52 protein-coding genes and 1 pseudogene (1 of these 53 only partly in view) are annotated in these 57,458 nt (G+C 75.3%); 30 read left to right on the forward strand and 23 right to left on the reverse strand.

Annotated elements, in window-relative coordinates:
- Positions 1–127: 127 nt before the first annotated feature.
- From ACR80Q_RS09990 to ACR80Q_RS10015, 6 genes are all read right to left on the reverse strand, one after another.
- Positions 128–526 carry an SCO2097 family morphological protein gene (locus ACR80Q_RS09990; protein WP_435377454.1) on the reverse strand — a complete coding sequence of 133 codons (399 nt, stop codon included), beginning with the start codon at positions 524–526 and terminating at the stop codon, positions 128–130.
- A gap of 96 nt (positions 527–622) precedes the next feature.
- Positions 623–1,885: a DNA polymerase IV gene (dinB, locus tag ACR80Q_RS09995; RefSeq protein ID WP_435377455.1), complete on the reverse strand. Its 1,263-nt coding sequence runs from the start codon at positions 1,883–1,885 to the stop codon at positions 623–625.
- 78 nt (positions 1,886–1,963) lie between these two features.
- The gene (locus tag ACR80Q_RS10000) at positions 1,964–2,734 is read right to left on the reverse strand and encodes a methyltransferase domain-containing protein (protein ID WP_435377456.1); all 771 of its coding nucleotides are present in this window, start codon (positions 2,732–2,734) and stop codon (positions 1,964–1,966) included.
- A gap of 67 nt (positions 2,735–2,801) precedes the next feature.
- Positions 2,802–6,878 carry a DNA polymerase III subunit alpha gene (locus tag ACR80Q_RS10005; protein WP_435377457.1) on the reverse strand — a complete coding sequence of 1,359 codons (4,077 nt, stop codon included), beginning with the start codon at positions 6,876–6,878 and terminating at the stop codon, positions 2,802–2,804.
- Positions 6,879–6,903: 25 nt separating this feature from the next.
- The gene (locus ACR80Q_RS10010) at positions 6,904–7,278 is read right to left on the reverse strand and encodes an SAV_6107 family HEPN domain-containing protein (RefSeq protein ID WP_435377458.1); all 375 of its coding nucleotides are present in this window, start codon (positions 7,276–7,278) and stop codon (positions 6,904–6,906) included.
- A gap of 191 nt (positions 7,279–7,469) precedes the next feature.
- Complete coding sequence (locus ACR80Q_RS10015; protein WP_435377459.1) at positions 7,470–7,826, reverse strand: DUF6504 family protein; 357 nt, start codon at positions 7,824–7,826, stop codon at positions 7,470–7,472.
- Positions 7,827–8,005: 179 nt separating this feature from the next.
- Between ACR80Q_RS10015 and ACR80Q_RS10020 the strand changes: the two genes are divergently transcribed.
- The 5 genes from ACR80Q_RS10020 to ACR80Q_RS10040 all read left to right on the forward strand — a co-directional run bounded on the left by ACR80Q_RS10020 (position 8,006) and on the right by ACR80Q_RS10040 (position 12,460).
- Entirely contained in the window at positions 8,006–8,554 is a 549-nt protein-coding gene (locus ACR80Q_RS10020) for a YbaK/EbsC family protein (protein WP_435377460.1), read from the forward strand.
- 10 nt (positions 8,555–8,564) lie between these two features.
- Positions 8,565–9,491: a carotenoid biosynthesis protein gene (locus tag ACR80Q_RS10025; protein WP_435377461.1), complete on the forward strand. Its 927-nt coding sequence runs from the start codon at positions 8,565–8,567 to the stop codon at positions 9,489–9,491.
- Positions 9,488–10,597: a glycosyltransferase family 2 protein gene (locus tag ACR80Q_RS10030; RefSeq protein WP_435377462.1), complete on the forward strand. Its 1,110-nt coding sequence runs from the start codon at positions 9,488–9,490 to the stop codon at positions 10,595–10,597. The genes ACR80Q_RS10025 and ACR80Q_RS10030 overlap by 4 nt, the downstream gene beginning before the upstream one ends.
- Positions 10,594–12,171: a phytoene desaturase family protein gene (locus tag ACR80Q_RS10035; protein ID WP_435377463.1), complete on the forward strand. Its 1,578-nt coding sequence runs from the start codon at positions 10,594–10,596 to the stop codon at positions 12,169–12,171. The genes ACR80Q_RS10030 and ACR80Q_RS10035 overlap by 4 nt, the downstream gene beginning before the upstream one ends.
- A 121-nt stretch (positions 12,172–12,292) precedes the next feature.
- Positions 12,293–12,460: a hypothetical protein gene (locus tag ACR80Q_RS10040; RefSeq protein ID WP_435377464.1), complete on the forward strand. Its 168-nt coding sequence runs from the start codon at positions 12,293–12,295 to the stop codon at positions 12,458–12,460.
- 36 nt (positions 12,461–12,496) lie between these two features.
- Here ACR80Q_RS10040 and metF read toward each other — a convergent pair whose 3' ends face one another.
- Complete coding sequence (gene metF / locus ACR80Q_RS10045) at positions 12,497–13,426, reverse strand: methylenetetrahydrofolate reductase [NAD(P)H] (protein ID WP_435377465.1); 930 nt, start codon at positions 13,424–13,426, stop codon at positions 12,497–12,499.
- A gap of 75 nt (positions 13,427–13,501) precedes the next feature.
- On the opposite strand from metF, the gene ACR80Q_RS10050 reads away from it, so the two are divergent.
- The 3 genes from ACR80Q_RS10050 to ACR80Q_RS10060 all read left to right on the forward strand — a co-directional run bounded on the left by ACR80Q_RS10050 (position 13,502) and on the right by ACR80Q_RS10060 (position 17,341).
- Complete coding sequence (locus ACR80Q_RS10050) at positions 13,502–14,641, forward strand: polyprenyl synthetase family protein (protein ID WP_435377466.1); 1,140 nt, start codon at positions 13,502–13,504, stop codon at positions 14,639–14,641.
- A 129-nt stretch (positions 14,642–14,770) separates the two neighbouring features.
- On the forward strand, positions 14,771–16,342 hold the full coding sequence (gene crtI / locus ACR80Q_RS10055) for a phytoene desaturase family protein (protein ID WP_435377467.1): 1,572 nt from the start codon (positions 14,771–14,773) through the stop codon (positions 16,340–16,342).
- Positions 16,343–16,369: 27 nt separating this feature from the next.
- A complete protein-coding gene (locus ACR80Q_RS10060) occupies positions 16,370–17,341 on the forward strand; it encodes a phytoene/squalene synthase family protein (RefSeq protein WP_435377468.1) in 972 nt (323 codons plus the stop codon).
- Here the strand turns inward: ACR80Q_RS10060 and ACR80Q_RS10065 are convergent.
- Positions 17,310–17,708 (reverse strand): Rv2175c family DNA-binding protein, encoded by a 399-nt coding sequence (locus tag ACR80Q_RS10065; RefSeq protein ID WP_435377469.1) that lies wholly within the window; start codon positions 17,706–17,708, stop codon positions 17,310–17,312. The genes ACR80Q_RS10060 and ACR80Q_RS10065 overlap by 32 nt on opposite strands.
- Before the next feature lie 144 nt (positions 17,709–17,852).
- Between ACR80Q_RS10065 and pknB the strand changes: the two genes are divergently transcribed.
- The gene (gene pknB / locus ACR80Q_RS10070; protein ID WP_435377470.1) at positions 17,853–19,874 is read left to right on the forward strand and encodes a Stk1 family PASTA domain-containing Ser/Thr kinase; all 2,022 of its coding nucleotides are present in this window, start codon (positions 17,853–17,855) and stop codon (positions 19,872–19,874) included.
- A gap of 1,326 nt (positions 19,875–21,200) precedes the next feature.
- Here the strand turns inward: pknB and ACR80Q_RS10075 are convergent.
- The 3 genes and pseudogenes from ACR80Q_RS10075 to ACR80Q_RS10085 all read right to left on the reverse strand — a co-directional run.
- On the reverse strand, positions 21,201–22,304 hold the full coding sequence (locus ACR80Q_RS10075) for a threonine aldolase family protein (protein WP_435377471.1): 1,104 nt from the start codon (positions 22,302–22,304) through the stop codon (positions 21,201–21,203).
- Entirely contained in the window at positions 22,301–23,620 is a 1,320-nt protein-coding gene (locus tag ACR80Q_RS10080; RefSeq protein WP_435377472.1) for a class II 3-deoxy-7-phosphoheptulonate synthase, read from the reverse strand. Before ACR80Q_RS10080 ends, ACR80Q_RS10075 begins: the two co-directional genes overlap by 4 nt.
- A 343-nt stretch (positions 23,621–23,963) precedes the next feature.
- Positions 23,964–24,629 (reverse strand): annotated as a pseudogene (locus ACR80Q_RS10085) (lysophospholipid acyltransferase family protein); the annotation flags it as partial.
- A 99-nt stretch (positions 24,630–24,728) separates the two neighbouring features.
- Here ACR80Q_RS10085 and ACR80Q_RS10090 point away from each other — a divergent pair.
- The 3 genes from ACR80Q_RS10090 to ACR80Q_RS10100 are packed head-to-tail and all read left to right on the forward strand — an operon-like array spanning position 24,729 to position 27,520.
- Complete coding sequence (locus tag ACR80Q_RS10090) at positions 24,729–25,553, forward strand: alpha/beta hydrolase (protein ID WP_435377473.1); 825 nt, start codon at positions 24,729–24,731, stop codon at positions 25,551–25,553.
- Positions 25,550–26,251, forward strand: coding sequence for a hypothetical protein (locus tag ACR80Q_RS10095; RefSeq protein ID WP_435377474.1), 702 nt, complete (start codon positions 25,550–25,552; stop codon positions 26,249–26,251). Before ACR80Q_RS10090 ends, ACR80Q_RS10095 begins: the two co-directional genes overlap by 4 nt.
- A 3-nt stretch (positions 26,252–26,254) precedes the next feature.
- Positions 26,255–27,520 (forward strand): ornithine cyclodeaminase, nickel-pincer nucleotide-dependent, encoded by a 1,266-nt coding sequence (locus ACR80Q_RS10100; RefSeq protein WP_435377475.1) that lies wholly within the window; start codon positions 26,255–26,257, stop codon positions 27,518–27,520.
- Positions 27,521–27,613: 93 nt separating this feature from the next.
- On the opposite strand, the gene ACR80Q_RS10105 is transcribed toward ACR80Q_RS10100, so the two are convergent.
- The 7 genes from ACR80Q_RS10105 to ACR80Q_RS10135 form a co-directional block, all read right to left on the reverse strand.
- Positions 27,614–28,279, reverse strand: a complete 666-nt coding sequence (locus tag ACR80Q_RS10105) for a hypothetical protein (protein WP_435377476.1) — start codon at positions 28,277–28,279, stop codon at positions 27,614–27,616.
- The gene (locus ACR80Q_RS10110) at positions 28,276–29,220 is read right to left on the reverse strand and encodes an ROK family glucokinase (protein ID WP_435377477.1); all 945 of its coding nucleotides are present in this window, start codon (positions 29,218–29,220) and stop codon (positions 28,276–28,278) included. The genes ACR80Q_RS10105 and ACR80Q_RS10110 overlap by 4 nt, the downstream gene beginning before the upstream one ends.
- Complete coding sequence (locus ACR80Q_RS10115; protein ID WP_435377478.1) at positions 29,217–29,648, reverse strand: hypothetical protein; 432 nt, start codon at positions 29,646–29,648, stop codon at positions 29,217–29,219. The genes ACR80Q_RS10110 and ACR80Q_RS10115 overlap by 4 nt, the downstream gene beginning before the upstream one ends.
- A gap of 10 nt (positions 29,649–29,658) precedes the next feature.
- A complete protein-coding gene (locus ACR80Q_RS10120; RefSeq protein WP_435377479.1) occupies positions 29,659–30,474 on the reverse strand; it encodes a hypothetical protein in 816 nt (271 codons plus the stop codon).
- Positions 30,475–30,476: 2 nt separating this feature from the next.
- A complete protein-coding gene (locus ACR80Q_RS10125) occupies positions 30,477–30,923 on the reverse strand; it encodes an SRPBCC family protein (RefSeq protein WP_435377480.1) in 447 nt (148 codons plus the stop codon).
- An 83-nt stretch (positions 30,924–31,006) separates the two neighbouring features.
- Complete coding sequence (locus ACR80Q_RS10130; RefSeq protein WP_435377481.1) at positions 31,007–31,471, reverse strand: hypothetical protein; 465 nt, start codon at positions 31,469–31,471, stop codon at positions 31,007–31,009.
- Positions 31,468–31,863, reverse strand: coding sequence for a hypothetical protein (locus ACR80Q_RS10135; protein WP_435377482.1), 396 nt, complete (start codon positions 31,861–31,863; stop codon positions 31,468–31,470). The genes ACR80Q_RS10130 and ACR80Q_RS10135 overlap by 4 nt, the downstream gene beginning before the upstream one ends.
- Before the next feature lie 80 nt (positions 31,864–31,943).
- Here ACR80Q_RS10135 and ACR80Q_RS10140 point away from each other — a divergent pair, with 80 nt between their 5' ends.
- The 14 genes from ACR80Q_RS10140 to ACR80Q_RS10205 all read left to right on the forward strand — a co-directional run bounded on the left by ACR80Q_RS10140 (position 31,944) and on the right by ACR80Q_RS10205 (position 48,682).
- Positions 31,944–33,734 carry an AMP-dependent synthetase/ligase gene (locus tag ACR80Q_RS10140; RefSeq protein WP_435377483.1) on the forward strand — a complete coding sequence of 597 codons (1,791 nt, stop codon included), beginning with the start codon at positions 31,944–31,946 and terminating at the stop codon, positions 33,732–33,734.
- Between the two features lie 25 nt (positions 33,735–33,759).
- Positions 33,760–34,476, forward strand: a complete 717-nt coding sequence (locus ACR80Q_RS10145; protein ID WP_435377484.1) for an ABC transporter ATP-binding protein — start codon at positions 33,760–33,762, stop codon at positions 34,474–34,476.
- Complete coding sequence (locus tag ACR80Q_RS10150) at positions 34,473–35,975, forward strand: hypothetical protein (RefSeq protein ID WP_435377485.1); 1,503 nt, start codon at positions 34,473–34,475, stop codon at positions 35,973–35,975. Before ACR80Q_RS10145 ends, ACR80Q_RS10150 begins: the two co-directional genes overlap by 4 nt.
- Before the next feature lie 162 nt (positions 35,976–36,137).
- Positions 36,138–36,578, forward strand: coding sequence for a TadE family protein (locus ACR80Q_RS10155; protein ID WP_435377486.1), 441 nt, complete (start codon positions 36,138–36,140; stop codon positions 36,576–36,578).
- On the forward strand, positions 36,575–38,173 hold the full coding sequence (locus ACR80Q_RS10160; RefSeq protein ID WP_435377487.1) for a pilus assembly protein TadG-related protein: 1,599 nt from the start codon (positions 36,575–36,577) through the stop codon (positions 38,171–38,173). Before ACR80Q_RS10155 ends, ACR80Q_RS10160 begins: the two co-directional genes overlap by 4 nt.
- 151 nt (positions 38,174–38,324) lie before the next feature.
- Positions 38,325–39,062 (forward strand): Flp pilus assembly protein CpaB, encoded by a 738-nt coding sequence (gene cpaB / locus ACR80Q_RS10165; protein ID WP_435377488.1) that lies wholly within the window; start codon positions 38,325–38,327, stop codon positions 39,060–39,062.
- A complete protein-coding gene (locus ACR80Q_RS10170; RefSeq protein WP_435377489.1) occupies positions 39,059–40,231 on the forward strand; it encodes a CpaE/TadZ family protein in 1,173 nt (390 codons plus the stop codon). Before cpaB ends, ACR80Q_RS10170 begins: the two co-directional genes overlap by 4 nt.
- 12 nt (positions 40,232–40,243) lie before the next feature.
- Positions 40,244–41,629: a TadA family conjugal transfer-associated ATPase gene (locus tag ACR80Q_RS10175; RefSeq protein ID WP_435377490.1), complete on the forward strand. Its 1,386-nt coding sequence runs from the start codon at positions 40,244–40,246 to the stop codon at positions 41,627–41,629.
- The gene (locus ACR80Q_RS10180) at positions 41,626–43,695 is read left to right on the forward strand and encodes a type II secretion system F family protein (RefSeq protein WP_435377491.1); all 2,070 of its coding nucleotides are present in this window, start codon (positions 41,626–41,628) and stop codon (positions 43,693–43,695) included. Before ACR80Q_RS10175 ends, ACR80Q_RS10180 begins: the two co-directional genes overlap by 4 nt.
- Positions 43,688–44,686 carry a type II secretion system F family protein gene (locus ACR80Q_RS10185; protein ID WP_435377492.1) on the forward strand — a complete coding sequence of 333 codons (999 nt, stop codon included), beginning with the start codon at positions 43,688–43,690 and terminating at the stop codon, positions 44,684–44,686. Before ACR80Q_RS10180 ends, ACR80Q_RS10185 begins: the two co-directional genes overlap by 8 nt.
- A 51-nt stretch (positions 44,687–44,737) precedes the next feature.
- On the forward strand, positions 44,738–46,315 hold the full coding sequence (locus tag ACR80Q_RS10190) for a histidine kinase (RefSeq protein ID WP_435377493.1): 1,578 nt from the start codon (positions 44,738–44,740) through the stop codon (positions 46,313–46,315).
- The gene (locus ACR80Q_RS10195) at positions 46,312–47,013 is read left to right on the forward strand and encodes a response regulator transcription factor (protein WP_435377494.1); all 702 of its coding nucleotides are present in this window, start codon (positions 46,312–46,314) and stop codon (positions 47,011–47,013) included. Before ACR80Q_RS10190 ends, ACR80Q_RS10195 begins: the two co-directional genes overlap by 4 nt.
- Before the next feature lie 140 nt (positions 47,014–47,153).
- Positions 47,154–47,387, forward strand: a complete 234-nt coding sequence (locus ACR80Q_RS10200) for a Flp family type IVb pilin (protein ID WP_435377495.1) — start codon at positions 47,154–47,156, stop codon at positions 47,385–47,387.
- A 44-nt stretch (positions 47,388–47,431) separates the two neighbouring features.
- On the forward strand, positions 47,432–48,682 hold the full coding sequence (locus ACR80Q_RS10205; protein WP_435377496.1) for a glycosyltransferase 87 family protein: 1,251 nt from the start codon (positions 47,432–47,434) through the stop codon (positions 48,680–48,682).
- On the opposite strand, the gene ACR80Q_RS10210 is transcribed toward ACR80Q_RS10205, so the two are convergent.
- From ACR80Q_RS10210 to ACR80Q_RS10220, 3 genes are all read right to left on the reverse strand, one after another.
- Entirely contained in the window at positions 48,634–49,785 is a 1,152-nt protein-coding gene (locus ACR80Q_RS10210) for a glycosyltransferase family 4 protein (RefSeq protein WP_435377497.1), read from the reverse strand. The genes ACR80Q_RS10205 and ACR80Q_RS10210 overlap by 49 nt on opposite strands.
- Positions 49,782–51,221: a hypothetical protein gene (locus ACR80Q_RS10215; RefSeq protein WP_435377498.1), complete on the reverse strand. Its 1,440-nt coding sequence runs from the start codon at positions 51,219–51,221 to the stop codon at positions 49,782–49,784. Before ACR80Q_RS10215 ends, ACR80Q_RS10210 begins: the two co-directional genes overlap by 4 nt.
- A 124-nt stretch (positions 51,222–51,345) precedes the next feature.
- A complete protein-coding gene (locus ACR80Q_RS10220) occupies positions 51,346–51,567 on the reverse strand; it encodes a hypothetical protein (RefSeq protein WP_435377499.1) in 222 nt (73 codons plus the stop codon).
- Between the two features lie 90 nt (positions 51,568–51,657).
- Between ACR80Q_RS10220 and ACR80Q_RS10225 the strand changes: the two genes are divergently transcribed.
- The gene (locus ACR80Q_RS10225) at positions 51,658–53,439 is read left to right on the forward strand and encodes a DEDD exonuclease domain-containing protein (RefSeq protein ID WP_435377500.1); all 1,782 of its coding nucleotides are present in this window, start codon (positions 51,658–51,660) and stop codon (positions 53,437–53,439) included.
- 25 nt (positions 53,440–53,464) lie between these two features.
- Here the strand turns inward: ACR80Q_RS10225 and trpD are convergent, their stop codons facing one another.
- The gene (gene trpD / locus ACR80Q_RS10230; protein WP_435377608.1) at positions 53,465–54,541 is read right to left on the reverse strand and encodes an anthranilate phosphoribosyltransferase; all 1,077 of its coding nucleotides are present in this window, start codon (positions 54,539–54,541) and stop codon (positions 53,465–53,467) included.
- Between the two features lie 5 nt (positions 54,542–54,546).
- Entirely contained in the window at positions 54,547–55,017 is a 471-nt protein-coding gene (locus ACR80Q_RS10235) for a response regulator transcription factor (RefSeq protein WP_435377501.1), read from the reverse strand.
- 108 nt (positions 55,018–55,125) lie between these two features.
- Here ACR80Q_RS10235 and ctaE point away from each other — a divergent pair, with 108 nt between their 5' ends.
- The 3 genes in view from ctaE to qcrA are tightly spaced (at most 13 nt apart) and all read left to right on the forward strand, a layout consistent with a single transcriptional unit that may run on beyond the window.
- Entirely contained in the window at positions 55,126–55,758 is a 633-nt protein-coding gene (gene ctaE / locus ACR80Q_RS10240; RefSeq protein WP_435377502.1) for an aa3-type cytochrome oxidase subunit III, read from the forward strand.
- Between the two features lie 13 nt (positions 55,759–55,771).
- Positions 55,772–56,581: a cytochrome bc1 complex diheme cytochrome c subunit gene (gene qcrC, locus ACR80Q_RS10245; RefSeq protein ID WP_435377503.1), complete on the forward strand. Its 810-nt coding sequence runs from the start codon at positions 55,772–55,774 to the stop codon at positions 56,579–56,581.
- On the forward strand, positions 56,578–57,458 hold the 5' portion of the coding sequence (gene qcrA / locus ACR80Q_RS10250) for a cytochrome bc1 complex Rieske iron-sulfur subunit (protein WP_435377504.1). The gene runs 244 nt beyond the window's last position; 881 of the gene's 1,125 nt are visible here — the first part of the coding sequence; it begins with the start codon at positions 56,578–56,580; its stop codon lies beyond the right edge, outside the window. Before qcrC ends, qcrA begins: the two co-directional genes overlap by 4 nt.

Consider the following 57,458-nt stretch of genomic DNA (forward strand, 5'->3'; position numbering starts at 1 on the left):
CCGGCCGCAGGCTCCGGCCGTCAGGACCGGCCGCGGGGTCCGGTCGCAGGGACGAACAGGTGGTGCTGCCGCCCCGGACGTCCGGCTCGTCGTCGAGCCGGCTCCCAGGAGGACGGGTGGTGACCGCTCAGAGACCGCCGCCGTCGGCGCGTCGCTCCCAGCGCTCTTCCATCCGCTGGACGAACGAGGACTTCTGGCTGCCTCGGGCCGGGCCGCCACGGGTGGGCTTGCCCGGGCCGGTCTTGGTCTTGGCGGCCGCGGAGGGGGCCGGGGCGGCCACGGCGAAGACCACCCCGCCGAACATCACGACGAACCCGATGACGCTCAGCCAGAGCTGACCGATCGAGATGCCGACGATGATCAGCGTGAGGCCGACGGCTACGGAGCCGATGCCCACGAGGGCGCGGGACACCGATCCGACGCCCCGTTGGCGACCGGTGAGGGTCGTGGCGAACTTGGGGTCCTCGGCGTAGAGCGCCTGCTCCATCTGCGCGAGGAGCTTCTGCTCGTGGTCGGAGAGCGGCACCGCTGACCTCCTGGCTCTCTGTGGGTCCCGTAAGGATAGACGCGCGATCCTGGCCGCGACACCTGGTGTCGACATCGGCTCAACGACGCGGCCACTTCAGTCGTGCCCGGCATCGCCGGTGGTATTCCTACGACGAGGATCCACCAGTGTCCCGGGCCGCACCACACCGGCCCCGAATCGTCTGCTGAGGCTGTCCACGGCCCGCTCGGCGTCCCGCCAGCCGTGCTCCGGCGCGCCGAGCTCCAGCTGCACCGGCGCGGTGTCGGCGGGCTGAAGACCCTCCACCCGGACGCCCACCAGCCTGATCCTGGCCCGGTCCAGGCCGAGGCCGTCGAACGCGGCCACGGCCGCGGCGTGCACGTCGCGACCCAGGTCGGTGGGCTGTCGGAGGGTCTTCGAGCGGGTGATGGTCGTGAAGTCCGCGAAGCGGACCTTGAGCACGACGGTCCGGCCCACCACCTCGTCGCCGCGCAGCCGGGCCGCCACCCGCTCCGACAGCCGCAGGATCTCGCGGTGGACGACCCGGGGGTCGTCGACGTCGCGGGCGAAGGTCTCGTCGGCACCGATGCTCTTGCCTGCGGTCTCGGGGACGACCACCCGCGGGTCGCGCCCCCAGGACAGCTCGTGCAGGTGCTTGCCCTGGGCCTGCCCGAGCGCGCGCTCCAGGGTGCGCAGCGGGGTGTGGGCCAGGTCGGCGACCGTCCGCAGGCCCAGCCGGGTGAGCACCTCCTGGGTGCGGGGACCCACACCCCACAGGTCCGCGACCGGCAGGGAGTGGACGAAGGGGACGGTGTCGGCCACACCCACCACCAGCAGGCCGTCGGGCTTGGCGGCCGAGCTGGCGAGCTTGGCCACGAACTTGCTCGCCGCCACCCCCACCGAGCAGGTGATGCCCTGCTCGTCGGCGATCCGGTCACGCAGGACCGTCGCGATGGCCGCTGGCTCCCCCAACCGCCGCCGCGCCCCCGACACGTCGAGGAACGCCTCGTCCAGGCTGAGCGGCTCGACCATGGGCGTGACGGACCGGAACACCTCCATCACCCCGCGCGAGACCTCGGCGTACAGGCCGTGGTGGGGCTCCAGGACGACCGCCTGGGGGCAGAGCCGCCGGGCCCGCCCCATCGGCATCGCCGCGTGGACCCCGCTGCGGCGGGCCTCGTAGGTGGCCGACAGCACCACCCCCCGGGTCCCCCCGCCGACGATGACGGGACGGCCGACCAGCTCGGGGCGGGTGCGGAGCTCGACCGCGGCGTAGAAGGCGTCCATGTCGGCGTGCAGCACGGTGCAGCCGGTGTCGTCACCGGTCAGCCCGAGCGCCGCCGCCCGGCCGTCCGCCCGGCCCACCTGACGGCGGCTCACCGGGTCGCTCCCGGGGTCGCCCCGGAGGCGGCTCCCGGGTTCGCCCGAGAGGGCGGCCTCCGGGTGGTGCGGGCCACGTCAGCGCCGCACGGCGTGCCAGTGCAGGTGGGAGGCGAGACCGCGCAGGTCGGGATGGTCCGCCGCTGCCAGCTCGAGACGCCGCAGGGACTCCCGGGCCCGGGGCGAGGAGTCCATGACCGCCTCGGGCACCAGGTCGGCCAGGACCGGCACGCCGGTGACGTCGACCACGTCGAAACCCGCGCGCTCCAGCAGCTGCGCGGTGGCGTCGGCGTCCAGACGTCGCAGGAGCGGGTCGTCGACCCCGGTGCGGCCGTCGGGGTCGCTGAGGGCGGTGAGGGCCTCCGCGACCCGGCCCACGGCCGCCCGCAGCGCCACGGCCCCGCTGCGCTGGGCGGTGAGCAGGCTGAGCGTGGCCCCGGGACGCATGGCCGCCGCGAGCTCGGCGAGCGTGGCGGCCGGGTCGTCCACCAGCTCCAGCACGTCGTGGCAGAGCAGCACGTCCACCCCGCGCCCGCCGCACAGCTCGGGCAGCGCCCGGGCGTCGCCCTGGTGCCCACGCACCCGGTCCTCCACCCCGGCCTCACGGGCCCGGCGGGCCAGCGCGGCCAGCGCGTCGAGGCTGGGGTCGACCACGACGACGTCGTGGCCGCCCACCGCGAGCTCCACAGAGAGGGCTCCCGCCCCACCGCCGAGGTCGACGACGAGGGCGGCCCCGCCGTCCGGGCCCGGGGCCCTGAGCAACGGGCCGACGAGCCGGCCGATGGCCTCGTGGCGCAGCTCCGCGCGCGTCGAGCGTCGCTCGCGGCGCTGGGCTGGGGTGTCGGGCACGACGACAGCCTACGAGCACGGGCCGACCACGGGGCGGCCCGCAGCACCAGCGCGTCGGTCCGTGCGCTCACCGGCCGGAGCTCCCCGGGCTGGAGTGCCAGAGCCGACGCGGCGCCCGGGAGGCGCGGGCGGCCTCCTCGGCCAGCTTGCGCGGGTCCTTGCCGCTGACCCCGGCCGGTGTGATGTCGGCGTACGGGGACTGCTGGAACCCGCTGGCGTGCACCAGCACCCGCCGTCGGGCCCCGCCGCCCATGCCGCCGGCGACCTCGCCCACCTGCTCCTCCACCGGGCCGCCGGGACCGGTCGGACGACCCGGACCGCCGGGGCCGCCCGGTCCCCCGCCCGGGCCGGTCGGCGGCCTGACCACGACCGGGCGGCTGGAGCGGCTGGCCGCCGCCCCGGCCACGGCGTGCCCGGACACCTGCGCGGTGTCGTCGAAGCCGACGGGCACCTGGGCCATCAGCTCGTGGACCGCCTCGACGCCGCCGTCCTTCCAGCAGGCCCACAGCACGGGCAGCTCCCACGCCCCGGTCGCCCGCAACGACACCCCGCGCGGCCCGGTACGGCGCAGCACCCCGCGCACCAGCAGCAGCCAGGAGTTGAACACCGTCGCGGCGTACGGGCCCTGGACGTCCTCGAAGAACGTGGCGTCCACCGCCCCGGTGGCGTCGTCCAGGGTGAGGAACACCACGCGTCGCCCCGACCGGATCGGCGGGGTCTGGGTCGCGACCTTGACCCCGGCGACCAGCAGCTCGCTGCGGCTGCGCTGCGCCACCAGGTCCGGGCTGCGGGTGACGCCGAGGGCGGCCAGCAGCGGGGCGTAGAAGTCCAGGACGTGCCGGGAGGCGTCCAGGCCCAGCACGTCCAGCTCCGCCACGACCCGCTCGGCGCTGGTCATGTCGGGCAGGTCGGTGCTCTCGGCCTCGTCCGGGGCGTCACCCAGGTCCAGCGCGAGCTGGGTCACCGGCTGCGGGGCCACCGCCCCGGCGGTGCCGGCCGTGCCGCCGCTGCGTCGGCGGTCGACCCCGCGCCCGCCCTTGGTCTGACCCACCGACCGGCTCCACCGGTCCAGCTCGGCCACCTGAAGCAGCAGGTCGCGACGGGTGGTGCGACCGCGCCGCCGCGACGGCAGCTGGTAGCCCGCCCCACCGCCGGGTCCCGGCGCGTGGACCCGCCCGGTGAGGCCGTACAGCTCGTCGAAGCCACCGGCCACCACGAGCCGCTCGACCACCGGGCGCGACACCCCGGCCCGGTGCCAGAAGTCGGCGAGCGAGCCGTAGGGCCGGGCCGCGACGATGCGCGCGACCTCGGCGTCGCTGATGCCCTTGACGTCGGCCAGCGACAGCCGGATGCCGTACTCCCGCCCGTCGGGCAGCCCCTCCAGGGTGGGGGCCTCGCGGCCCGGGACGCCGAGCAGCTCCGGGGGCGGCTCGTCCCAGGGAGCCACCTTCTCGACCCGGTAGGTGGCGTCGGAGGCGTTGACGTCCAGGCCGAGCACGGCGATCCCGAGCTGGCGGGCGTCGTCGAGCACCAGCCGCTTGGGGTACATGCCGGGGTCGTGGGTCAGCACCCCGGCCAGGAACGCGGCCGGGTGGTGCCGCTTGAGCCAGGCCGACTGGAACGTGGGCAGCGCGAACGCGGCGGCGTGGGCCTTGCAGAACCCGAACGAGGCGAACGCCTTGAGCACCTCCCAGAACCGGCCCACGACCTCGGGGGTGTAGCCCCGCCGGACCGCGGTGGGCACGTACCACTGCTTGACGGCCAGCTGTCCGGCCGGTGAGCCCATCGAGCGGCGGACCTCGTCGGCCTCGGCCAGCGTGCAGCCGGTGGTGACGGCGACGATCCGGATGACCTGCTCGTGGAAGACGACCACGCCGTAGGTCTCGGCCAGCACCGGCTCGAGGTCCGGGTGCAGGTACTCGGGGGCGTTCCAGCCCTGCCGGGCCCGCAGGAACGGCGTCACCATGTCGGACTTGACCGGACCGGGCCGGAACAGCGAGATGTCGGTGACGATGTCGGAGAAGCAGTCCGGCGCGAACTTGCCGACGAGCTCCCGCTGGCCGGGTGACTCGATCTGGAAGATCCCGAGCGTGCGCGTGGTGCGGATCAGGGCGTAGGTGTCCGGGTCGTCGAGCGGGACCTGCTCGGGGTCGTCGACGTCGACGACCACGCCGTCGACCCGCTCGATCTCCCTGGCCGCGTGCGCCATGGCCGACTGCATCCGGATGCCCAGCACGTCCAGCTTGAGCAGGCCGACCTCCTCGACGTCGTCCTTGTCGAGCTGGGTCATCGGGTAGCCGTCGGCGCTGGGCTCGACCGGGGTGCGGTCCAGCAGGCCCGAGTCGGAGATGATCACCCCGCACGGGTGCAGCGCGACGTGGCGCGGCAGCCCGTCGACGCCCTCGACCAGGTCGAAGAACTGCTCGAGGTCCGCCGAGGCGAGCCCGGAGGCCCGCAGCTCGGGCAGCTCCTCGATGGCCTTGCGGGCGTCGCGGGCCCGGATGTGCGGGAAGGCCGTCGCGATGGCGTCGACCTCGCCGGGCGGCATCCCCAGCGCGGCGCCGACGTCCCGGACGGCGTGGCGCACCCGGTAGGTGTCCATCATCGACACGCAGGTGACCCGCTGCGGCCCGAACTGCGCGAGCACCGCGTCGTAGACCTCCATCCGACGGTCGGACTCCACGTCGACGTCGACGTCGGGCAGCGTGGCCCGCAGCGGCGACAGGAACCGCTCCATCAGCAGGCCGTGGCGGACCGGGTCCACCCCGGAGACCCCCAGCACGTGGCAGACCAGGCTGCCGGCGCCCGAGCCGCGCGCGGCGACCCGGATGCCCAGACCGCGGGTCAGGTCGCACACCTGCGCGACGGTGAGGAAGTACCCGGCGAAGCCCAGCCGGTCGATCACGGCGAGCTCGTCGCCCAGCCGCGCCTCGATGTCGGCGGGACCGACCAGACCCGTCGGGGAGCGCACCGAGGAGGAGCCGTAGCGGCTCTGCAGGCCCTCGCGGCAGCGGGCGGCCAGCACGGCCTGCAGGTCGGTGGTGGCCGAGTAGCCCAGCACCTCGGCCTCGGGCAGGTGCACCGAGCCGACGGACAGGTCGGCGGCCGGGTCGAGCCGGCACCGGTCGGCCAGCGCGGCCGTCGTGGCCAGCAGCCGGGCGGCCAGGGCGTCCGGGCCCGCCCCGGTCTCGCTGCCGGGCAGGCCGGCGGCCAGGACGGCGACCTCGCGCGCCCGCCGGGCCATGTCGGCCCCGTCGGCCAGGTGCCCGGCGGAGGTGGTGCGGTCCAGGTGGCGGGGGTCGAGGGCGACCAGGCGGCGGGCGGCGTCCAGCACGTCGACGACCAGGCCCTGGTCGGGGTCGACGTGGCGCACGGCGTTGGTGAGCACCGTCGGCACCCCGGCGGCGTCGGCGACCGCGAGCATCCGCCCGGCCAGCCCGACGCTGCCCACGGTGTCGCGGCGGCTGCGGTGGTGGACGAGCTCGACGTACAGGCTGCCGGCCGGCAGCCGGGCCGCCCAGCGCCTGAGCAGCCGCACGGCCAGGTCGTCGCGGCGGGCGAGCACGGCCCGGCCGACCTCGGAGGTGGGTCCCAGCAGCACCGCCAGCGCAGGCGCCCCCGTCCCCCCGGTCGGCCCGGAGGTGTCGACGGCGTGGGAGACCAGCAGGTCCTCGGTGCTGACGGGACGACCGCGCGGGCTGCGGGCGTGCCCGGCGCTCACCAGCCGGCAGACCTGGGCCCAGCCCGCACCGGGCGGCAACCCGGTGCGGGGGTCGGCGGCGAGCGCGAGGACGGTGACGCGGGGGTGGCGGGGGTCGACCACGGCGCCTCCCCGGGCGGGGTTGCGCCGGGCCCCCGTCCCGCCCGTCCCGGCGCGGCCGCCCTGGGAGGGGTCGGCCCAGGCGGGCAGGCCGACGAGCGCCCCGGACGGCTCGACGGCCACGTCGACGCCCAGGACCGGGTCGATGCCGGCGTCGGCGCAGGCCACGGCGAACTTGACCGCGCCGTAGCAGCCGTCGCGGTCGGTGAGGGCGAGCGCGTCCATGCCGAGCTCGGCCGCGCGGGCGACCAGCGCCGCCGGGGTCGAGGCCCCGTGGCGCAGCGAGTAGCCCGAGGCGACGTGGAGGTGGGTGAACGCGCTCATCGGCGGACCGGCCGGGCGGGCGCCGTCACCGCGAGGCCGGGACCACGTCGGGCAGCACGGGCCGCCACGGCAGGGACAGCACCCGGGTGACGGCGCACAGGAACCGTTCGGCGTCGCGCAGCAGGTCGTCGGCGGCCCGGGAGTCGCAACCGCTGCGCTCGGGCAGCCGTGGCAGCCCGCCCAGGAACACGGCCCACTCCGTCAGCTCGGGCGCCAGCCGGGGCAGCACCTGCCACACGCTGCGCGGACGCGACCGGGCCGGACCCGGCCGACCCCGCACCGCGAGGACCGCCGTGGCCGCGCGCAGCGCCGCCAGGTGCGCGCCGGACCAGCGGGCCCGGGCGTCCAGCTCCGCGGCTGCGGTCCGCAGGCCCTCGCGCGAGCGCTCCAGCAGCGCCACGACCGCGGCGTTGACCTCGGCCGCACCGTCCGAGCCCGCACCGTCCGAACCTGCACCGTCCGAACCTGCACCGTCCGAACCTGCACCGTCCGAACCCGCACCGTCCGAACCCGCACCGTCCGAACCCGCACCGTCCGAGCCCGCACCGTGGTCCGGGAGGACGACGACCTGGTCGGGGCGGACCTGGTCGATCAGTCGAGCCGGCACAGCAACCACCACTCGTCCTGCCGGTCGTCACGAGCACGGTCGGCCGGAGCACCGGCACCGGCACCGGCCATCGCGGGCACGGCGACGGCCTGGGCCAGGTCGTACACACCCGTGCCGAGCTGACGCCCGGCGCCCGCCTCGACCCGCCACACCGTCCGCTCGGGCGCGACCCGGTGCCCGGGGGTGCGGGCGGCCTCCCACCACGGCTCGCTCTCCAGCCAGGTGGCCTGCACCTCGCGGACCACGTACAACCGGCCGCGCCACAGGAAGGCGTCCGGGACCCCGGTGGCGTCCCCGGTGGTGGTGGTCCTGACCTGGACGGGCTCGTCGTGACGGCGCACGATGACCTCCTCAGGGTGTTGTCGTGGCGATGATGTTCGAACACGTGTTCGTCGAACGCGTGTTCGAACAGTAGGCCGGTCGCCGGCATCCGTCCACCGCCCCGGCGAGTCGCCCGCCAGGACGGGGAGGGCACCCGCAGAGGCCCCCCCGGGAGCCCCGTCGTCCTAGGCTCCGGTCCGTGACCGAACCCCTCGACCTCACCGACCACCCGGGCGTCACCCGGGTGCGGCAGGCCCTGGCGCAGGCCGGCGTGCCCGACCGCATCCAGGTGCTGGACGCCGGCGCCCGCACCGCGGCCGAGGCCGCCGCCTCCCTCGGCGTGGGCGTCGCCCGGATCGCCAACTCGCTGGTCTTCGTCGCCCACCCGCACCCCGACGCCATGGGCGACGGCGACCCGTTCCCGGTCCTCGTCATGGCCTCCGGCGGGCACCGCGTCGACACCGACCTCGTCGCCGACCTGCTCGAGGTGGCCAGGGTCCGCCGGGCCGAGCCGGACCTGGTCCGCAGCGCCACCGGCTTCGTCATCGGCGGGGTGTCCCCCGTCGGGCACCCGAGCCCGCTGCCGACCCTGGTCGACGCCTCGCTGGCGGAGCTGGGCGAGGTGTGGGCGGCTGCCGGTCACCCGCACACGGTGTTCCCCACCGGCCACGACGAGCTGGTGCGCCTGACGGGTGGCCGCAGCGCCGTGGTGGGCCCGCCCCTGACCGCGGCGGGCGACGCCACCTAGACTCCCCGTCATGCCCGACGAAGGACAGCGAACCCCTCGCCGCGCCTTCCTGTCCCCGCTGGGGCTGCCGCTGGTGCTGGCGGGGCTGACGCTGCTGGCGCAGATCACCTACCCGCTGCTGGACGGGCGGGCCCTCGTGGTGTCCACCGTCGTGACGGTCCTGCTGTTCTGCGCGACGAGCCTGAGCCACGCCGCGCTGAGCCTGGGCGCCCGCGCGGCCGTCCTCCTCCTGCTCGTCGCCGGGGGCATCGGACTCGTCGCCGAGGCCGTCGGCACGGCCACGGGCTTCCCGTTCGGCCCGTACGAGTACACCGGGACGCTGGGCCCGGAGGTGCTCGACGTGCCCGTCGTCATCCCGCTGGCCTGGACCATGATGGCCTGGCCGACGCTGCTGCTGGGACGACGGCTGGCCGCCGCCGTCCTCGGCCGGGTCGACAACCGGCTCGGCCGTCGCACGGCGGCCTTCCTGCGGGCGGTCGTCACGGCCGCGGTGGGAGGTTTCGCCCTGGCCTCCTGGGACCTCTACCTCGACCCGCAGATGACCGACGCCGGCCACTGGGTCTTCTCCTCCCCCGAGCCCGGCCTGCCGGGCGTGCCGGGGATCCCGCTGACGAACTACGCGGGGTGGCTGCTGGTCGCCGTCCTCATGATCAGCGTGCTCGACGCCGTGATCCCCAACCGCGAGGTCGAGGAGTCGGTGCCCGCCCTGATGCTCGCCTGGACCTGGCTCGGCTCCGGTCTCGCGAACGTGGCCTTCTTCGGCCGGCCCGAGGTGGCCGCGTACGGCTTCGTCGGGATGGGCCTGGTGGTGGCCCCCTACCTGTGGCTGTTCTCCCGCCACCACCGCCGGACCGCGGCGACCGGCTCGACCGGGCCGCCCGGGACGAACGGGCCGAACGGGCCGCGTCACCCCCTCCCGCGACCGACGCGAGCGTGAGCCGCGGCCCCGAGCGGCTCACCGTCCTCGGCACCGGGCTGGCCGTCGCCCTCACGGCCCACACGGCGTGGAACGTCACCCGGCTGCGGCGTCCCGGCGACGAGCCGCCGCCCACCGCCGAACGGGTCAGCGTCCTGGTGCCGGCCCGCGACGAGGAGGCCTCGCTGCCCGCCCTGCTGGACTCGCTGTCCGAGCAGACCGGGGTCGCGGACCTCGAGGTCCTCGTCTGCGACGACGGCAGCACCGACGCCACGGCCGAGACCGTCCGCGACACGGCCCGCCGCGACGGGAGGGTGCGGCTGCTGACCGGGCAGGAACGTCCCGACGGCTGGGGGGGCAAGCCCTTCGCCTGCCACCAGCTGGCCGAGGCCGCGACCGGGTCCGTGCTGCTGTTCGTGGACGCCGACGTCGTCCTGGCCCCGCACGCCGTCGCCGCCACCGTCGACCTGCTCCGTCGCGCCCGCCTCGACCTCGTGTCGCCCTACCCCCGGCAGCTGGCCGTCACCCCCGGCGAGCGCCTGGTCCAGCCGCTGCTGCAGTGGTCCTGGCTGACCACGCTCCCGCTGGACGCCGCCGAGCGCTCCCCGCGCGCCAGCCTGGCCGCGGCCAACGGCCAGCTGCTCGCCGTCGACGCCGCCGCCTACCGACGCGCCGGTGGTCACGCGGCGGTGGCGGGCGAGGTGCTGGAGGACATCGCCCTGCTCCGCGCGGTCAAGCGCACGGGCGGTCGAGGGGTGCCCTGCGACGGCTCCCGCGTCGCCTCGTGCCGGATGTACACCTCGTGGGCCCAGGTCCAGGACGGCTACTCCAAGTCGCTGTGGTCAGCGTTCGGGTCCCCCGCCGGTGCGGCGGCCGTCATGGCGGTGCTCGGTCTCGTCTACGTCTGGCCGGCCGCGGCGGCGCTGCGCGGCTCCCGGGTCGGCCTGCTCGGCGTGGGCGCCGGGGTCCTCGGCCGCTACCTCACCGCGGAGGCGACGGGGGCCCGTTCCCTGCCCGACGCCCTGGCGCACCCGGTGTCGGTCCTGGCCGCGGCGTACCTCACCACCCGCTCGTTCGTGGGACGGTACCGGGGCACGCTGCGGTGGAAGGGCAGGGAGGTCCGGTGAGCAGAGTCGTCGTGGTGGGAGCAGGCCTGGGAGGCCTGGCCACCGCCGTCCGGCTGGCCCACGCGGGTCACGACGTGACGGTGCTGGAGCAGTCGGCCGCCGTCGGCGGCAAGCTCGGCCGCTACGCCCGGGACGGGTTCGTCTTCGACACCGGGCCGTCGCTGCTGACGCTCCCGTCGGTCTACGAGGACCTGTTCGCCCGGACCGGGGCCCCGCTGAGCCGCGTGCTGGACCTCGTCGCCCTGGACCCCGCGTTCCGCTACCGGTTCGCCGACGGCACCGTCCTGGACGTGCCCGGCGGCGGGGGCCGCCGGGTGGCCGCGGCCATGGACGCGGCCCTCGGCGAGGGCACGGGGGCCCAGTGGCTGGCGTTCCTGGAGCGGGCCGGCGCGATCTGGTCCGCCACCCGCGGGCCGTTCCTGGAGTCCCCGCTGGACGGGGTCAGGACGCTGGCCCGGGAGTCCCGCCGGGTCGACGACCTGGTGCGCATCGCGCCGTGGCGGAGCCTGCGCTCGCTGGGCCGGAAGTACCTGAAGGACCCGCGCCTGCGCACCCTGCTGGACCGGTACGCCACCTACACCGGCTCCGACCCGCGGCGCGCCCCCGCCGCCCTGGCCACCGTCCCCTACGTCGAGCAGACCTACGGCGCCTGGTACGTGCGAGGCGGGCTGCAGCAGCTGGGTGACGCGCTGGCGCAGCGGGCGCTGGAGTGCGGCGCCCGTGTCCGCACCGGCGCCGACGTGGCCGAGATCATCGTCAAGGACGTGCCCGGCCCCACAGGCTGGCGCACCCAGGGCGTCCGGCTGCGCGACGGCTCGGTGGTGGACGCCGACGTCGTGGTGTCCAACGCCGACGCCGCCCACACCTACCACGAGCTGCTCGCCGGCCCCCCGGGCGAGCTGGGCCGGCGCCGGCTGCGCAAGGCCGACCCCTCGCTGTCCGGGTTCGTCCTCATGCTGGCGCTGCGCGGGCGGACCGAGGGCCTGCAGCACCACACCGTGCTGTTCCCCGCCGACTACGACGACGAGTTCGACTCGGTGTTCGGCACCGGCAAGCACCGCGGCCACCCCCGTCCCGCGCCGGACCCGACGGTCTACGTCTCGGCCCCGGACGACCCCGCGCTGCGCCCGGACGACGACCACGAGTCCTGGTTCGTCCTGGTCAACGCCCCGCGCCACCGCCCGGGCGACCCCACCCGCGGGGTGGACTGGTGCGCCGAGGGCCTGGCCGAGACCTACGCCGACCGGGTGCTGGAGGTGATGGCCGAGCGCGGGCTGGACGTCCGTGACCGCGTCCTGTGGCGGGTCGTGCGCACCCCCGCCGACCTCGAGCAGGCCACCCGCAGCGTCGGGGGCTCCATCTACGGCAGCTCCAGCAACGGCGCCCGCTCGGCGTTCCTGCGACCGGCCAACGCCAGCAACGTCGAGGGCCTGTACCTGGTGGGCGGCTCCGCGCACCCCGGCGGTGGCATCCCCCTGGTGGCGATGAGCGCCGCGATCGTGGCGGACCTGGTGGGCGCCCCGACGGAGGAGACGCCCCCGGCCCCCGACCCGGACGACGCACCGCCTGCGTGAGGTCCGACCGGGGAGGAGGGCCGGACCGGTGCGGTGCGGGCCGCCCCTCACCCGCGCCAGGTGATGACTGCTCCTGGTGGCCCGGAGGACCCTGGAGCCCTCGCTCCCACCGGAGGTCGCCATGGGCAGGTTGTTGTGCCTGGTCGGACGTCACGACTGGCTGCGCCGCCGGGACACGGTGGTGGACGGCACCGGAGGCGTCCACCAGGTGTGCCACCGGTGCGGCAAGGAACGGGTGCGCTACCGGCCACCGCCACCTGCGGGCGTCGTGACCCACTTCGCCGGCTGACGGTCGAGGTCGGACCCGACGCGACGCCGCGGCCGGTCAGCCCCGCCGCGCCGCCGACAGCCCCAGGTTGTCGACCACCTCGAGCGTCGCCGTCGAGGAGTTGAGCGTGTAGAAGTGGAGCCCGGGTGCCCCGGCGGCCAGCAGCTTCTCGCACAGCGCGGTCGCCGCCTCGATGCCGACCCGGCGGACCGCGGCGGGGTCGTCGCCGACCCGCTCCAGCCGCTGCACCAGGTCCGGCGGCAGCGGCTGCCCCGACAGCTGCGGGAACCGGGTGAGCTGGCGCAGGTTCGTCACCGGCATGATGCCCGGCAGGATCGGCAGGTCCGCGCCCGCGGCGGCCACCCCGTCGACCAGGCGCACGTAGGCGTCGGGGTCGAAGAAGAACTGCGTGACCGCGAAGCGGGCGCCGGCGCGCGCCTTCAGCGCCAGCACGCGGGCGTCGTGGGTGGACGACGGCGACTCCGGGTGCACGTCGGGGAACGCCGCGACGCCGACCGAGAACGTCCCCAGGTCCGCCACCAGCTCGACCAGCTCGATGGCCCGGTCCAACCCGCCGGGGGTGCTCACCCACGGCTGGCCGGGCCCGCCCGCGGGGTCCCCGCGCAGGGCCAGGACGCTGCGCACGCCGGAGTCGGCGTAGGCACCGACGACCTGGCGCAGCTGCTGCCGGGTCCGCCCGACGCAGGTCAGGTGGGCGACGGGCGAGAGCGAGCTCTCGCGCGAGATGCGCTGCGTGGCCCGCACCGTCCGGTCCTGGGTACCGCCACCGGCTCCGTAGGTCACCGACACGAAGTCCGGCCTCACCGACTCGACGCGGCGCACCGCCTGCCACAGCAGCTGCTCGGCCGCGGCGTCCCGGGGCGGGAAGAACTCGAACGACACCGTCGGTCGACCCTGCGCCCGGGCCGCGGCGAGCGACTCCACCACGGTCCGGTGGCGCTGCGGCATGACGGAGGCCTCGGGCACGGCTCCAGGCTAGGACCACGACGCGCCCGGGGCCCGGTGTGCTCGCAGACCGGCGCGAACATACGCTGGACCACCATGACCACCCCGCCGCCTGTCGACCCGCCCACCGCCCCGGTCGCCGTGCAGACGGTCGCGTCCGCGCGGGCCGTGCTGGACCGCGAGGGCCTCCGGGTCCGGGTGCAGAAGACCCTGGACGACGTCCTGGCGCGCCACGTGGCCACCGTCGAGGCCGTGAGCCCGCACGCGGCGCCGCTGGTGGAGTACGTCGTGGACCTGCTGGCCGGGGGCAAGCGGCTGCGGCCCGCCTTCGCCTACTGGGGCTGGCGCGGCGCGGGCGGGGCGGACTGCGAGGAGATCATCGCCGCGGCCACCAGCCTCGAGCTGTTCCAGGCCGCGGCCCTGATCCACGACGACGTGATGGACGACTCCGACACCCGGCGCGGCCGACCCGCGGTCCACCGCCGCTTCGGGCAGCTGCACCGCGGCTCCGGCTGGCACGGCGACACCGAGCGCTACGGCATGGCCGGGGCGGTCCTGGCCGGCGACCTGTGCCTGTCCTGGTCGGACGAGCTGCTGGCGGACTGCGGCCTGGCGACGGACTCGATCGCCCGTGGACGCGTCGTGTTCCACCGGATGCGCACCGAGCTGATGGCCGGTCAGTACCTGGACATGCTGGAGCAGGCCACGGCCGGGGAGACCGACGACGACCCGGTCGCGAGCGCCCGGACCGTGATCCGGTTCAAGAGCGCCAAGTACACGATCGAGCACCCCCTGCTGATGGGCGGCAGCCTGGCCGGGGCGCCGCAGTCCCTGCTGGACGCCTACAGCGGCTACGGCCTGCCCCTGGGCGAGGCGTTCCAGCTGCGCGACGACCTGCTCGGGGTGTTCGGCGACCCCTCGGAGACCGGCAAGCCGGCCGGCGACGACCTGCGCGAGGGCAAGCGGACGGTGCTGGTCGCCCTGGCCCTGGAACGGGCGACCCCCGCCCAGGCCGGGCAGGTCCGCCGCCTGCTGGGCGACCCCGGTCTGGGCCCGGACGGGATCGAGACCCTGCGGGAGGTCCTCATGGAGACCGGGGCGGCCGACCGGGTGGAGGCCATGATCGCGGCGGACGTCGACGCCGCCACCGCCGCCCTGGCGACCGCGGACGTCGACGACGAGGCCCGCGGGGTCCTGGAGGGCCTGGTCGTGGCCGCCACCGCACGGAGCACGTGAGCCGCCGGACGTGAGCGACGACACCTCCCGCACCGCATCCGCGCCGGCCTCGCCGGACGCACCATCACCGGAACGGGCAGCACACGCCCGGACCACCACCCCCGCACCGCTGACAGACCGGAGCACCTCATGAGCGCCGTCCTCACCCCCGCCCGCCTCGCCGGGTGGCTGCCGGGCCGGGTCCGCACCGTGCACGGCCCGACCGACCACGTCGTCGTGGTCGGGGCCGGCCTGGCCGGGCTGTCGGCCGCGATGCGGATCGCCGGCGCCGGCCGCAAGGTCACGCTGCTGGAACGCGAGGACATCGCGGGCGGTCGGGCGGGCCTGGTGGTCAAGGACGCCCCGGACGGCTCGGGGCAGTACCGCTTCGACAACGGCCCGACCGTGCTGACGATGCCGGACCTGATCGCCGACTGCTTCGACGCCCTCGGCGAGGACATGCACGACTGGCTGGACCTGGAGCCGGTGTCGCCGCTGTACCGGGCGTTCTACGCCGACGGCAGCCACCTGGACGTCCACGCCGACACCGAGGCGATGTGCGAGGAGATCGAGCGCGTCATCGGCCCGGCCGAGGCCGCGGGCTACCGCAGGTACGTCGACTTCGTGGCCAAGCTCTACAAGTACGAGATGCGGGACTTCATCGACCGCAACATCGACACCCCGCTGGACCTGCTCACCCCCAACCTGGCGCGCCTCGCCGCGATCGGCGGGTTCGGCAAGCTGGCCCCCAAGGTCGAGCAGTTCCTCTCCGACCCCCGCACCCAGCGGGTCTACTCCTTCCAGGCGCTGTACGCCGGGGTCAGCCCCTACGACGCGCTGGCCATCTACGCCGTCATCGCCTACATGGACTCCGTCGCGGGGGTGTTCGCGGCCAAGGGCGGGATGAACGCCATCCCGCAGGCCATGGCCGCCGCCGCCGAGAAGCACGGCGTCGACATCCGCTACGGCACCACCGTCGAGCGCGTCGAGCACAGCGGCGGACGGGCCCGGGCCGTCATCACCAGCGCCGGTGAGCGCATCGTCGGCGACGTCTTCGTGCTCAACCCGGACCTGCCGGTGGCGCACTCCGACCTGCTCGGGAAGCCCCACTGGCGCTCCAAGCGGCTCACGTACTCCCCCAGCTGCTACCTGATGCTGGCCGGGTCGAACAAGACGTACGACTTCACCGCGCACCACAACATCCACTTCGGCGAGCAGTGGAAGGGCGTCTTCGACGACCTGACCAACGGCCGCCTGATGAGCGACCCGAGCATCCTGGTCTCCCGGCCCACGGCCTCGGACCCCTCGCTGGCCCCGGCCGGCAAGGAGATCTACTACGTCCTGTTCCCGACGCCGAACATGACGGCGGGCATCGACTGGGCCACCGCCGCGCCGCGCTATCGCGACCACGTCCTGCAGCAGCTGGAGAGCCGGGGCTACGAGGGCTTCGGCGACGCCATCGAGGTCGAGGACGTGACGACCCCGCTGGAGTGGGAGCAGCGCGGCATGGCCGCCGGCGCCCCGTTCGCCAGCGCCCACACCTTCGGTCAGACCGGCCCGTTCCGCCCCGGCAACCTGTGGGGCGAGAACGTCGTCTTCACCGGCTCGGGCACCCAGCCGGGCGTGGGCGTGCCGATGGTGCTCGTTTCCGGCCGGCTGGCGGCCGAGCGCGTGCTGGGCAAGGACAAGAGCTACCGGTCACGGGCCTGGCGCGGGATCTGAGCCGGAGATCTGGGGCAGGATCGGCACGTGAGCACCAAGGACCTCGACGCCGCCGGCATCACCGACCCCGCGCTGCGCGTGGCCTACGAGAAGTGCCGCGAGCTGCACTCCGGCCACGGCAAGACGTACTACCTGGCCACGCTGCTGCTGCCCCGGGCCAAGCGGCCCTACGTCTGGGCGCTGTACGGGTTCGCCCGCTACGCCGACGAGTTCGTCGACTCCCTGACCGACCCGGACCCGCTGGCGCTGGTCCGCTGGGGCGACGCGTTCCTCGACCGGCTCGAGCCCGACCCCACGAAGCCGGCCGGGGTGGACCCGCGCACCGACGCCGTGGGCGCGGCCATGGAGGACGCCATGCGGCGCTGGGGCATCCCCCGCACGCACGTGGAGGCGTTCCTGGAGTCCATGCGGATGGACATCACGGAGACCGGCTACCAGACCTACGCCGACCTCGAGCGGTACATGTACGGCTCGGCAGCGGTCATCGGCCTGCAGATGCTGCCCGTCCTGGAGCCGCTCACCCCGGAGGCCGCGCCGCGGGCGCGGGCGCTGGGCGAGGCGTTCCAGATGTCGAACTTCATCCGCGACGTCGGCGAGGACCTCAAGCGCGGCCGGGTGTACCTGCCCCAGGAGGACCTCCGGCTCTTCGGGGTGACGACGGCAGACCTGGCCGCGGGCCGGGTGACGCTGCCGGTCCGGCGCCTGCTGCAGTTCGAGGTCGAGCGCACCCGCGCGCTCTACGCCTACGCCGAGCCGGGCATCGAGATGCTCGACCCCACGTCGCGGGACTGCATGCGGACCGCGTTCGAGCTGTACGGCGGCATCCTCGGCGCGGTGGAGCGGGCGGACTACCAGGTCCTCACGCAGCGGGTCAGCGTGTCGAAGCCCCGCCGGCTGCAGGTGGCCGTGCCCGGCCTCGTCCGGGCCTTCCGGGCCCGTTCGGTCGCCCGCCGGGGTCCGGCCGAGGTCAGAACCCCAACGCCTGCGCGCGACGCCTGATCTCGGTCTTGCGGCCGGCGAGCAGGGTGTCGATCGGCCGCCCCTCGCGCAGGGTCTCGTCCGGGGTCCAGAGCCAGCGGATGGCCTCGGCGGTGGTGTAGCGGGCGTCGGTGAGCAGGGTCAGCGTGCCCTTGAGGTCGTGCAGCGGGGCCGCAGCAGCACCGTCGGCCCCGGGGACGACGAACAGCGCCGGGATCTTGAGGACACCGCCGACGCGGACGGCCGCCAGGTCGCCCTCGCTCAGCATCCGGCGCACCTTCATGATGTCGGTGCCGAGCTGCTCGGCCACGTCCGGGACGGTGAGCCAGTCCACCACCAGGGCGTCGACCTCGGCGAGCTCCGCCGCGTCGGTGGTCTCCTCGGGCACCGGCCGGAGGCCAGGGGCGGGGACATGGGTACGACGGTCACGGGAGCGGGCCACGGCGGCAGGGTGCCACGACCGGGGCCCGAGCGTGTAGCCGGCCCGCCGCGCCTGCCGGGCCGCGGACGACCGGCTACCTACACTCCACGGGTGGAACCCCCCGCCCGTGACCCGCTCGTGGGTCGCCTCGTGGCCGGGCGGTACCGCGTCCTGGCGAGGATCGCGCGAGGCGGGATGGCCACGGTGTTCCGGGCGGAGGACGTCCGGCTCGGTCGCGAGATCGCCCTCAAGGTGATGCACCCGCACCTGGCCGAGTCCGACGACTTCGTGTCCCGCTTCCACGACGAGGCCCGTGCGGCCGCCTCCCTGTCGCACCGGCACGTGGTCGCGGTGCACGACCAGGGCGAGGACGGCGACCTCGTGTGGCTGGCGATGGAGCTGCTGCCGGGGCGGACGCTGCGGGACCGGCTGCGGGAGCGGGGGGCGTTCACCCCGGCGGAGACGTTCGAGGTCGCCGAGGCCGTCCTGCTGGCCCTGGTCGAGGCCCACGCGACCGGCCTGGTCCACCGGGACGTCAAGCCCGAGAACGTCCTGCTCGCCCGGGACGGCACCTGGAAGGTCAACGACTTCGGGCTGGCCCGCGCCGCGGCGTCGTCGCGCACGGCCACCGGCTCGCTGCTGGGGACGCCGGAGTACATCGCGCCGGAGACGGCGCGGACCGGTCAGGTGGACGAGCGGGTCGACCTGTACGCGGTCGGGATCATGCTGTTCGAGCTGCTCACGGGCCGGCAGCCCCACACCGGCGACGTCCCGTTCCAGGTCGTCTGGTCCCACGTCACCACCGACGTCCCGCCGCCGTCGCGCTGGGCGCCGTACCTGCCGCCCGCCGTGGACGAGCTGGTCGCCGACGCGTGCGAGCGGGACCCCGAGGCCCGGGTCCGGACCGCCACGACGATGCTCGCCGACCTGCGGCGGGCGTGGTCCCTGCTGGACCCCGACGTGCTGGACCGCCGTCCCCCGGTCCCGGTCGTCGCGGCCGACGCCGACCAGGGGGCGACCGCCGTCATCGCCCGGGGTCGGGTGCCCGGCGGTCGCACCGTCGGCGGTGCCGTCCCGGCCACGGCGACCCTGGCCCGGGTGCACGAGCCGCGGGAGCGGCCGGCGTACCGGACCGACGACCGGGCCGACGACCGCGACGACGACCGGGGGGCCGACGACGACCTCGACCGCGTGGGCCGCCACGCCGGTGACGACGGGGTGTCGCGGACCGCGGTGCTGACCCGGCCACGGCGCCGGGGTCCCGGTCTGGCCGGCGTCCTGCTGGTGCTGCTGGTCCTGAGCCTGGGGGCCGGAGGGGCGCTCTGGTACTACGAGGCCGGACCGGGGGCCCTGCGCGACGTGCCCGAGCTGGTGGGCCGGACCGCCCCGGCCGCCGAGCGGCAGCTGCAGGCCGCCGGGCTCGGCAGCACGACCACCAGCACCTTCGACGAGCAGGCGCCGGAGGGCACGGTCGTGGGCACGGACCCCGCCGCCGGTGAGCAGGTGCACAAGAACGGCTCGGTGACGCTGGTGGTGTCCGCGGGGCCCGAGCTGTTCGGCGTGCCGGACGTCCGGGGCCTGGGGCTCGAGGAGGCCCGGTCCACGCTGGGCGCGGCCGGTCTGGTGCCGGGTGCCGTCGCCGAGGCGTACTCCGACGACGTGGAGGCCGGGCTCGTCCTGTCCACGGACCCCACGGCCGGCACCGACCTCCGCGGTGACTCCGAGGTCGCCCTCGTGCTCAGCCGCGGCCCCGAGCCGGTGCCCGTGCCCGACGTCGTCGGCGGGTCGGTCGAGCAGGCCCGGACCGCGCTGGAGGACGCCGGGCTGCGCCTGGGCGGGACGACGGAGGAGTTCGACGCCGCCGACGCGGGCACGGTCGTCGCCCAGGACCCGGAGGGCACCGACGTCCGGCCGGGAACGGTGGTGGACGTCGTGGTGTCACGCGGGCCGGAGCCGGTCGCCGTGCCCGACGTGTTCGAGAGCCCGTTCGACGCCGCCGCCGCCGAGCTGGAGGCCCTCGGGTTCGTGGTCGAGCGCCGCGGCTCCGGGATCTTCGACCGGGTCGTCAGCCAGGACCCGTCGGCGGGGACCGAGCTGGCCCCGGGCTCGACCGTGGTCGTCACGACCTTCTGAGGCACCCGTGACCAAGGTGCTGCAGGCGCGTACGGCCCCGGCGTGGTTCCTGCTGCTGCTCGTGGCGGTGTACGCGGCCACCGCCTCCTACGACGGCCGGGCGGTCAACGACGTGCACAGCGCGGCCCACGCCGCCTGGAGCCTGGCCACCCGCGGCACGCTGGACCTGTCCGGCGTCGACCTGCCCTACGACCAGGCGTGGACGAAGGAGGTGGGCGACGCCGAGTACAGCAACCGCTTCCCGGGGGTCGTCCTGGCCGGCGTCCCGACCTACCTGCTCTGGCAGCCCTCCCTGCCCCTGGTGGCGCCGTCGGCGCTGGCGGCGGCGACGACCTCCGCCGTCGGGGTCACCGGGTTCCTGGTCGCTCTGCGGCGCCTCGTGCCCACTCCCTGGGCCTGGGCCGGGGCGGCGGGGATGGCCCTGGGGACGGGCGTCTGGTCGGTCGCGGCCGACGGGCTGTGGGGTCACGGCCCGGCGGTGATGTGGCTGGGGCTGGCGGCGGCCGGTCTCGCCGTCGGTGGTCGGGGTCGGGTGGTGGTGGGCGTCGCGTCGGCCGGTGCGGTGCTCACCCGGCCGCACCTGGCCGTGGCGCTGGTGGTGGCCGCGGCGGTCCTGTGGCGCCGCGACCGGGCCGGCGCCGTGGCCACGGTGCTGGGCGTCGCGGTCGGGGCCTCCGCCCTGCTGGTCTACGGGCGGGTGCTGTTCGCGACGTGGTCCCCGGTCGGTCCCTACGAGCTGTACGGGCCGGCCCGCGCCCTGGCGGACGGTGTCGCCTCGGGAGCCTCACCCGTCCTGTGGCGCCTGGAGAACGCGGCGATGGCGGTGGTGTCACCCCGGGTGGGTGTGCTGCCGGCCCACCCGGCCCTGCTCCTGGCGCTGTGGGCCCTGGCCCACCGGGTCCGGGACGCCCCCCGCCTGCCGGTCGCGCTGGCGCTCGGCGGCCTCGCCTACGCGGCGGTGGCGCTGGTCCTGACCCGGGTCTCCGGCGGCTTCGGCTTCTGGGGCAACCGCACGCTGCTGGAGTCGGTGGTGCTGGTGTGGCCGTTGCTGGTCTGGGCGCTCGCCGGGCACCGTGGCGGGACGACGTTCCGGCTGCTGCTGAGCCTGTCGCTGGCCTGGGCCGTCGCCTTCCACACCCTCGGGGCGCTGGTGCCCCTCGCCGGCGGGCCGGACGCGGACAGCCTGCTGCACTGGCAGGTGCCCTCGGCGCTGCGCGGCCCGGAGCCGTGGCGCGTCGTCGTGGCGGTGCTGCTCGGCACCGTCGCCGGGGTCGTGGCGTGGCGGCTGTCCCGCCCGCCGACGCCGGCGGGCGCGACCTCCGGGCCTCAGCCCTCCGAGGGCTCGCCGGGGGCGGCGAGCAGCGACGCCAGCACCTCGGCGGCCGCGTCGACGTCCTCGTCGCCCAGGTCCAGGTGGGTCACGGCCCGCACCATGCGCGGTCCGAGCGCGGACACCCGGACCCCTCGCTCGGCCGCGGCCGCGGCGACCTCGGCCCCGGTGCGCGCACCGGTGCGCAGCACGACGATGTTGCTGTGGACGCCGGCCACGTCGACGCTGCCCGGGGCGGCCGCGTGGCAGGCCTCGGCCAGGCGGCGCGCCCGGGCGTGGTCGTCGGCGAGGCGCTCGACGTGGTGGTCCAGGGCGTGCAGGCAGGCCGCGGCGAGGACGCCCGCCTGCCGCATGCCGCCGCCGTAGCGCTTGCGCAGCACACGGGCCCGTGCGATCCGCTCCGCCGAGGCGACCAGCACCGACCCGACCGGGGCGCCGAGGCCCTTGGACAGGCAGACGGAGACCGTGTCGGCCAACCCGCCGTAGACCGGCAGCGGGACCCCGGTCGCGACGTGCGCGTTCCACAGCCTGGCCCCGTCCAGGTGCACCGCCACCCCGGCCTCGGCCGTCCCGGCCCGCAACGCCTGGAGCTGCTCCAGCGGCTGCACCGTCCCGCCGCCGAAGTTGTGGGTGTTCTCGACCGCGACGGCCGCCGTCGACACCAGGTGCTCACCGGCGTCCGGGGCCATCAGCGTGAGCGGCACCGCGGCGTCCAGCACGCGGCCCGGGTTGCCGCCGTCGACCAGCCCGTCGGACCAGGTCCGGGTGGTGATCCCGCCCAGGGCGCCGTGACCCCCCAGCTCGGCGCGCAGCACGTGGCTGGTGACGTCGGCCAGCAGCTCCTGACCGGGCTCGACGACGAGCCGGACGCCGACCATGTTGGCCATCGACCCGGACGGGAAGAACAGCCCGGCCTCGTGCCCCAGCATCGCCGCCACCCGCTCCTGCAGCTGCTGCAGGGTCGGGTCCTCGCGGTAGACGTCGTCGCCCACCACCGCCCCGGCCATCGCCTCGCGCATGGCCGGCGTCGGTGCGGTGAGGGTGTCCGAGCGCAGGTCGACGACCCGGCCCAGCGGGCCGGCCGTGGGGCGGCGACTCACCGCTGACCGAGCATCTCGGCGACGAGGAAGGCCATCTCCAGGCTCTGCTGGTGGTTCAGGCGCGGGTCGCAGACGGACTCGTAGCGCGTCGCCAGGGCCGCGTCGGAGATCTCGTCCGAGCCACCCATGCACTCGGTGACGTCGTCGCCGGTCAGCTCGACGTGCAGCCCGCCGGGGACGGTGCCCAGCGCCCGGTGAACCTCGAAGAAGCCCCGGACCTCGTCGATGACGTCGTCGAAGCGCCGGGTCTTGTAGCCGCTGGCGGAGGAGAAGGTGTTGCCGTGCATCGGGTCGGTGATCCAGAGCGGCTGGGCACCGGAACCCGCGACCTTCTCGACCACCGCGGGCAGCACGTCGCGGATCCTGCCCGCGCCCATCCGGGTGATGAACGTCAGCCGACCGGGGGTCCGGTCAGGGTCCAGCCTGTCGATCAGGGCCAGCGCGTCGTCCGGCGTGGTGGTCGGACCGAGCTTGACCCCGATCGGGTTCTGCACCCGGGCAGCCAGGTCGATGTGCGCCCCGTCGAGCTTCCTCGTGCGCTCCCCGATCCAGATGAAGTGCGCCGACGTGGCGTACGGCGCCCCTGTGCGGGAGTCGATCCGGGTCAGCGCCCGCTCGTAGTCCAGCAGCAGCGCCTCGTGGCTGGCGAAGAACTCGACCCCGCGCAGCGCGTCGAAGTCCGCACCGCAGGCGGCCATGAACCGCATCGCCTTGTCGATCTCTCGGGCCACGGCGTCGTAGCGCGCATGGGCCGGGTTCGCGGTGAAGCCGCGGTTCCACTCGTGCACCTGCCGCAGGTCGGCGAAGCCGCCCGTGGTGAACGCGCGGATCAGGTTCAACGTCGAGGCAGCGGTGTGGTACGCCCGTACCAGACGCTGCGGGTCGTGCCGTCGGGCCGCCTCGGTGAACTCGTAGGCGTTGACGGCGTCCCCCCGGTAGGCGGGCAGGGTCACGCCCTCCCGGGTCTCGGAGTCGTTGCTGCGGGGCTTGGCGAACTGCCCGGCCATCCGGCCCATCTTGACCACGGGCAGACCGCCGCCGTACATCAGGACCACGGCCATCTGCAGGACGGTCTTGACCCGTCGACGGATGGCGTCGGCGGTCGCGTCGGCGAAGGTCTCGGCGCAGTCGCCCCCCTGGAGCAGGAACGACTCGCCTCGCGCCGCCGAGGCCAGGCGGTCGCGCAGGTCGTCGCACTCCCCCGCGAACACCAGCGGCGGGAAGGTGCGCAGCTCCGCGGTCGCAGCGGACAGGGCGTCGGTGTCGGACCAGCTGGGCTGCTGGGCAGCCTCGAGGTCGGGCCAGGCGAGACTCACGGGACCAGCGTAGGTCCGCGGGGACGCCTTATCTGCCGCGGTCCGTCTGCTGGTCCGCGGCGCCGTCGGCGTCGACGTCCCGGCGCAGGTCGTCGCGGGCGACGTCCTGCGGCTCGACGGGCGCCTCCGAGGCTGCTCCTGCGACTGCTTCTGCGTCTGGCTCTGCGGCTGCGGCCGCCCCGCCGGGTGCCTCGACCCCGTCCTCGTCCGCGGCGTCGCCCGCCGACGTGTAGTCCCCGGGCGACAGGTCGTCGCCGAACAGGCGCTCCGACAGCCGGGACGTGTCCCGGCCGGTGATCCGCTCGACGGTGCCGAGGACGTCCCCGACGACCCGCGCCCGCTTCTCCGACGCCAGCCGCTCCTTGGCCACGGCCGCGTACTCGTCGACGTACTCCTGGCCGGACAGCCGCATCAGCTCGTACATGATCTCGTCCGTCACCGACCGCAGCACGTGGCGGTCGTCGGCCATGCCGTCGTAGCGGGAGAAGTCCAACGGACGACCGATGACGATGCCGACCCGGTGGATGCTGGGCAGCTTGCGGCCGATGGGCTGGACCTTGTCGGTGCCGATCATCGCCACGGGGATTACGGGGACCCGGCTCTCCAGGGCCATCTTGGCCACGCCCACCTTGCCGCGGTACAGCCGGGTGTCCGGCGAGCGCGTCCCCTCGGGGTAGATGCCCAGCAGGTCACCGCGGCGCAGGACGCGCAGCCCCGAGCGCAGCGCCGCCTCGCTGGCCTGGCCGCCGCTGCGGTCGACCGGCAGCTGTCCGACCCCCTTGAAGAACAACGCCTTGGCGCGGCCCTTCACCCCGGTCCCGGTGAAGTACTCCATCTTGGCCAGGAAGGTCAGGCGGCGCTTGAGCATCAGCGGCAGGAAGATCGAGTCCGAGAACGACAGGTGGTTGGAGGCGAGGATCGCGCCCCCGGTGGTCGGCACGTGCTCGGCCCCGCGCACCCAGGGCCGGAACAACGACCTCAGCACCGGGCCGAGGACGGTCTTGACCATCCAGTAGAACCACACCGTCACCCAGGCGATGCTGTCACATGTGACCCCGGTCGGCTCACGTCATGGTGATCAGGCCACCCGACGTGCGACCATCGCCGTGTGCCGATCCTCCCGGGAGCAGAGACGTTCCAGGCCGACGGCGGCGACGTCGCGGTGCTGCTGGTCCACGGCTTCACCGGGACGCCCCAGTCCCTGCGCGACTGGGGGGAGCACCACGCCGCCGCCGGCCTGACGGTCCGCCTGCCGCGGCTCCCCGGCCACGGCACCTCGTGGCAGGAGCTCAACCGGACGCGGTGGCAGGACTGGTACGCCTGCGTGGAGCGCGAGCTGCTGGACCTGGCCGTCGACCACACCGTCGTGGTGGCCGGTCTGTCGATGGGGGGTGCGCTGGCCCTGCGGCTGGCCCAGGAGCACCCCGACCAGGTGGCCGGGCTGGTGCTGGTCAACCCGGCGGTGCTGAGCGAGGACCGGCGCCTGGCGGCGCTGCCCGTCCTGCGCCACCTGGTGGGCTCCTTCCCCGCCATCGGCAACGACATCCGCAAGCAGGGACCCACCGAGCTCGCCTACGACCGCACCCCGCTGCACGCGGCCTGGACCACGACCCGGCTCCTGGACGTGGTCCGGGGCGACCTGCCGCGGGTGACGGCCCCCCTGCTGGTGCTGCACAGCCCGCAGGACCACGTGGTGCCGCCGTCGTCGACCGCCGCCGTGCTCGCCGGGGTGTCCTCCCCCGACGTCCGCGACGTCGTCCTCGCCGACTCCTACCACGTGGCCACGCTGGACCACGACGCCCCGACGATCTTCGAGGAGTCCCTGGCGTTCGTCCGCCGCGTCACCGACCGGACCGCCACCGCGGCGGGAGCTGGTGCGGCGGGAGCTGGTGCGGCGGGACCCGGCGCGGACGCCTCGGGGTCCGACGCATGAGCGGCCCGGACGCCGGTCGCGGACCCGACGGGGGCGAGCACCCGCTCGACGTCGACGCCCGCTTCGCCGACATCATCGCCCACTTCCACGACGACGAGCCGACCCGACCGACCGTGGTCGACGGGTACGCCGACCCCGAGGGGACCGACGACTCGACGAGCACCGGCAGCCGCACCGGTGAGGACGGGACCGCGTCGCCCTCCGCGGGCCGGACGCCGCCCGAGGCCCCCGACCGGGAGCACCCGGACCGGGAGCCGCCCGCCCCGGGCGCCGACGCCGCCCGTCCCGACGCCGCCCGTCCCGACGCCGCCTCGACCGTCCCGCCCGAGCGTGCAGCCCCCTCGGCCGACCCGGTCCGTGACCTGTCCGCCCCCGCCGACCTCGCCGCCATGCGCCGCTCCTACGAGGCCCGGATCGCGGCCGAGGTGGACCGCGCCGTGGACGGCCCGGACGGCGGCCACTTCGTCCCCGCCGAACCACCGCCCCTGCCCCGGCCCGACCTGCCCGGACGGCTCGCCTGGACGGCCGTCCTGGCGGGCCCTGTGCTGCTCCTGCTGTGCGCGCTGCTGTGGCGGTCGGTCCCGTCCTGGGTGCTGGGCAGCATCGTGACGGCCGTCGTGGTGGGCTTCGGCTACCTCGTCTGGCGGCTGCCGAGGACCCGTGATCGCGACGACCCGGGTGACGGTGCCATTGTGTGACGTGTGACCACGTCCCCCCCCTCCAGCACCGGTCCCCGTGAGCTCGTCGAGCTGACCGGCCACGTCCTCGACACCGGCCTCTTCACCCTCGTCCTGGACGACGTCCGGGCCCTCGGCGGCGACTACGAGGTCGTCCGCTTCGACGTCGGCAAGGACAAGGACGACAGCAGCACCGTCCGGCTGGCGGTGACGGCGCCCGACGCGCGCACCCTGGACTCCGTCGTCATGCGGCTGCACACCCACGGCGCGAACCTCGTCGAGGTCGAGCCCGCCCGCCTGGAGCCGGTGGAGCGGGACGGGGTGTTCCCGGTGGACTTCTACGCCACCACCAACCTGCCCACGCAGGTCCGCCTGGGCGAGTCCTGGTTCACCGTGGAGAACCCGGAGATGGACTGCGGCATCGTCGTGGAGCGGGAGCCCGGCTCCGGCGACGTGACGTCCGTGCGCACCGTCCCGGTCAGCGACGTCCGCGCCGGGACCCAGGTCGTCTGCGGCGCCGTCGGGGTCCGGGTGACCCTGCCCGCCGCCCGCGGCGACGAGGGCGGGTTCACCTTCATGCAGTCGGAGGTGTCCAGCGAGAAGCCGCAGGCGCTCGTGGTGCAGCAGATCGCCCAGGAGATGCGCGAGGTCCGGGCGGCGGGGCAGCGGGTGCTGTGGGTGCTGGGCCCCGCGGTCGTCCACACCGGGGCGGCCCCGTCGATGGCCGCCCTGGTGCGGGGCGGCTGGGTCGACGTGATGTTCGGCGGCAACGCCATCGCCACGCACGACGTCGAGCAGTCCATCTACGGCACGTCGTTGGGGGTCGACCTGTCGGCGGGCCGCGGGGTGGAGCACGGGCACGAGCACCACCTGCGGGCCATCAACGCGGTCCGTTCGGCCGGGTCGCTGGTCGCCGCCGTCGAGCAGGGCGTCGTGAGCAGCGGGATCATGCACGCGCTGGTCAGCCAGGGCAAGCAGTTCGTCCTGGTCGGCTCGGTGCGCGACGACGGGCCGCTGCCCGACGTGCACACCGACGTGCTCGAGGGCCAGCGCGCGATGCGCGCCGCGCTGACCGACGTGGGGTTCTGCATCGTGGTCGCGACCATGCTCCACGGCGTGGCCACCGGCAACGTGCTGCCCGGGCACATCCCGCTCGTCTGCGTCGACATCAACCCCGCCACGGTGACCAAGCTGTCGGACCGCGGCTCGGCCCACGCCCGCGGCGTGGTCACCGACGTGGGGCTGTTCTGCGCCGCCCTCGCCCGGGAGCTCACCGGCCAGGAGACCTGAGCCGCCCGCTCCCCCGGCGTACCGACCGGCGACACGACACGCGGCCCCGGTGGTCGAAGGCCCCGGTGGCCGCCGGCCGTGTCGCCGGTCGGTTCAGCCGAGCGTGACCTCGACGAGGGTCGGGCGGGCCGGGAGCACCCTGGCCAGCAGCTCGGGCCGGCGACCGGGCTCCCCCGGCAGCGCCAGGCCGACCGCCTGCACGTCGCAGCCGAGCAGCCCGAGCGGTCGCGACGACGGCCGCTCGGCCGGCGTCGTGGCCGCGGCGTCGGGCGTCAGGTCCCGCAACCGCCGACCCAGCGTGTCACCGGCGGTCGTGCCCGGCAGCGGTCCGGCCACCACGGTGGGTACGCCGTCCGCGGCGAGCAGGGACACCAGGTGCGCGGCGAGCGCGGCCTGGTCGGCCTCGTCCCCACGGACGTCCAGCGTCGCCACCCGCAGCTGCTGACCACCGGTCAGCCGGGCGGTCACGACGGCCAGACCCCCACCGGCACCCCGGAACACGGTGGTCGACGTCGGCTCGACCCGCAGCGACACGAGCACCGCCGCGCCGCCGGAGGCGCGTCCACCGGCCCCCACCACCAGGCCGACGTCGGAGCCGAGCGCCCCGAGCCGGTGGCTGCTGGCCAGGTGCACGGGCACCCGGTGCAGCAGCGCGACGTCGGCTGCGGTGTCGCGCAGCAGCCGCAGCAGACCACCCCGGCTGCCCCGGAACCGGTTCACGTCGGCGGCCACGACCCGCACCGTGGGCACGGCGCTCATTCGGCCAGCGCCAGGTCCGCCGCGCCGACCAGGCCGGCGTCGTTGCCGAGCTCGGCCAGCACGATCGACGCGCTGGGGCGGAAGCCCCGCCCGGTGAGCTCGTGCTCGTAGGAGTCGCGCGCCGGGCCCACCAGCAGCTCGCCGGCGTCCGACACCCCACCGCCGATGACGACGACGCCCGGGTCGAGCAGCGCGACGAAGCTGGCCACGGCGATGCCGAGCTGACGACCCAGGTCGGCCAGCAGCTCGACCGCCATCGGGTCCCCGTCGCGGGCGGCCTCGGTCACCAGCGGACCGGTGATGCGCTTGACCTTGCCGCCGGCCCGCTCCAGCAGCGCGGACGCCAGCGGCGAGCCCGACTCGGCCAGCTCGCGCGCCTCCCGGGTCAGGGCGGTGCCGGACACGTACTGCTCCCAGCAGCCGCGGTTGCCGCAGCCGCAGCGGTGCCCCTCCGGCACGGCCCGGGCGTGGCCGAACTCGGCCGCCACGCCGTGCGCGCCCCGCACCAGCCGACGGTTGATCACGAGCCCTCCCCCCAGGCCCGTGCCGACGGTCAGCAGGAGCATGTCGGCGAACTCGCGGCCCGCGCCGAACTGGAACTCGCCCCAGGCCGCGGCGTTCGCGTCGTTCTCGATGACGACGGGGACGTCGACGTGCGCCTCCACCTGGGCCTTGAGCGGGTTGTCCCGCCAGGCCAGGTTCGGCGCGAACATGACCGTCGAGCGGGCGGCGTCGATGTAGCCGGCCGCGGCCACGCCCACGGCGCTCACCTCGTGGTCGGCCCGCAGCTCGGCGATGCCGTCGGCGACGGCGCCGACGATCTCGTCCGGTCGCGCGGGCTGGGTCTCGCGACGGGTGCGCGCGACGACCTCGCCGTCGGGGGTGACGACACCGAGGGCGATCTTGGTGCCCCCGATGTCCACGCCGATAGTGGCGGTCATTCCTGCTCCTCGTCGCCCCGGGAGGGGCTGGTCGGTGGGGTGTGCACGGGAATCCTGGTACGGGGGGGCACGGACGTGGCGGGCGGGTCCGCGAGACGGTCGTCGGCCGCACCCGGGACCCCGGACGTGCTCCGCGTGGGCGCGCCGGTGGTCCCGGCCGCGCTCGGGTCCCCCGACCGTGGCGCCGGCCGGCCCGGCTGGGTGAGCGCGGCCAGCAGCTCGCGCCCGGCGGACACCACGTGCCCGACGGCCTGCTGCAGGTGCGCGGCGGTCTCGGGGTCCATCCGCCCGGCGGACTCGCTCAGGCGGCAGACCGGGCAGCCGGGGCAGGCGGCGGCGTCCCCGCCCCCGAGGGCGTGCCAGCCGTCACGGACGGCGTCCAGGACGCCGGGGGCGCCCGGGGCCCGGTCGCGCTCGGTCTCGCTCATCTCGTCTCCTTCAGCGCCAGGCGTCCGGGTCCGGCTCGAACCGGACCTCGAGGCGGTCGGCGACCACTGTGGCAGCCACGACGCGGCAGCGCGTGAGCGCGGCGGGCAACCGGAAGGTGCGCCGCACCCCCTCGAGGCCGACCACGAGCGCGTCCCCCTCCTGGTGCAGGTCGGGGTCGGCGCCACCGGGCAGCTCCAGCCACCACAGCAGGGCGGCACCGTCGGGGCGCACACCGGTGGTGGGCTCCGGGGCGGCCCCGGGGCCGCTCACCCGCGGCAGCCCGAGCACGGCCGTGCCCCGGCAGCCGTGCCGCGCGTGCTGGACCGTGCTCCCCAGGCCGGTGACGCCCGCGGCCACGGCGGCGAGCGCGGCCACGCCGGGACGCAGGTCCAGCAGGCCGGCGGCGGAGGCCGCGTCGCGGGGGTCGTCCCCGATGGACGGCGCCAGGGCCTGGAGCCTCGCGTCGAGGACGCGCAGCAGCAGGCCGGGGCCCTCCACCAGCTCCGCCGCCCGGGCCCCGCCCGACGGCACCACCACGGCGTCCCACCGGTCCTCGGCCAGCTCCTCGGCCACCCGCGCCCACGTGGTCGCGGCGTCCGCGAGCGGGACCGGGCAGCCGGCGGTCACGGCCGCGCGGGGCAGGCCCACGACGTCGGCGACCCGCCACGGCCAGCCGTCGGCGTCCAGGCTCCCGTCGTCACGCAGCAGCCCCGCCCCGGGCCGCGGTGCCACCACGACCGACTTGCCGCCCGCCCGCTCCAGGGCCGCCGCCGCCCCCGACCCCGCCGGGCAGCACCCGGGCTCCAGCAGGACCGACGTGGGCACGGTCAGCCCTCGACGCGCTTCTTGAGGTCCTTGAGGGCGGCGTCGGTGATGACCTTCTCGGCCCTGCGCCGCAGCAGCCCTGGCATCGAGATGGTGATGTCGACCTCCAGGCGGTACGTGACCCGGGTGCCGGTCCCGTCGGGCACGAGCTCGTAGCTGCCGTCCATCTTCGACGTCACCCGGCCCGGTTCCACCAGCGACCACGACATGGTCCCGCTGCCGGCGCCCGTGACCGTCCAGTCGTAGCCGACCAGCAGCGTGTCGCGGACGGGTCCGGAGCTCATCGTCAGCCGGGCGCGGACCGGTCGGCCGTCGGCGTCGAGCTCCTCGACGTCCACGGCGGTGATGCCGCCGGCCCACTCCGGGTAGGCGGCCAGGTCCTCGACGACCGCGAGGACGTCGGCCGGCGGTGCGTCGACGGTGATGGACGACTCGGTGCGCTGGGCCACGACAGCTCCTGTGCTCGCGGGCTCGCCACCGGGTCGACCCGGGGCTGAGGACCCGAGAAACCTACCGCTGAGCGCGGGACGTCTCAGAGCAGCAGGCCGACCAGGGTCAGCAGCCCCACGCCGAGGACGGTCAGGACGAGCGCCGCCCCCACGGCCAGCGCCGTCCTCACCGCCCGGCTCCGGCCGGCCACCGGTCCTCGCGCCCGCCCGGCCGACGTGGACGCGGCCAGCTCGGCGAGCATCGCCTCGGCGGCACCGGGCGGCGACGTCCCGGGCGCCCCCGGGACCGGGCCCGGGCCGGGTGTCGTCGGGGCGGCACCGTCGCGACGAGCGGGCCGTGACGGCTCCTCCGGGCCTCGGACCCCGTCCCCCGGTCCGAGGTCTCCGTCCCCCGGTCCGAGGTCCCCGGGCCGCGGGCCCCCCGGGGCCGGCTCGTCCAGCCGGGCGTGGCACAGGGTGCACCAGGGTTGGGACACCGTCACGCGGGCCCCGCACGACGGGCAGCGGTCCCCGTACCCGCCCGCCCGGCCCGGTTGCTGCTCGCTCATGCCCGCATCTCCCCCTCCAGCTCGTCCTTGCTCCTGTGCAGGCCACGCTTCCACCGCAGACGCAGCCGGTCGGGGAGGTCGCGCGCACGCCACCCGGTCGCCCGACGGGGCACCGGGCCCGACCGGGCCCCGGGCCCCGGGTCCAGGCGGACGTACAGGTGCACCACGGTGCCGGCCGCGACGGGCTCCAGCCACACCTCCGCCGTACCCTGCAGCGGCGCGTCCGCCGCCGCGGACCGGGCGGTCCAGCGCACCCCCTTGACGCCCCGGTCCTCCCGGACGACCAGCGCGAGGTCGGGCAGCCACCCCGACCAGAGAGCCGACGTCGCGGCCCTGACGACGCCCGGCGCGGCGCGGACGAAGGTGTCGTCGAGCACGTCCACGGCAGGCACACCCACAGGATGCCTCCCCCGCCCGGTCGGACTCCACTACTCTCGGGTGACCCGCCCAGTCGTCTCGACGAGGAGCAAACGTGCGCGAGTTCACCGTCCCAGCGGCCGTAGAGCCGTACCCGGGCTCCATGGCCGACGTCGTCGTCGACCGGGCGCGTACGTCCCCGGACGCAGCCATGTTCGCCCGCAGGGACGGGGAGACGTGGACCGACGTGACCGCGGCTGAGTTCCTCGCGGAGTGCACCGCCCTCGCCAAGGGGCTCATCGCCGCGGGGATCGGCCCCGGCGACCGGGTGGGACTGATGTCCCGCACGCGCTACGAGTGGACCCTCGCGGACCACGCCATCTGGTTCGCGGGCGCGGTGACCGTGCCGATCTACGAGACGAGCTCCTCGGAGCAGGTGGCCTGGATCCTGTCCGACTCCGGCGCCAAGGCCGTCTTCGTGGAGGCGCAGCACCACGCGGCCACGGTGGCCTCGGTGGCCGACCGGACGCCGACGTGCACCAGCACGTGGGTGTTCGACGGCGGCGGGCTGGACGCGCTCGCCGACTCCGGCACCGACGTCGCCGACGACGCGGTGGACGCCGCCCACGGCAGCCGGACCGCGGCCGACCTCGCCACCATCATCTACACCTCCGGCACCACGGGCCGCCCCAAGGGCTGCGAGCTGACCCACGGCAACTTCATCGACCTGTGCCGCAACGCGGAGGCGTCGCTGTGGGAGGTGCTCCACATGGAGGGCGCGTCCACGCTGCTGTTCCTGCCGCTGGCGCACATCTTCGCCCGCTTCATCCAGGCGCTGTGCGTGGTCACGGGGGTCCGCATGGGCCACCAGCCGGACCCCAAGGACCTGCTGCCCGCCCTGGGCTCGTACCACCCGACGTTCATCCTGTCCGTCCCGCGGGTGTTCGAGAAGGTCTACAACTCCGCCGAGGCCAAGGCCACCTCCGAGGGCAAGGGCAAGATCTTCGCCGCCGCCGCCCAGACCGCGATCGAGTGGTCCAAGGCCCAGGACACCGGCGGGCCCGGCCTGGTGCTCGGCCTCAAGCACAAGCTGTTCGACAAGCTGGTGTACGTGAAGCTGCGCGACCGTCTCGGCGGTCAGGTCAAGTACGCCGTCTCCGGCGGGGCGCCCCTCGGCGAGCGCCTGGGCCACTTCTTCCGCGGCATCGGCCTGATCGTCCTCGAGGGCTACGGCCTGACCGAGACCACCGCCCCCAGCACGGTCAACGTGCCGGAGCGGGTCAAGATCGGGACCGTCGGCAAGCCCATCCCCGGCTGCGGGGTGCGCATCGAGGACGACGGCGAGATCTCGCTGACCGGCGTCAACGTGCTCACCGGCTACTACAAGAACCCGCAGGCCACGGCCGAGGCGATCGTCGACGGCTGGTTCCACACCGGGGACATCGGTGAGCTGGACGACGAGGGCTACCTGCGCATCACCGGCCGCAAGAAGGAGATCATCGTCACCGCGGGCGGCAAGAACGTGGCCCCCGCGCAGCTGGAGGACCGGATCCGCGCCCACCCCATCGTCGGGCAGTGCATGGTCGTCGGCGACCAGCGGGCCTTCGTCGCGGCGCTGGTCACCCTGGACCCGGAGATGCTGCCGCTCTGGCTGGCCAACCACGACAAGCCCGACACCATGACGGCCACCGAGGCGGCCGAGGACCCCGACGTGCTCGCGGCCATCCAGACCGCCGTCGACGACGCCAACACGCTGGTCTCCAAGGCGGAGTCGATCCGCAAGTTCAGCGTCCTGCCCGTGGACTTCACCGAGGAGACCGGCCACCTGACGCCGTCGATGAAGCTCAAGCGCAACGTCGTCCTCAAGGACTACCAGGCCCAGGTGGAGAAGCTCTACGCCGGGTGAGCGCGACCTGACGCACACTGGGGGCATGACGGGCCCGTCCCCCCTGGTCGACGTCGAGGGCCTGCAGGTGCGCTTCGGCGCGGTGCAGGCCGTCGGCGGGGTCGACCTGTCGGTGACCGCGGGTCAGGTCCTGGCCCTGGTCGGCGGCAACGGGGCCGGCAAGTCCACCACCATGCGGGTGCTCGCCGGGGTGGTCCCGCCCACCGCCGGCACCGTGCGGGTGGCCGGGGTGGACGTCCGCGCCGCCCCCCTGGCCGCCAAGCGGCGCACCGGCTACTGCCCCGACGTGGGTGGCCTGCTCCCGCGGGCCACCCCGTGGGAGCACCTGCAGCTGTCCGCGAGCCTGCGTCGGCTGGAGGGCTGGCAGCCGCGGGCCGAGCAGCTGCTCAAGCGGTTCGAGCTCGCCGACGTCGCCGACCGCGTCACCGCGGGGTTCTCCCACGGCATGGGTCGTCGGCTGTCCGTGGTGCTCGCCGGGCTCCACCGACCGCCGGTCCTGCTCCTGGACGAGCCGTTCGACGGGGTGGACCCGCTGGGTGTCGAGGCCACCCTCGAGCTCGTCGACGACCTCCGCTCCACCGGGTCCGCGGTGATCGTCTCGACCCACCAGCTGGACCTGGCCACCCAGGTCGCCCTGGACGCCGTGGTCCTGCGGGGCGGCGCCGTCGTCGGTCGCTGCCCCACGGCTGCGCTGGTCGGCCCGGACGGGGTGCGTCGCTACCGACAGCTGCTGGGCACGTGAGCGAGCCGACCGTCCTGCACGAGCTCCGGGCGCTGGTCGGGTTCCGGCTGCGGGCCGGCGGGCAGGACCCACGACGCTCGGTGGTGGCGGCCGGCTCGGTGGTGCTGCTGCTGGGGGTGCTGGTGCCGCTGGGCGTGGCCGCCTGGGCCCCGCGGGAGCCGGCGTCCCCGCTGGTCACGCTGAGCCCCAGCCTGTGGTTCGCGTTCCTCGTGCTGACGCTCGGCACGTCCCTGGCCTCCGGCGGTGGGCGGGAGCTGATGCCCCGGCAGGCCGGCGTCGCGTTCCCGGTGAGCGCGGCGGCGGACCAGGCGGGGGCGCTGCTGCTCACCCCCCTGAACCTGGCGTGGTCGGTGCAGGCGACCCTCGTGGTGACGATCACCGCGTACACCGCCGGGCCCGGCGGGGCCGGCGCGGCGGCGCTGCTGGCGGCCTGGGTCTGGGTCCTGGCCGCCACCACGGTGGCGCAGCTCCTCGGGTGGTCCGCCGAGCTGGTCCGGACCCTCCCGCGCGGTGCGGTCTGGCTGCGCGCCGCCTGGGTGCTGGGCGTCGCCGGGCTCACCGCGGTGGTGCTCACCCAGGACCTGGGCTCGGTGCTGGCCGGGCTGCCCACCCTGCCGCTGTACGTGGCCGCCCTGTCCGGCGGGACCACGACCTACCTCCTGGTGCAGCTCCTGCTGGTGGGGGTCGGGGTCGGTGCGCTGCTGCTCACCGTCCCCGTGGTGGAGCGGCTGCAGCGTCGGCCCAGCCCGAGGCAGGCCGACGCGGAGACCCGGACCCTGCGACGTCCGACGATGCCGTCCGGGCCGCTGCGGGCGGCGGTGGCCACCGACGTGAGGTCCGTCGTCCGGTCCAGCCCCCTGCGGCGCGGGCTGCTGCTCGTCCTCGTGGTGCCGCTGGCCCTGGCGGTGCTCCTGCCGCTGCCCTGGACCGCGGTGGTGGTCCTGCCGGCTCTCGTCGCGTCGGGCACCGCCCTGCTGCACGGCGTCAACGTGGTCGCCCTCGACGGGGCCGGGGCGGTGTGGCGGGAGTCCCTCCCGCACTCCCCCGACACGACGCTCGTCGGACGTCTGCTGGCCCTGGCCACGCTGTGCGGTGCGGCGTCGGTCGTCCTGGTCCTGGTCGCGGCCGTCAGGGCCGGCCCGCCGGACCTGGCCGAGGGCGTGGCCGCGGCCACCGCCGTGGTCGTCGCGACCGCGCAGGTCGTCTCCCGCTGCGCGCGGTGGTCCGTCCGTCATCCCTACCCCGCCGAGCTCCGCCACGGCCGCGACGCCCCCGCACCGCCGGTCGCGATGGCCGGGTACGCGGTACGGCTGACCGCCGCGACCACCCTCGGGGCGCTGCTGCTGACGACGGCCGCGGTCACCGGCGGGGCCCTGCTGGTCCTCGCGGTGGGCAGCGTGCTGCTGTCGCCCAGCCTGCTGCGGCTGCGTCGCACGTTCGCCGAGCACGCGGACCAGGGCACCCGCGCCCGGATGGTCTCCGGGGTCACCGGCGGCTGAACGGGCTCCGCGTCGGGTCCCCGTCACCGACCGTGGTCGAACGACCGTCCCCGGTTGCTGACGAGCGGGGCCGGGTGCGACAGGATGTGACGGTCCGGGAGGGTTCGCCCCGCCCGGCGGGCAGGTGTCGGCGCTGAGGGAGACGGTGGGATGGGACGAGTGGTGACGCGGTCGGACCGCGGTGCGGCCGCCGTCGAGTTCGCGCTGATCTCCGTCGTGCTGTTCACCCTGATCTTCGGGATCATCCAGTACGGCTTCTACTTCCTCCAGGCGACGTCGGTGGCCTCGGTGGCCAACCAGGCCGGGCGCGAGGCGTCGCTGCGCCAGGACTGCGAGCAGTGGGGTACCCAGGTCGCGGAGCAGGTGGAGGGCCTCGGCAACGGCGCCGCGGTGAGCCGGGTCCGCGTGGACCCGACCGACCCCGCCCGGACGGGCCCGACCCGTCGCGGTGACCAGGAGACGGTCACCGTGGTCTGGGACCCCACCGCGGTGGGCGTCATCCCCTTCCCCGTCGGCGACTTCGCCGAGCAGACCGTGGTCCGCTACGAACGCCTCGACGTCGAGCCCCAGCCGAGCTGCCTCTGGCAGCCGGACGCCACGTGAGCGCGGTGGCCCCGCGCTCGCCCTTGCTCTGGCGGGACGACCGCGGGGCGACCTCTGTCGTGTTCGCCCTGGTGTCCCTGCTGCTGCTCGCCGTCGCCGCGCTGGCCGTCGACCTGACCAACCTGTACGCCCAGCGCGCCGTGGCGCAGAGCCGGGCCGACGCGGCCGCCTTCGCCGCCGCCCAGGCCCTGCCCGACGCCTGCGGCGCGGTGGACGCGGCCCGCCGGTCGCTGCTGGACACCGGCGGGACCCGGTCGGCGGACGAGGCGGCCCCGGTGGTCCGGGTCTACGCCGCCGACCCGCGGGACGCAGACGGAGACCCCGCGACCCCGCCGCCGCCCCCGGCGACGCTGCCCTCGACCCGCCCGGACTGCAGCACCGCCGGGGCCTCGGTGCAGGTGAGCACCCCGCCCCGCAGGGTGCCGTTCGTGTTCGCCGGGGTGCTCGACCTGTTCCAGGAGGGGTCCGGCATCGGCCGCACGTCCGTGAGCGCGGTCGCCCGGGTCAGCCTGGCCGAGCCGGACCTGCTGCCGCTCGTCCTGCCGCAGGGCTGTCCGGGCGAGGCGTTCCTGGTCACGAGGGCCGCACCGCCGCCGCCGCCGGAGCCGTCACCCCCGCCGTCCTCGGCACCACCATCACCTCCGCCGTCCTCGGCACCACCCTCGCCACCGTCGTCGACCGAGGCCTCTCCACCCCCCTCGACCGAGGCGTCGCCACCCCCCTCGACGGAGGCCTCACCACCCCCCTCGACCGACCCTCCGTCGCCGTCACCGCCGCCGTCGACCGGGCCGCCGGCCTCCGCCGGCCCCCCCGGGGAACCCGCGGGCGACGTCACCCCTCGACCCCAGGTGCAGCCCCGGGTGCTGCCGCGCGCCGCCGCGCTGCAGGCACCTGTCCCGGGCTGCGCCGCGGTGCGTGACGGGGGCCTGGGTGTGCTCGACTCCCCCGTGCAGAGCGGCGAGACCGGTGACGCGCGGCTGCTGCTCAACCTGCGCGACGGGATCGACCACGCCGTCGTGGCGCTCGGGTCGGCCGACCCGGACGACCCGGACGCCCGCTGCGAGATCGGAGCGCCCCCCGGCGCCGTGCCCGACGAGCCCCTGGCCACCGGCACCCCCAGCTGCGTGGACGTCCGCCCGCTGGTCGACGTGTCGGTGGTGAGGGCGACCCTGGAACGACGCCTGTCCGCCGACCCGACGTTCGCGCGCTGCCGGACGGCCCCGGCCGACGCGACCGCGTGGGAGACCGTCGCCGCGTGCTACCTGCTGGAGGGCCGGGACCGTGACGACGTGCTCGACGCGGTGGGCGGGCCCGGGGCGATCCCGAGCCTGGACGAGTCGATGCTGGCCGACCCCCGGTTCTTCGTGGTGCCGGAGCTCGTCCTGGAGGGCGCGGACGAGACGGGCGGGTTCGTCCCGGTCCTGCGGCTGCGCGGGGCGTTCGCCGTCGGGCTCGAGCCGGACGGCACGCTGCCGGCGTTCGTCTTCCCGCTGGAGGCCCTGCCACGGCTGGTCCTCGACACCGACGCGGAGCGTCCCCGCACCCTGGTCCTCACCCGCCCGGTGGGCGCACCGACCCCCGGCGGCGACCCGTGAGGGCTGCCGCCGTCCGGCGGGGCCCCGGCCCACGGCGGGAGCGAGGGGCGCGCGGTCTGCGCCGCGGCCTGCTCGCACGCATAGGGTGGTGCGGGGCCGTCGACGACGGCACGTCCGAGCTCAGGAAGCGGGGACCCAGATGGTCGGTCGGGTGATCGTGCTCGTCGCTGCCCTGCTGGTGGCCGTGCTCGGTGCGGTGCTGGTGTTCCTGTACGCGCAGAGCACGGTCGAGAGCGCCCGCGCAGAGCTGGACCCGGTGTCGGTGCTCGTGGCCTCGGACGACGTCCCCGAGGGGACCACGGTCGCCCAGGCGGTGACCGACGGCTCCCTCGAGCTCACGGCCCGGCCGTTCGACGCGCTGCCCCCCGGGTACCTCGAGGGGATCGAGGACGTCGGAGAGCTCGTGACGTCCACCGACATCCTCCCCGGCGAGGTCCTGGTGCGCGGCCGGCTCGTGGACCCGGCGGCCTCGGACGAGCTGGAGATCGGCCCGCAGCAGATGGCCATCACCATCCCGCTGGAGGACCCCAACCGGGTCGCCCGGTTCGTCGAGCCCGGTGCCCTGGTCGCGGTGTTCCTCACCCGGCAGGCCGCCACCACCGACGCCGAGGGCGTCACGGGCCCCGGTGTGGCCACCACCCAGCTGCTCCTGCCGGAGGTCCGCGTCGTGGGCGTCGGGTCCCGGACGGCGCCCGACGCCCAGCCTGGCGACGACGTCAGCCAGGCGCTGGTCACGGTGTCGGTGCTCCAGGCGGACGCCGAGCGGCTGATCCTCGGGCAGTCCCTGGGCTCGCTGTACCTGGGTCTGCTGACCGAGGGCACGGACGAGTCGGCCGTGACCCGCAGCGACGGGACCACCGCCGGGTCGCTGTTCCAGGGGGCCCCGTGACCCTCGCCGTCGACCCGTCCGCCTCGGCCGAGGCGCTACGACCGGACCTGCTGCTGCTGACCTCCGTCCCGGACGTCACCGCGACGCTGCAGGGCCAGCACGGACCCCGCACCGTCGTGCTCGGCCCCCACGTGGCCCTGCGTGACGCCCTGGCCCTGGCCGGCGAGCTGCGCGTCACCCGGCCCGAGGTCGGCATCGTGCTGCAGCGGGGCACCGTCGACGCCCCCGTCCTGGCCGAGGCCCTGCGGGCCGGGGTCCGTGAGGTGGTCCCGGCCGACGACACCGCCGGGCTCGTCGAGGCCGTACGGCGCAGCGACGAGCTGGGGGCCGCGCTGCTGCGGCGGGGCGAGCCCGCCGCGCACAGCGGGCTGGGGCAGGTGGTCACGGTCTTCTCGGCCAAGGGCGGCTGCGGCAAGACCACCATCTCGACCAACATGGGGGCCGCCCTGGCCGACGGCGGACGCCGCCGCGTCGTCGTCGTCGACCTCGACCTGGCCTTCGGCGACGTCGCCATCGCCCTGCAGCTGTTCCCCGTCCGCACCATCGCCGACGCCATGCCGATGGGGGTCGACGACCTCGACTTCGCCGCGCTGCAGACGCTGCTGACGCCGCACTCCCCCGGGCTCACGACCCTGGTGGCCCCGGTCGAGCCCGGGGCCGCGGACGGCATCCCCGCCGCCCTGGTCACCCGCATCCTGGAGCTGCTGCGGGAGAACTTCGACTTCGTCGTCGTCGACACCCCGCCGGCCTTCGACGACCAGGTCCTCGCCGCGTTCGACCTGTCCGACTCCATCGTCCTGCTGGCCACCCTCGACATCCCCGCGCTGAAGAACCTCAAGCTGACGCTGGAGACGCTGGACCTGCTCAGCTACCCCCGCGAGCGCTGGCGCATCGTGCTCAACCGCTCCGACTCCAAGGTCGGCCTGTCCATCAGCGAGGTCGAGAAGACCCTGCGGACCGGCATCACCGCCCAGGTCCCCAGCAGCCGGGACGTCCCCGCCTCCATCAACCGCGGCGTCCCCATCGTGCTCGACGACCCGAAGCACCCCGTCAGCGTCGCGATCCGGCAGTTCGCGGAGGACGACATCGCCGGGGTCACCCCTGCGACCGTCCCCGAGCAGGTGCGCGGGGACCGGCGGGGCTTCCTCCGTCGGCGCCACCGCGCCTGAGGGGGACGCCCGATGAGCCTCGCCGACCGCCTCGCCGCCGCCCGCGCCAACCAGCAGCCGCCCCCCAGCTCCCGCCCCCTCGACCCCGGCAACCGGATGCGGCGCTCCGAGCGTCACGACCCGTTCGCCGACCTGCGGCGCGAGGTCCACCGCGCGCTGCTGGCCGCCCTCGGTCCCCAGCTGTACGAGGCCACCCTGACGGCCGCCGAGCTGGAGCAACGGGTCCGCCGGACGCTCGTGGACGTCCTCGCCGGCGGCGACACCCCCCTCACGGCCGCGGACCGGATCCGGCTCAGCCAGGAGATCGCCGACGACATCCTGGGCTACGGACCGATCGAGCCCCTGCTGCGCGACCCCGACGTCACCGAGATCATGGTGAACGGCCCGGACCTGGTCTACGTCGAGAAGGACGGCCGGCTGCACGAGGTGGCCGCCCGGTTCGCCGACGAGGCGCACCTGCGACGCACCATCGACAAGATCGTCGGCCGGGTGGGGCGCCGGGTGGACGAGTCCACGCCCATGGTCGACGCCCGGCTGCCGGACGGCAGCCGCGTCAACGCGATCATCCCGCCGCTGGCCGTGGACGGGTCCCTGCTGACGGTCCGCAAGTTCGCGAGCGAGCCGCTGACGGTGGACGACCTGGTCGCCTTCGGCAGCATCCCCGCCGACGTGGCCCTCCTGCTGCGGGCGTGCGTCGGCGCCAAGCTGAACATCATTGTGTCCGGGGGCACGGGGGCCGGGAAGACCACGACGCTCAACGTGCTCAGCGCGTTCATCCCCGACGACGAGCGCATCATCACCATCGAGGACGCCGCCGAGCTCCAGCTGCACCAGCAGCACGTGCTGCGGCTGGAATCGCGCCCGCCCAACATCGAGGGCCGCGGCGAGGTCCGCATCCGCGACCTGGTCCGCAACGCCCTGCGGATGCGACCCGACCGGATCGTCGTCGGGGAGGTCCGCGACGCGGCCGCCCTCGACATGCTGCAGGCCATGAACACCGGGCACGACGGCTCGATCTCGACCGTGCACGCCAACAGCCCCCGCGACTCCCTGGCCCGCCTGGAGACGATGGTCCTGCTGGCCGGGATCGACCTGCCGATGCGCGCCATCCGGGAGCAGGTGGCCAGCGCCGTCGACCTGATCGTCCACCAGACCCGGTTCCGCGACGGGGGCCGGCGCATCACCCACGTGACCGAGGTCGGACGGCTCGCCGGCGACGAGGTGACGCTGACCGACCTGTTCGTCTTCGACCGCGCGGCCGGCCTGGACCCCGAGGGACGACCCGTCGGGCGGCTGCGGGCGACCGGTCACCGGCCGGGGTTCGCCGACGAGCTCGCGGCCGCCGGGTTCGCCGTCGACCCACGGATGTTCGCCGCGGCGGCCGGCGGCTCGCCGTGACCGTGGGCCTGCCCGCCGGGCGCGCCGCCAGGTCCGCGCTGGTCGCGCTCGGCGGCCTGCTCGTCGCGTCCCTCCTCGGGGCCGCGCCGGCCGGGGCGGCCCCGCCGGAGGACGGCAACCAGCCGGTCGTCCGGATCACCGACATCGGGGCCACCGGTTCCGACCTGCGGTTCATCGTCACCTCCTCGGGCCTGCCGGAGGGCACCGACCTGTCGCAGGCGGCCGTGGACGTGGCCTTCGAGCCGTCCGGCGGCGACGCCGTGCCGCTGGAGAGCGACCAGACGCCCGTGGCCGAGAGCGTCGTCGTGCCCCGGCAGACCGCCGTCCTGGCGGTCGACGTGTCCGGGTCGTTGCAGGACGAGGGCCTGGAGGACGTCCGCGACGCCGTCGACGTCTTCCTGGCCACCGTGCCGCCCGAGGTCGCGGTCGGGCTCGTCACCTTCGAGGCCCCCCCGGTGGCGCGGGTCCAGCCGACCACGGACCGGGAGGCGGTCCGGGACCAGCTCGCCGCCCTCGAGCTCGCGAACGCGACCGGTCTGCACGACGCCGTGGTGACGGCCACCGAGATGCTGCCCCCGGACGGGTCCCGTCGGGTGGTGCTGCTGACCGACGGGGAGGACGAGGGTCCCGACGGCGGGCCCGGCAGCGTGGCCTCGCTGGAGGACGCGGTGGCCGCGGTCCAGGCCTCCGGCGCCGAGCTGACGGCGATCGGCTTCCGGGAGGGCGCCCCTCGTGAGGCCCTGCAGGCCCTGGCCACCGCGGGACGGGGCCAGCTGGTCGACGCGGCCGAGGGCGACGACCTGGACGCCGCCTTCGACGTCGCCGCGACGAGCTTCGCCACCGAGCTCGAGGTCACCGCCCAGGTGCCGCCCGAGCTCGCGGGACGCCGGGGCAACGTCCGGCTGAGCGTCGGGACGGGGGAGTTGACCCTGACCGACCAGGCGTTCGCCACGCTGGTCGACACCGCACCCGAGACCGAGGAGCCGTCCGAGCCCGCGGCGGAGCCCAGCGAGGTCGCCGCCCCGCCGCTGCGGGACGTCCCGGCGGTGGAGGTGTCGCTCGGCGGACCGGTGGTGTGGGCCGGGCTGGCCGGGCTGTTCCTCGCCCTCGCCACCATCGTGGTCGTGCTCGTCAGCCTGGGCCGGCGGCGGGACCGCCCGGAGGCGCAGCGGCAGCGGCAGCTGTCGTACTACACCCTCGGCGGGGCGCGCGCCGCGGGCGGGGACCCGGCGCCCGTCGACCAGGTGACCCGCCTCGGCGACAACGCGGTCGCCCGCTCGGCGGTCCAGCTGGCCGACCGGGTGGTCGAGCGGCGCGGCGGCCTGGCCGGGCTGAGCCGCAGGCTCGAGGTCGCCGACGTCCCGCTGCGGCCCGCGGAGTGGGTCGTGCTGCAGGTGGGGATCGCCGTCGCCGCGGGGCTGCTGCTCCTGCTGGTGTCCGGGGTGCGGCTGCCGGCGCTGCTCGTCGGCGTCGTCCTGGGTGCGGTGGGACCGGTCGTGTACCTGTCGCTGCGCGGCAGCCGGCGGCGCGGGGAGTTCCTGCGCCTGCTGCCGGAGACCCTGGGCCTCGTCGCGTCCGGGCTGCGCGCCGGCTACTCCGTCAGCCAGGCCCTCGAGGCCGTGGTCAAGGAGGGCCAGGAGCCCATGCGATCCGAGTTCCACCGGGCCCTGGTGGAGGCCCGGCTCGGGGTGACGGTCGACGACGCGCTCCAGGGCATCGCCGACCGGATGCAGAGCCAGGACTTCGCCTGGGTCGTGATGGCCATCCGGATCCACAACGAGGTCGGGGGCAACCTGTCCGAGATCCTCGACACGGTGGGGGCCACGCTGCGCGAGCGCTCACGGCTGCGGCGGCAGGTGGACGTCCTGTCCGCCGAGGGCCGGCTGTCGGCGTGGATCATCGGGCTGCTGCCGGTGGTGTTCACGGGCTACCTGCTCCTCACCCGGCCGGACTACCTCCTGCCGCTGGTGCAGACCGATCTCGGCCTGGCGCTGCTGGCCCTGGGCGGCGTGCTGTTCGGGGTCGGCGTCCTCGGCCTGCGCTGGGCGGTGAAGGTCGATGTCTGACGCGGCCGTCGAGACGTCGACGCTGCTCGGGGTCGGCCCCGCCGTGGTGCCCCCGGTGCTGCTGCTCGTCGCCGGGCTGGTGATGGTCGCTGCCGGCCTGCTCACCCTGGTCGTGGTGCTCGTCGTCCCCGTGGTGGGTCGGCGCAGCGGTGTGCCCCGGTCCCTGGCGGCGCTGGCGCGGGTGCACGCCGCACCCCGGTCCGCCCGCGAGCGGGAGCTTCAGCGGCCCGTCACCGAGCGCGTCCTGGACCCGCTGATGCACACCGTCACGCGGATCGGCCGCCGGCTGACGCCTCGCGAGCAGCTGACGCGCGTCCAGGCCCGCCTGGACCTGGCCGGCAACCCGCCGGCCTGGGACGTGGACCGGGTGGCGTCGCTGCGGGTGCTCCTGGCGTTCGTCCTGGGCAGCGTCAGCCTGGCGGTGTGCGCGGTCGTGGGGCCGGACCTGCTGCAGGCGGTCGGGATCATCGCCGTCGCCGTCGCGGCCGGTTGGGTGGTCCCGTCCCTCATCATCTACCAGCTGGCCTACGACCGGTCCGAGGCCGTGCTCAAGGAGCTGCCGGACGCCCTCGACCTGCTGACGATCTCGGTCGAGTCGGGCCTGGGGTTCGACGCCGCGCTGGCGCAGGTGTCCCGCAACTCCTCCGGCCCGCTGGGCCAGGAGCTGTCGCGGGTGCTGCAGGAGATGCAGATCGGCACCGGCCGGGCCGACGCCCTGCGCGGCCTCGGCGAACGCACCGACGTCGACGACCTGCGCTCGTTCGTCAGCGCGATGGTGCAGGCGGACTCCTACGGCGTCCCCATCGCCGGCGTGCTCCGCGTCCAGGCGCGGGAGATGCGCACCCGGCGCGGTCAGCGGGCCGAGGAGGCCGCGCAGCGGGTACCGGTCAAGATCCTGTTCCCGCTCATCTTCGGGGTCCTCCCGGCGCTGTTCGTCGTCGTGATCGGCCCCGGTGCCATCCAGGCCTACTTCGCCTTCCGTGGGCTGTAGGCCCGTGCGAGCCTGCCCGGGGGCCCCGCCCGGCTGTGGAACGGTGTCCGGGTGAAGGGTCAGCAGCTCGTCGACGGACCGCTCCTCCCCCTCGTGCTGCGCGCGGTGCTGCTCGTCGCCACCGTGCTGGTGGCCTTCGTCACCCTGGACCTGAACCGGGCCGACCCGACCGTCGTCCTGGGCCCGGCCCTCACGCTGCTGGTCGTCATCGCCCTGGGCGCGCTGCCGCTGCCCGGACCCAACGCGCGGCTGCTGCAGTCGTTCGCCGAGATCAGCGCCCTGGGTTTCGTCATCGGCAGCATCGGCACGCTCGGGCCGTCGTTCGTCCCCCTGATGCTGATCCCGGCGTTCGCCGCCGGCCAGCGGGGCGGGCTCGCCCTGGGCGCGGGGGCCGCGACGGTCGGCGGGGCCAGCTGGGTGCTGGCCGTCCTCAGCGCCCCCCCGAGCGGCAACGGGGCGTTCCCCCTGGGCGACCCGCTGCTGTGGACCTTCGTCCTGGTGGCGACCGGTCTCATCGGCGGCTGGGTGCGCCGGCTGACCCTGCAGACGCAGGGGGCGGGCGACGGCGCCTACGCCGACGCGTTCCGGCTGCTCAGCGAGCTGCAGGAGCTCGCCCGCGACCTGAGCCTGGGGCTCGACCCGGTGACCCTCGGCAACGCCCTGCTGGAGGAGGTGGCCCAGCTGCACCCCGACGGCCGCCGCACGCTGGCCGTCAGCACGACCGAGGGCCGGCTCGCACCGCTCGTGGCCTCGGGCCCGACGGCCGCCGACGACGCCACCGACGTCGACGAGACGACCCTGCGCGCGTGGCAGTCCGGTCGCCGGGAGTCCGACAGCCACGACGGGTTGCAGCGGGAGGCGTTCCCGGTCCGGATGGGCACCCGGGTCGTCGCCGTCCTCACCGTCCGCTCGACGGGCCTGACCCGCCCGGACGTGGCGACGGTGGAGCGCGCGGTCTCCGACGCGGGGCCCCGCCTCGCGGCCGCCCTGACCTTCGACGAGGTGCGCCGGCTGGCGACCGTGGACGAACGGCTGCGCCTGGCCCGTGAGATCCACGACGGGATCGCCCAGGAGCTGGCCAGCGTCGGCTACCTCCTCGACGACCTCGCCGAGCGGGTGCCGGGCGATGCGGCCCGCGAGGTCGAGGACGTCCGCGACCACGTCCGCCGGGTCACCGGTGAGCTGCGGCTCAGCATCTTCGACCTCCGCTCGGGCGTGGACGACGAGATCGGCCTGGGGACGGCGCTGAGCGAGCACGTCCAGCGCATCGGCCAGCAGAGCGATCTGGTCGTGCACACCGTGCTGGACGAGCACGGCCCGCGACTGCCCGTCGGGGTCGAGGTCGAGCTGCTGCGGGTGGCCCAGGAGGCCGTGACGAACGTGCGCAAGCACGCGCAGGCCAACAACCTGTGGGTCGAGTGCACGGTGGACGCACCGAGGGCGTGGCTGCGGATCGCCGACGACGGCGTGGGGCTCCAGCCCGCCGGTCCGCAGTCCATGGGCATGCGCGGCATGCAGGAGCGGGCCCGACGCATCGGCGGTGACCTCCTCGTGCTGGCTCGTCCGGGCGGCGGCACCGTGGTAGAGATCAGCATCGGGGACTGGGACGAGGAGACGGGCACACCATGACTGGGGACGCAGCCGCTGCACCGCGGCGCAGGACGGACGACCACGACGCGGCACCGGGGCGCAGCGTCGTGCTGGTCGACGACCACGAGCTGATCCGCCAGGGCCTGCGCCGGGCCTTCGAGCGCGCGGGCGACTTCGTGGTGGTCGGCGAGGCCGGCTCGGTGGCCGCGGGTCACGCCCTGGTGGCCGAGCAGTCCCCGGACGTGCTCGTGACCGACGTGCGGCTGCCCGACGGCAGCGGCATCGACCTGGCCGCGGCCGTCCGCCGCACCAGGCCGGACATCGGCATCGTGGTCCTCACCATGTACTCCGGCGACGAGCACCTGCTGGGCGCCCTGGAGGCCGGTGCCAGCGCGTTCGTCAACAAGGACGCCCCCAGCGACGACGTGGTCGCCGCCGCCCGCCACGCGGTGGCCTCGCCCAGCTCGTTCTCGGCCGCCGACCTGGCCGGAGCCATGCAGCGTCGGTTGTCGACGCCGGCCGGCCCGTCCCTGTCCCCGCGCGAGACCGAGGTCCTGGTGCTGCTCGCCGACGGCCTGTCGGCCGGTCAGATCGGCCGCCGGCTGTTCATCAGCGAGTCGACGATCAAGACCCACATCGGCAAGATCTACGACAAGCTGGGCGCCGCCAACCGCGCCCAGGCCGTCATGACGGCCGTCCGGCTGGGTCTGCTGACCCCCGGCGACGGCAAGGACTGAGGGCAGGCATCCTCCGAACGGAGGATGCCAGGTAGGTCCGGTCCACCGATACCGAACGGCCCAGCGCAGCACCCATCCTGTGTACCTGCGCAGTTATCGGGAGTCGTCATCCCCGACCCCACCTTGAAAGGACCCCGCTGATGTCCGCTCGTCTCCGTCGTGTGATCTCCTCCGGTGACTCAGGAGCCTCCGCCGTCGAGTACGGCCTGCTCGTCGCCGGGATCGCCGCCCTGATCGTGGGCATCGTCTTCGTCTTCGGCACCTTCGTCACCGGCATCTTCGAGGAGACCTGCACCGAGATCGGCTCGGCGGCCAGGGAGGGCAACTCGGAGATCACGCTGCCGACCTGCCCCGGCGCCCCCGGCACCTCCTGACCGACCGGTCCTGACCGGTCCTCCGGTCCACCCATAATCGACCGGTGACCGCCGACGCACGCGCCCGGGCGACGCCGGCGGCCGGGATGGCGGCCTCGGCCGCCCTCCTGGTCCTGTCCTGGGTGAGCGCCCGCGCGCTGATGGCCCTCGTCTACGCCTCCGACGACTTCGCCGGCCGCTCGTTGGCCTGGGGCGACCTGGCGCTCTACGAGTTCTGGGCCGACCAGATCCTCACCACGGGGTCCATGCCCGACGGCGTCACGTGGATGTACCCGCCGCTCACCGCGCTCGTGCTGCTGACGGTCGACGCGCTGCCGGGTCCGTTCGGCCCCGGCTTCGTGCTCACCATGCTGGGCGTCGACCTGGCGGTGCTGCTGCTGCTGGTGAGCGCGTGCCGCCGGGGCGGCCACCCGGCCGGGGCCTGGGCGTGGGTGGTCCTGGTCCCCCTGCTGGGGCTGATCGGCTGGGCCCGCCTGGACCTGCTCCCGGTCGCCGCAGCCGCCGGAGCCCTGCTGCTGGCCGCCCGGCACCCCGTCCTGGCCGGTGCCCTCGCCGCCGCCGGCACCGCCGTCAAGGGGTGGCCGGTCGTCCTCGGCCTGCTGTTCCTGGACCGGCCGCGGTGGGTCATCAGCGCCGTGGTCACCGGCTCGGCCGTCGCCGCCCTGACCACCCTGCTGCTGCAGGACACCTGGACGTTCCTGGCCAACCTGTCCGGGCGGGGCATCCAGGTGGAGTCCGTCATGGCCCTGCCGTGGACCCTGCAGCAGGCCCTGGGGTCATCGGTGCAGGGCGACTTCGTCAACGGCACGTACGAGGTGCTGGAGCCCGGCGCCGCGGTGCTGGCCCGGTCCGCCACCGTCGTCATGGTGCTGGCCGTCGTCACCGCCCTGGTCCTGTCGCGGCACCGGCCCCCGGCGCTGCGCTGGTACGCGGCCGTCACCGCGCTGCTGGCCAGCAGCCCGCTGCTGTCGACCCAGTTCGTGCTGTGGCTCATCGGCGGCGTGGTCGTGGCGGCCACGCTGCCCGGCGCCGACGGCGCGATCGCCCGCCGCACCCTGCCCCTCGTCACCGTGGTCGTCGTCCTCACGCACCTGACGTTCCCGCTGCAGTGGGGCGGCCTGGTCTCCGACGGCCGGCTGGCCGCGACCACGCTGCTCGCCCGCAACGCGCTGCTCCTCGTCCTCGCCGTCTGGCTGCTGCTCGCCGTCCGCGGCGGCCGCCGCCCCGTGGAGGAGACGGCGCAGGGTCACCAGCGCGGGACGGGCTCCCCCGCCAGCAACGACCTGAGCCGCTGAGCGGTCCGGTCCCAGGTCCACGCCCGGGCGACCCACTCCTGCCCGGCCTCGCCCCACCCGGCCGAGGTGACCGGGTCCGACAGCACCCGGTCCACCGCGCCCAGCAGGGCGGCACGGTCGGTGGCGTCCAGCAGCAGCCCGGTGCGACCGTCCAGGACGGCCTCGACCGTCCCGCCGGCCCGGCCCGAGACCACGGGCAGGCCCGCGGCGGCCGCCTCGAGCAGCACGATGCCCAGGGACTCGGTGACCAGCCCGCCGAGGCGGTCCGCGACCGGGAGGACGAAGACGTCCGCCGCGGCGTACAACCGCGGCAGGTCGTCGTGGGCGACCCGGCCCAGGACCTCCACGCCGGGCATGCCCGCGGCCCGGGACCGCAACCGGGCCAGCTCCGGCCCGGAACCGGCCAGCACCAGCCGCGCCGACGGGTGCGAGCGCCGCACGTCGGGCCAGACGTCGAGCAGGCGGCCGTGGCCCTTGCGGGGCACCGCGCGGGAGACGCAGAGCACGACCGGGCCACCCGCACCGCTCAGCACGGCCCTCGCCCGAGGCACGCCCGAGAAGCGGGCCGCGTCGACGGCCGGGCTCAGCTGCACCAGCCGGGCCGCGGCCGCCGCGCCCAGGGCCGACGCGATCGGTCGCCGCACCACGGCGGAGTCGAAGGTCAGGACGTCGACCGAGCTGCCGATGCGGCGCAGCGCGGTCCGGCTGAGCGGCAGCCGGGCCCACCAGACCTCGTGACCGTGGGCGCTGGCGACCACCCGCTGGACCCCGGTCGTACCGGCACCGCGCAGCGCCGGGGCCAGCAGGGCCAGCGGCGCCGCCGAGGGGAACCAGACGGCCGAGGCCCCGTGCTGCCGCGCGGTCTCGCGGACCCGGGCGGCCAGACCCGGCCCCGGCAGCAGCAGCCGGGCGGGGTCACGGACCACCGGGTAGGGCAGCGTCCGGTCCCAGCCGTCGGAGTCGTCCTGGGCGCAGGCGTGGACCACGACCCGGTCGGGGTCCAGGTGCGACACCACCCGGTCCACGTAGGTCTCGATGCCGCCGGCCCGGGGCGGGAAGTCGTTCGTGACGACGAGGACCCTCGGCTCCTGGCGTCGGCTCATCCGGTTGCGAGGCGGCGCAGGTGCTCGCCCCATCGGTCCTCGAAGGCGTCGCGGCCCTCGCCCGTGGCCGCGACCAGCGCCCGTTCGGTCCGCGCGCCCGCCGCCCCCTCGCCCTGCGACGCGGTTGCGTACAGGTCCAGCAGGGCGTCGGTGCCGATCTGGTCCTCCAGCAGCAGCACGGCCAGCCACGCGCCCTCGTACGCGTCACCGACGACGTCCGCGTCGGACGCCCCGAACTGCTCGGGCCCCGGCAGCTCCTCGACACCCGTGGTGCCGGCTGCGACGCGTTGGAGCAGGCGGGCGGCCACGACGTCGCGGTCCACGACGCCGGGCACGACCGTGGACCATCCGACCAGGTCGGCGAAGCCCTCGGCGAGCCAGATGTCCTGCTCGTCGCCGTAGATGGCCCCCGAGGCGACGTGGACGAGCTCGTGGGTCACGGTGACCTGCCAGGTCTGGTCGACCAGGTCGTCCCGGGCCAGCGGGTTGAGCACGACGACGTCCCCTCCCCCGTCGGGGGTCCGGACGTCGGTGGTGACGGCGGCGAACACGTCGTCGGTGGCCGGGCGCGGCCCGGGGACCAGCTCGGCGTACTGCTCCGCCGTGGCCGGGGCCAGCACCAGCGACAGCCGGGGCCAGCCCGTGCCCAGGTACGAGTCGACCGTCACGGCGCCGGAGTCGGCCCAGGACCCCACCTGCTCCCCCCAGCTGTCCGCGGCCAGGGCCGAGTCGTCCCCGGGGACGTCCTGCGGGTGCCAGGACAGCACGACCGCGCGCTCGCCCACCGTGGTCGACACCGGACCCAGGTCCCACGGGGCCGCCGTCCCGATCTCGCCCTCCTGGGGGTAGGGCGTCCACGACACGACCTCCAGGGCGGCGCTCGTGTCCTCCCCGGGCGTCGCCGGGGCTGCCGCCGGCGCCAGCACGACGGAGTCCGTCCGTTCGACGACGGGACCGTCGGCCAGCTCGTACACCGTGTCGACCCGCGCCTGCCACTGCTGCGAGGGGTCGTCGGCCGTGGCGGTCCCGGCCCCGGTCGAGCCCGCCTCGGTGGACCCGCCGGTGAGCGGCTCGAGGCTGCCCGCGACCAGCGAGGACTCGAACCTGGTGACCGGCATCGAGGCGAGGACCGCGAGCGCGTCGTCGTCCGCGGCCACCCCGGACGTCGACCAGCCGTCGTCCCGTCCCGACCTCACCGCCACGTCGCGGCGGACCAGGAGCTCCGCCAGCCTCGCCGTCACCTGGGCAGCGGGGTCCGCGGCACGCAGGTCCGGCTCGGCGCGGGGCAGCGCCGCCTGGGCCGACGGGGTGACGGGCTCGCCGGCGGCGACGGGGACCTCCGGGGCGACGGAGACCCGGACCAGCAGCGACCCGGGTGAGGCGATGAGGGCCACGAGCAGGAGCAGCCCCACCAGACCAGCCGCGGGTCCGATCACCGACGAGGGGGTCGGGGTCGCCCTGGGGTCCGGGAGCGCCCGGTGCCTGCGCGCTGCCACCCGCCCACGGTAACCGCCCGGACCCCGTCCGGAGGGGACCACGACACGGTTGCCGCCGTCCGGGTCAGGCCGGGCGGGCGTCGGTGACCAGGCGCAGCGGCGGGACGAGCCCGCCGGCGGCGAGGACCCCGACCGCCGCCACCTCGGAGGCGGTGAGGTCGGTGGTGCGCCGCACCGAGGGCGGCTCGAGGGGGACGGAGGAGGGACGGACGGACAGCAGGTGGGTGACGACGCAGTCGCCGCAGGCGCGGGGACGGGCCGTGCACGTGTCGCAGTCGATGAGCATGGCCAGGACGCTAGGGACGGGCCCGGACACAACCCGGCGCCCCGTCGCGCCTGCCCGCTTGTGTCCGGCCCCCGACCTAGCGTCTCGGTCATGAGCACGCACCCCCTGACGCGCCCGGTCGGGGCCCCTGCCGTACCGCTGGGACCGGGTGTTCCGATGCAGGTGCAGGGCAGCTTCGAGGACCTCGGCCGTCCCCTCCACGAGACCACCTTCTGCGTGGTCGACCTCGAGACCACGGGCGGCAGCCCTGCCGACGACGCCGTGACCGAGATCGGCGCGGTGAAGGTCCGCGGCGGCGAGGTCGTCGGCGAGCTGCAGACGCTGGTCGACCCGGGCCGCCCCGTCCCGCCGCAGATCGCCCTGCTCACGGGCATCACCGACCGTATGCTCCTCGGCGCCCCGCGGATGGGTGCGGCGCTGCCCGCCTTCCTCGACTTCGCCGAGGGCACCGTGCTGGTCGCGCACAACGCCCGCTTCGACATCTCGTTCCTGAAGGCGGCCTGCCGGCGCCAGCAGCGTCCGTGGCCGCGGTTCGACGTGGTCGACACGGTCCTGCTGGCCCGGCGGCTGGTGACCGACGACGAGGTCCCCAACCGCAAGCTCGGCACGCTGGCCCGGTACTTCCGCGCCGGCACCACCCCCGAGCACCGCGCCCTCGCCGACGCCCGCGCCACCGTCGACGTCCTGCACGCCCTGCTCGGGCGGGCGCGGGGCGTCACCACGGTCGAGGACCTCCTCGACTTCTGCCGCACCGACGACGGCCGCCGCTCCCGCCGGCACCTGGTGGCGGGCCTGCCCAGCTCCCCGGGGGTGTACCGGTTCGTCGACGCCGGCGGCCGGGTGCTCTACGTCGGGTCCTCCGTGGACGTCCGGACCCGGGTCCGCAGCTACTTCACCGCCTCGGAGAAGCGCCGTCGGATGACCGAGATGGTGACGGTCGCCCGCAGCGTGGAGCACGTCGCCTGCGCGACGGCCATCGAGGCGCACGTGCGCGAGGTCCGCCTCATCGCCGAGCACCGGCCGGCCTACAACCGACGCTCGACCCGGCCGGACCGTGCCGTGTGGGTCAAGCTCACCGACGAGCCCGCGCCCCGGCTGTCGGTGGTGAGCAACCCGGGCCCCGACCACCCGGCGGCGTCCTACGTCGGGTTGTTCACCTCCCGCGCCCGCGCCCGCGAGGCCGTCGACGCGGTCCACACCGCTTTCGACCTGCGCCGCTGCACGCCGCGCATCACCCGGCGCGGCGGTGGCACGGCCTGCGCGCTGGCCGGCATGGGCCGCTGCGCCGCACCGTGCGTCGAAGGACCGGACGAGGCCTACGCCGACGTGGTGGCCCAGGTGCGGACCTGCCTCACCGGTGACCTGTCACCGCTGGTCAGCCACGTCATGCGGCGGGTGCGGTCGCTGTCGGAGCAGCAGCGCTACGAGGAGGCCGCCGGGGAGCGCGACCGGCTGACCGCGCTGGTGCGCGGGGTCGACCGGGCGCAGCAGGCGGCCGCCCTGACCGGCACGGGCGAGCTGGTCGCGGCCCGGGCCCGTCAGGTCGGGGGCTGGGAGCTGGTGTGCATCCGGCACGGCCGGCTCGCCGGGAGCGCGGTGTCCCGGCCGGGCGAGCCGGTGCACCCGACCATCGACGCCCTCGTCGCCACGGCCGAGCACGTGCAGCCACCCACCGGGCCGGCCCCGGCGGCCCTGCCGGAGGAGACCGCCCTGCTCGTCCGCTGGCTGGAGACCCCGGGCACCCGGCTGGTGCGGTCGGGCCACGGGTGGTCGCTGCCCCTGGGGGCCGCCGCCCGGTGGTCCCAGCTGCACCTGGTGGACGGGAGCCGGCACGGCAGCTCGCTGTGGCGGGTCCCCGGGGACCACGGCTGAGCGGGAGGTCGGGCCGTCGAGCGGGTCAGCCCAGCCAGTCCGTGAGGACGGCGGCGGCGGCCCCGTCACGCAGCGCCGCCCGCGCCCGCTCGATCCCGGGTGCCAGGGCCCCGGGCAGGTCCGCGGCCACGTCCGCCGCGCTCCGGCCGCCCTGCGCCAGCTCCAGCGCCAGCAGCCCCGCGGCGGCGTTGAGGACGACCACGTCGGTCACGGGACCCTCGGAACCCCCGACGACCGAGCGGACGACCGCGGCGTTGACCGCGGAGTCCCCGCCGCGCAGGTCCGCGACCGTCGAGGTCGCCATCCCGACGTCGGCGGCCTCCAGCACCGTCTCGACCACCTCGCCCCGCACCACCACGCGGACGCTGGTCGGGGCCGTGGTGGTGAGCTCGTCCAGGCCGTCCTGCCCGCGCACCACCAGGGCCGTGGTCCCGCGGGACGCGAGCACCCCGGCGATGATCCCCGCGTGCCGGGTGTCGGCCACGCCGAGGGCCATCGCGCCCGGGCGCGCCGGGTTGGTGAGCGGGCCCAGGGAGTTGAACACCGTGCGGATGCCGAGCGAGCGCCGGACGGGGCCGACGTGACGCATGGCCGGGTGGAAGCGAGGGGCGAACGCGAAGGTGATCCCGTGCGTCAGGGCGCTCGCCGCGACCGCGTCCGGTTCCAGCCCGAGGTCCAGGCCCAGCTCCTCGAGCACGTCGGCGGTGCCGCAGCTGGAGGAGGCCGCACGGTTGCCGTGCTTGACCACGACCGCCCCCGCGGCCGCCGCGACCAGGGAGGCCATGGTCGAGACGTTGACGGTGCGGGCCCCGTCGCCCCCGGTGCCCACGATGTCGAGCACGGGCCCGGGCACGTCGAGCGGCACCGAGTGGGCGAGCATCGCCTCGGCGAGGCCGCTGACCTCCTCGACCGTCTCGCCCTTGGCGCGCAGCCCCACCATCAGACCGGCCAGCCGGGCGTCGCCGGCCTCGCCGCGCATCACCTCGTCCAGCGCCCAGCGGGTCTGCGCGCGGTCGAGGTCCTGGCCCGACGCCAACGCCTCCAGCACCCCGGCCCAGCCGGGCGGCGCGGGGACCTGCTCGGTGCTGTCCTGCGCCGGCAGCGCGCTCACGCGGGCGCGGAGCCGGCGCGACGACGGGCCAGCGTGGCCACGGCGTCCGCGACGGCGCGCGGGTCCAGGGGGTGCGGCACCGCGGCCTCGGCCTTGGACCACGCCGCCAGCCACGCGTCCTGGGGCCGCCCGGTGAGCACGAGGACCGGCGGGCAGTCGAAGATCTCGTCGTGCAGCTGCCGGCACACCCCGAGGCCACCGGCGGGCGCGGCCTCGCCGTCCAGCACGATCACCTCGAACCCGCCCGCGTCGACCGCCCGAAGCAGCGCCGGCAGCGTGGCGTAGTCCTCCAGCTGCACCAGCGGCAGGTCGGCGGCGGGGCGGCGGCCCACGGCCCGACGGACCTTGTCCCGTGTCGTCGACTTGTCGCTGTACACGGCGATCCTCAGCCGCGGCTCGCCGGCGGGGGCCGGGGCGGGACCGCCGTGGACGGCGGCGCGGTCGGCGGGGGCGGATGCTGCGCTCATGCCCGGGAATCTACCGGGCACCCCGCTCGTTGCCGGAACGGATCTCCGACCGGCGCCGTGCCGGGGGGTGGTCTCTCGTTCTGCCCGGGTTCCCGTTAACCTGACCCCGTGGCAGCAGCAACGGCAGTCGGCACCCGCGCTCCGGCAGTGGTGAACCGTCCCAACCTCACGTCCGTGGGCACGATCGTCTGGCTCGCGAGCGAGCTGATGTTCTTCGCGGCGCTCTTCGCGATGTTCTTCACGCTCGGCTCGATCAGGCCCGACGAGTACGCCGCGGGCCAGGAGATGCTCAACATCCCCTTCGCCGCGGTGAACTGCATCATCCTGGTGTCGAGCTCGGTGACCTGCCAGTTCGGCGTGTTCGCCGCCGAGCGGCTGCAGCCGGCCCGGACCGGGGGCATCTTCCAGCTGTCCCAGTGGGGCATGCGGGAGTGGTACGTCCTCACCTTCGTGCTCGGCGCGATCTTCGTGTCCGGCCAGGTCTACGAGTACGCCGAGCTCGTCCACGAGGGCCTCACCATCAGCTCCTCGCCCTTCGGCTCGACGTTCTACCTGACGACCGGGTTCCACGGCCTGCACGTCACGGGTGGCCTGCTGGCCTTCCTGATCGTGATCGGCCGCACCTTCGCCGCCAAGCGCTTCGGCCACGCCGAGGAGACCGCTGCGGTCGTGACGTCCTACTACTGGCACTTCGTGGACGTCGTCTGGATCGCACTGTTCATCTCCGTCTACTTCAGCTGAGGGGCCTTTCGCCGTGAACGCCGTCTTGAGGCACCGCCGCCACCCGCTCGCGCTCGTCGTCCTGCTCCTGGGGGCGCTGCTCGTCGCGGGAATGGCCTACGCCGCCGTCTCCCCCACCGGGGCCCAGGCCAGCGAGGCCACGGGCGTCGACGACATCGCCCTGGGCGAGGAGCTCTTCCTCGCCAACTGCTCCACCTGCCACGGCACCGACGGTGCGGGGGGCTACGTCAACGCCGACGGGCAGGCCGCCGGCCCGTCCCTGATCGGGGTCGGCGCGGCCAGCGTGGACTTCCAGGTCGGCACCGGTCGCATGCCGGCCCAGGCCTCCGGCCCCCAGATCGCCAAGCGGGAGCCGCAGTTCACCCTGGAGGAGACCCGGGCCATGGCGGCCTACGTCGCCTCGGAGTTCGGTCCCGGCCCGGCCATCCCCGACGGGGAGTTCCTCGACCCCGCCAACGGCGACGTCGCCGAGGGCTCGGAGCTGTTCCGCGTCAACTGCGCCATGTGCCACAACTTCGCCGGCTCCGGCGGTGCGCTCACCCGCGGCAAGTACGCCCCCAACCTGCGCGGCGTCGAGCCGGTGCACGTCTACGAGGCCATGGTCACCGGCCCGCAGTCGATGCCGGTCTTCAGCGACGACACCCTCACCCCGCAGCAGAAGAACGACATCATCACCTTCCTGGACTACGTCGAGAACGAGCCGTCGCCGGGCGGGCTGTCCCTCGGCTCGCTCGGGCCGGTCGGCGACGGCCTGTTCGTCTGGGTCGTCGGGATCACTGGACTCATCGCCTGCGCGGTGTGGTTGGGAGCCAAGTCTTCATGAGCGACTCGTACGACGACACCGCCCGGTCCGTGAGCACGGTCCGGGAGACCGGGCCCGACGCCCCCGGGACCGTGGCGCACGGCACCGGCGGGACCGGCACCGACGTCCGGCCCCGCGGCGCCGGCCTGCCGGAGCGGTTCGACAACCCGGGCCTGCCGCCGCACCGGCCCCGCATGGCCGACACCGACGTCGCGGCCGCCCGCCGCGCCGAGCGGCAGGTCGCGTTCCTGTTCTTCCTCTCGATCGTCGGCACGGTCCTGACGATCGTCGGCTACTTCGCGGTCCCGCTGCGCAACGACCCCGAGAGCGGTCGGGTGCTGCTGTCGAACGTCCTGCTCGGCACCGGGATGTTCCTGACCCTCTTCGGCATCGGGACCGGTGCGGTGCACTGGGCCAAGACCCTCATGCCCGACCACGAGGAGATCGACGAGCGCCACCAGATCGAGGGCACGCCGGAGGAGCAGGCCGAGGCGGTCGAGATCCTGGCCAACGGCATCGAGGACTCCGGCATCGGTCGCCGCCCGCTCATCCGCAACACGCTGGTGGGGGCCATCGCCCTGGCCCCGCTCCCGGCCGTGGTCCTGCTCAAGGACACCGGGCCCAACCCCGAGGGCGTCCTGGCCGAGACCATCTGGCAGGCCGGCACCCGTCTGGTCACCGACCCCACCGGCGTTCCCGTCCGGGCCGCCGACCTGAGCGTGGGCGAGGTCGTCCACGTGCAGCCCGAGGGCATCGAGGATTCCAGCCACTTCCTCGACGAGAAGGCCAAGGCCGCCGTCCTCCTCATCCGGCTGGAGCCGAACGAGCTCGCCGAGGAGTCCCTCGCGGGTGCCTACGCCGGGATCGTGGCCTACTCCAAGATCTGCACCCACATGGG

It is taken from the genome of Aquipuribacter aurantiacus (assembly GCF_051216895.1).
Taxonomy (GTDB): domain Bacteria; phylum Actinomycetota; class Actinomycetes; order Actinomycetales; family JBBAYJ01; genus Aquipuribacter.

What these genes read in the sequence shown, in the direction of transcription:
- ACR80Q_RS10110 (WP_435377477.1), bottom strand. Translation starts at nt 29,220, where the DNA reads ATGACCGCCACTATCGGCGTGGACATCGGGGGCACCAAGATCGCCCTC.
- ACR80Q_RS10185 (WP_435377492.1), top strand. Translation starts at nt 43,688, where the DNA reads ATGTCTGACGCGGCCGTCGAGACGTCGACGCTGCTCGGGGTCGGCCCC.
- ACR80Q_RS10235 (WP_435377501.1), bottom strand. Translation starts at nt 55,017, where the DNA reads ATGAGCGCAGCATCCGCCCCCGCCGACCGCGCCGCCGTCCACGGCGGT.
- crtI (WP_435377467.1), top strand. Translation starts at nt 14,771, where the DNA reads ATGAGCGCCGTCCTCACCCCCGCCCGCCTCGCCGGGTGGCTGCCGGGC.
- ACR80Q_RS10115 (WP_435377478.1), bottom strand. Translation starts at nt 29,648, where the DNA reads ATGAGCGAGACCGAGCGCGACCGGGCCCCGGGCGCCCCCGGCGTCCTG.
- ACR80Q_RS10175 (WP_435377490.1), top strand. Translation starts at nt 40,244, where the DNA reads ATGAGCCTCGCCGACCGCCTCGCCGCCGCCCGCGCCAACCAGCAGCCG.
- ACR80Q_RS10025 (WP_435377461.1), top strand. Translation starts at nt 8,565, where the DNA reads ATGCCCGACGAAGGACAGCGAACCCCTCGCCGCGCCTTCCTGTCCCCG.
- ACR80Q_RS10095 (WP_435377474.1), top strand. Translation starts at nt 25,550, where the DNA reads ATGAGCGGCCCGGACGCCGGTCGCGGACCCGACGGGGGCGAGCACCCG.
- ACR80Q_RS10225 (WP_435377500.1), top strand. Translation starts at nt 51,658, where the DNA reads ATGAGCACGCACCCCCTGACGCGCCCGGTCGGGGCCCCTGCCGTACCG.
- ACR80Q_RS10130 (WP_435377481.1), bottom strand. Translation starts at nt 31,471, where the DNA reads ATGAGCGAGCAGCAACCGGGCCGGGCGGGCGGGTACGGGGACCGCTGC.
- ACR80Q_RS10040 (WP_435377464.1), top strand. Translation starts at nt 12,293, where the DNA reads ATGGGCAGGTTGTTGTGCCTGGTCGGACGTCACGACTGGCTGCGCCGC.
- ACR80Q_RS10210 (WP_435377497.1), bottom strand. Translation starts at nt 49,785, where the DNA reads ATGAGCCGACGCCAGGAGCCGAGGGTCCTCGTCGTCACGAACGACTTC.
- ACR80Q_RS10005 (WP_435377457.1), bottom strand. Translation starts at nt 6,878, where the DNA reads ATGAGCGCGTTCACCCACCTCCACGTCGCCTCGGGCTACTCGCTGCGC.
- ACR80Q_RS10050 (WP_435377466.1), top strand. Translation starts at nt 13,502, where the DNA reads ATGACCACCCCGCCGCCTGTCGACCCGCCCACCGCCCCGGTCGCCGTG.
- ACR80Q_RS10220 (WP_435377499.1), bottom strand. Translation starts at nt 51,567, where the DNA reads ATGCTCATCGACTGCGACACGTGCACGGCCCGTCCCCGCGCCTGCGGC.
- ACR80Q_RS10200 (WP_435377495.1), top strand. Translation starts at nt 47,154, where the DNA reads ATGTCCGCTCGTCTCCGTCGTGTGATCTCCTCCGGTGACTCAGGAGCC.
- ACR80Q_RS10145 (WP_435377484.1), top strand. Translation starts at nt 33,760, where the DNA reads ATGACGGGCCCGTCCCCCCTGGTCGACGTCGAGGGCCTGCAGGTGCGC.
- ACR80Q_RS10105 (WP_435377476.1), bottom strand. Translation starts at nt 28,279, where the DNA reads ATGAGCGCCGTGCCCACGGTGCGGGTCGTGGCCGCCGACGTGAACCGG.
- ACR80Q_RS10195 (WP_435377494.1), top strand. Translation starts at nt 46,312, where the DNA reads ATGACTGGGGACGCAGCCGCTGCACCGCGGCGCAGGACGGACGACCAC.